This is a genomic window from Tractidigestivibacter montrealensis, assembly GCF_024741235.1.
Taxonomy (GTDB): Bacteria; Actinomycetota; Coriobacteriia; order Coriobacteriales; family Atopobiaceae; genus Tractidigestivibacter; species Tractidigestivibacter montrealensis.
Window position 1 is genome coordinate 57,672 of the sequence record NZ_JANSKA010000003.1, and the last position, 56,334, is coordinate 114,005.

Below are 56,334 nucleotides of genomic sequence, written 5' to 3' on the forward strand. Positions count from 1 at the left end.
CGATCTCACGGTAAACGACGTCGAGCGCGACCTTGCGCCCGAGCCCGGCGACGAGGTGCTTGTTTCGCGCATGCGCGATGGCTCGCAGGTCACCTTCTCAGGCACCAAGGTGCTGCCCCTGGTGCAGGAAAGAATCGACCAGGCGGAGCGTGAGGGTGCCCGGGCCATCATCGTGCTGTGCACGGGGTCCTTTCCCGAGCTGCGCCACGAGGTTCCTCTCGTCTATCCGCAGCCGCTCTTCCACGCTGTTGCCCGCGCCCTTGCGGGCGGGCGGCGCGTGGCGGTGATGGTGCCCGAGCCGTCCCAGGTGGAGCAGGCTAGGGTCTGGTGGGGTGAGCACGGCGTCAAGGTAGACGTTGTCTCGGCAAGCCCATACGCAGGCATCGGCGGCGTGCGAAAAACGGCAGCCGGACTTCGCGAATCAAACGACGCGTTCCTCTGCCTTGACTGCATGGGATTCACCACGCAGATGCGCGACGCCGCGCGCGAGGCGTCTGGCCTCGACGTGCTGCTGCCGCGCACCCTTGTTGCCTCGGTTGTCTCCGAGCTTCTCGGCTAGCGTTCTTCTTGATCCGGACGGGGTTCACTCCCCGTCCGGCACACTTGCCTTAGCGTTGACACCCTCCGCCCTGCTCTGCAGATAGGCAACCTCGTCTAGAAGAATCTCCAGGTATATGTAAATGGTGAGCTGGGCATCTGCGAGGTTCGACCGCCCGCCGTTCATAATGCTTGACAGCACGATTGCGTTCGATGCGTGCGAGATGAACTGGCTTCGGGCATTTACCGTAACGAAGAAGACCTCTCCTCCGTTCTCGCGAATAGCATCCATGAGCAGGGCATAGGCATCGTAGTCGCGACCCTTCTGCGAGATGACCACGCAGACGTCGCCCTTGCCTAGGATGCTTGCCACGTCATCCATCACCGTCGTGTCGTTTGTCACGCTATTAAAGATGCCTGCATGCATGAGGCCTGCAGATAGCTGCAACGCCCTCTCATACATGCGGTCCACGCCCCATACGGCAACGTGTGGCGCATTGCAGAGCGAGGCAGCAACATGGTTGAGCAACGACGCGTCGACTGCCTCCGCAACCTTGCGCAGCTGAACAACGTTGATGTTCACAAAACGGGAGAGGAGGCCGCCCTCGCTCGCGCCACCCTCTTCCTGCGTGCCATTGGAGAGAAGCTGACGGTCCATCTCAAAGCGGAATTCTGAGAAGCCGCTATATCCCATGCGCTGGCACATGCGCACGATGGTTGCAGCCGAGAGGCCTGAGAGCTCCAAGACCTTCGAGACGGTGTTACCCACCACATCCATGGGATGACCTGCGATGTAGCGGGCGACGGCAAGCTCAGACTCGGTAAACTTCCCCTCCTGGGACTTCATGCGCTCTATCAGGTCCACCCGGTACTCCGCCCTCCATCAATCAAGCTCCACCATCCGCTTCGCGCCATGCAAGCGAGTTCGCGAGACATCGTGTATGGTGCCACAGAAGGGCTTCTCGTGCCATGGCCCGTTTGGCCAGCCCTACTCCCCCGCGTTGGCCTCGCGACGCAGGATCTCGTCGGCGAGGATCGAGTCGCCGTGCTTGGCCAGGGCAATGAAGGCGCACATGGCCGCACCCATCACGGTGATGTAGAGGAAGAGCTGAGACTCGGCCACATCCATCACCAGCCCGGAGAGGATGGGCGTCACAACCTGCGCTGCCATGCTCACCGTGTAGTAGTAGCCAGAGTAGCGGCCAACGCTCCGGGAGCTGCAGCCCTCGAGGATCATGGGATACACGCACAGGTCAACGGCACCCAGAGAAGCGCCCATGAACAGGAAGAGAACGTAGTAGAGGGGCGTGAACGACGGGAAGAGCCACATGATGGCCGGACAGATGGTCATCACCAAGCCGGCAACGAGGGCGACGCGCTTCCTGCCCACCTTGAGGGAGAGGTTGGCCACCGGAACGTACGAGAGAAGCCCGCCCGCAATGGTGACAATGTTGATGATTGCGTAGGAGCCGCCGAGCATCGAGAAGAAGTCCGACGCGTAGCGCGAGATATTGGTGGTCATGGCGTTATAGGACATGTAGTAGAAGAAGACGGCGCCAAGGAGCAGGGCAATCGAGCGCACGAGCTCTGGGTCGGTCACGCGCTCCTTGCCTTCCTCGGCGTCGTCATCCGCATCGATCGAGTCTTCCTTGATGCCCATGGCAAGGCTCTCCTCATGCATCTTTGCCACAGACTTGGGCTCGTTGAGAAGCACGCGATAGACCACGGCCGCCACGGCGATCACGATGCCCTGCAGCAGGAACACCGGCACGTAGTCCGGGTTGGCCACCGAGGGGACAAGAACCGAGATGGCCACCAGCATGACGCCCGTGCCCGCGTATCCCACAATCTTGTCGACCGAGTCGCCCTTGGTACGCAGCGGACGCGGCGTGATATCCGCCACAATCGCCAGGGTCGCGGTGCGATAGGAGCAGATGGCAACCAGAGTCACCAGAATCATCGCGATGAGCAGAGGCAGGCTTCCCAGGTTGTTTGCCACGGCGATGAGCGGTACAGAGACCGCTGCAACGGCAGATCCGGCCAGGATGAAGGGGGTTCTTCTCCCCAGGTGCGAGCGACAGCGGTCGGAGAGGATGCCAAACCACGGGAGAAGGAACAGGCCAAACACGTTGTCGAGCGCCATCACAACGCCGGTGAGCCAGTTGGAGAGACCAAAGGTCTGGGTGAGCATCTTGGGGACCAGGCCGTCGAAGACCTGCCAGAACGAGATCATCCCCATAAAGGGAAGAGAGGCGATCGCACAGCGCTTCCAGTCGAAGGGGATCTTCCGCTTGGGCGTAGTGCCCTGCTTCTTCTCGGCCATCTTGGCTCCTCTCGTCCTGGCAACGCCGGAAGGCGACGCGGCAGGCCTTGGTTGCGTTCCTTATGCCTTCAGCTGGTCAAGCCCTCGAACAAATGCCACGTAGAACTCCACACCACGCTTGTAGTCATCAACCGGGATGCGCTCGTTGGCCCCGTGGATGAGCCCGCGCGCCACCGGCGTGTAGATGAAGGCGGCAAAGCGGTACACATGGTCGCAGATCTTGGTGAACGAGCGCGAGTCCGAGCAGCTGGTCTGCACGTAGGGGCACACGCCCGCCTCGGGATAGACACCGGCGACGCAGCGACGGATGTAGTCAAACTGCACGTCGTCGTGCGGCGAGAAGGGCGAGGGCTCGTTGACCAGGCTGTTCTCGGCAATCTCCACGCTCACGGCATCTGGGGCAACACCGGACGCGCGGCACTCCTCGGCAGCCTGAGCGCGAGCGCGAGAAAGCGCGGCGCTCACGTCCTCGAACGGGGCCACGCGCACATTGAGGTTAGCCGTAGCCTCGGGCGGCAGGACGTTTCTCGCAGGCGACCCTTGAAGCTGTGTGAGCGCGTAGGTCGAGCGGACCATGGGGCCGGTCTCGGCACCGGCGGCAAGGATGCGCCCCACCAGCGGCCGGAAGAGCCACATGTTTGCAAAGATGATGCGATAGGCAAAGCTCCCGCGGGCCGCGAGCTCCTGAAGCATGGCCGTGACAGCATCTGCAACCTGCGGTTTTCCGGGATGGCCGCAGATGCGCTCCGTCGCGCGGGCAAGAAGCCGTGTGGCATCGTTGTTCGAGGGGGCAGACGCGTGCCCGCCCGTACCATGCGCCGTCACGGTGACGTCCACATGGCCCTTCTCAGAGACGCCCACCATAGCCATGGGCGAGGTCACGCCCAGGGGCACGCCAGTGGCAACCGCGCCGCCCTCATCGAGGACCATGCAGGGATGCACGTTGTGCTCGCGCAGCCACGCCACGGCATTGTCGGCCGTGGGGCCAGAGGTCTCCTCGCAGCAGGACGAGAAGAACCAGATGTCGCGCGGCGGGACGTAGCCCTTGGCCAACAAGTGCTCGAACGCCTCCATGCAGCCGCAGAAGCAGAGCTTGTTGTCGAGCGTGCCGCGGGCCCAGATCTGCCCGTCGTGGACCTCGGCCTCAAAGGGCGGGTAGGTCCACTCCTGGCCATCGGTTGGCACCACGTCGTGGTGGGCCATCATCACGACGGGCGCCAACGAGGAGTCACGCCCAGGCCAGCGCATGAGGATGCCGTACTCGTCGATGTGGGTGAGCTCGAACGCCTGGAACGTGCGCGGGTAGAGGCGCTGGAGCGTGGGCACCCAGCGATCGAAGGGTTCGCGGTCAAGCTTGGCCGGGTCGTCTCGCGAGACGGTGGGAATACGCAGTAGCGTGCGGAAGCGCTCGACCTCCGCGTCGCCGGCATGGTAGCCGCCCGCGTCGATGGGCGAGCCGGCCGGAAGCGTTGGCTTGAGCGCCGCCGCGCGAACCACGCATGCGACTGCCAACGCGAGAATGACTACCAGGATGAGAATGACAGCAACCATGGCGCCTCCAGTGACGTTTGGGCCATGGTAGCTCTTCCTCCTCGCCCCCTCCCCCTCCATTCTTTATCGGTATCTGAGAATTTCGATTTCAGCGACCTGCGGAAACACTGGCCCTACTTCACAGTGATCGATAAAGAACGCAGATATGGGCAAAACAGCACCGTAGAAGTCCTTCTCGACAGACCACAGAGGCCGCCCGCACGGCTGCCAAACCGTAGAATCTTCTCGCTGCCCGTCCAAGCAACAGGCCGTTGTGTGATTCCGTTCAGCGCTGAGGAGACAAACCTCACACGTGTTTTTTCTTTATTGATATTCTGGCGCTCTTAACTGGGGTTTCACTGCCAAATATCAAAAAATAAATATCACGTGTGAGGTTGTCGCGTGAGGTTGTTCCTGAGCTCGGCGCGTGAGGTCTCCCGGCGCGCTGGGACTAAGCTACACCGAGAAGGGCCATTCGCCGACGGCGAGGGCTTCGATCGCAGCGGCAACGGCATCGTCCTCGCAGCGGCCAATGTGCCAGCGGGCTGCCGTTGCCGCCTCGGGCTGGGCGTTGGCAACCGCCACGGAGTTGGGAACCGCCGAGAAGAGCGGCAGGTCGTTGCCGGCGTCGCCAAAGACCACGACCTCGTCCGCGTCAATGCCGAGAAGCTCGCACAGCATGCGCGCTCCGGAACCCTTGTTGTAGCCGTGCGGCATCACGTTGGAGAAGCCTGCGTGCGCGTAGTCGAGGTCCAGCTCAGGAACCTCGCGCGCCGCCCGGGCGATAAGATCTCGCGTGCCCGCCTCGTCCGTGTCCACGAACACGTTGGCCTTGACCACCACATCCGGTACGGCGTCGACCGGCACGCACTTCTCGGCGTAGGCGGGAAAGGGGCGCCTAAGGTCCTCTCGGCTTCCGGCAACCAGGAGCGGCGTTCCTCCGTCAAAGCAGAGCATCCCGGAATGCGGTACGCCCGCAAGCATTGCCGCCAGTCGCACAAGCGCGTCGTGCGGCTGGCGCTCCTCGTACACTAGCTTGCCACCGAGGTAGACCTGCTGGCCATTGGTGGCCAGGCAGGTGGCGCAGCAAGCGGCATCCCCGCCAAAGAAGGGCGGAATCCAGTCGATTCCGCGACCGCTTGCGGGACCAATGGCAATGCCGGCATCAAGCGCTGCGTGGAAGGCCCGTATCGTGCGCTGGGAGACCTGGGGATTGCCCTTGGGCAGAATCGTCCCATCGATGTCGCAAAGGATGAGCTTGGTGTTTTTCGGCATTTCGCCCCTACCCTCTCTGCACCACCTGCGCTACAAGGCGGTAACGCCCGCGTCTCCCATCTCGGCACTGGCATCAACTGTCTTCTCGCCAGTACCCCTTACCACTGTACCCGGGGAAGCCTGGTCTCCGTCAAATGTAATGCCTTTCGTGCCCATGGAAAGCCGTGGCCACCCGCTGTGGTGACGTGATAGTAGGTGCGCCCTTGGCTGTTTTCCGCAGCGAGAGGGTTGGGCGGTACCGAAGCAGCTCAAATAGCGCACACGAAAACGATCCGGCGTTCTTCTCGGCGGCGTTTTCCCAGGGACTTGGTAGTAGGGGTCGTTTTGGCGTGCGCTTTTGCGGGACTGGAGGCCACGGGCGGGACCGACTCGAAGCACGGGCGCCCCTCGCCTCCGTTGCGAGGGCGCCCCTTTCCTCAAAAACTGCGGCTTAATTGCAGTTGGCCGGGGTCGCTGCCGAGAAGAACCGCAGGTAGCGACCTCGGCCCCTCCTGGCGGGCTGCAATTAAGCCGCAGTTTTCCCAGGCGGCCAAGCTCGGGGGCCGCCACGTGCCCACACCAAGCCCGCCGTCTCGGAGGACGGTGCCGCGAAGGGGACAGCGAGAAAGACTAACCTTTCGGCGCCCCGCCTAAAAACGGAGACGCCAAAAGGCCGGAAACACACCCACTTATTGCGCTACAAAGAACCGCGGGCGCTTCATGAGCGCGGTGTTGCCATCCACCACCGAAGACTGGGCCAGGTGGACCACCATACGCTCCATATCCAGAACGCGCATCGAGGACTTCTCCGTTGCAGCGTTGAGAGCATCCTCCGCACCGTCGTAGCCGGCCGAAAGCGCAGCCCGCATGAGCGCAATAACCTGCACGGCATATCGCTGCTCGTCAGACATCTTTCCCTGCTCGTCACCTTTGGCAAGCCTCGTCGCCGCATCAAAGTACGAGCTTCGAAAAGCCTCGGCCTCGTCACCAGAAAGGCCCTGCCCAGAGACAACTCGCGAGATCATCTCATTCTCAATCGCCACTTTGGTCTTGTCCTTGAAGCGCCCGCTCGAGTTCCAGAGTTTCATGGCCGAGAGAAGCACGACCTGCCACACACCAATCTCCCTCTTGTGCGCGCTGGCCGTGGCAACATCATTGCCACTCAGGGCACACGCCTCGTCACTCTGGCAAACGTCCTCGGCGCACTGCTCAACTATGCCGTACAGCACATCGACGTACTCGTCAAAGCTCAGGTTGACCTCGGGACGTGGCTTAGGAACCATTTCCTTAAGTCTGTCCACCAAGCCAGAGAAGTCCACAGCCCGCTCCCTTACTCGAGGTTTGCGTGTCGATCTTTCACATCTTTCTCGGTCCACCCCATACGCCACATGATCTCAAGCGCAACAATGTCGCCAAGTAGAAATAGCTCCTGCTCAACAAGGGTGGACATGGGCTGCTCGGACGCATACTCCCCACGGCCCGCAAACTTGGTGCGACCACGAAGAAGAAGACGGTTTGAGGCGAGCGAATCAATCGTGCTCCCAGGCGTGCACCCAATGTAGAAGACGTCGGCGCCCTTCTCGCGGGCAATACGACCTATCTCGGCGGGCAGTTTGCTCTCCCCAGAGCTCGACCCGATAAGCACAAGGTCGTGCTCGCGTACGGGCATTTCGGTCTCGTCGCCCACATAGTTGATGTCAATCCCCAGGTGCTTCAGGCGCTTGACCCACGCCTTAAGCGAGATGAGCATCCTCCCTACGCCCATCACAAGGACGCGTCGCCCGGGAACCAACAGCTCGTCGACAAGACAATCAAGCTGTGCATCGTCAAGAGAGGGGAGGGTCTCTCCAAGCTCCTTAAGGACAAGAGCTGTCGAGTCCCTCCCGGCCATCACTCTGCCTCCGGCACGTACATGGCCTTGCAGATGAGAATCGAGTGATCGTTGATTCCCGAGCAAAGCGCGGGAAGCCCGTCCAGCGAGCTCTTGTGGGTGATGAGGTCGGTGACCTTCATCTTGCCTTCGTCGAGCATGCGCACGGTGTAGTGCCACTCGTTGATGGGCGTGTCTGCGTAGTGGGAGTTCCAGATGCCCTTTAGGCTCAGCTCCTTGCGCAGAATCTGGCTGTGCTGCGCCAGCTTGATGGTGGTATCGCTCGCAGGATTGCCCATCATCACAACGGTCCCAAAGGTACGCGTGCACTCGATGGCCTGTCCCAGACCAGACCCACTGCCAGTTCCCTCGATGGCCACGTCAACGCCCCTGCCGTGCGTAAGCTCGCGCACGCGCTCAACAAGGTCGACCTCCTTGGAATCGATGACCTCGCACCCATGCGCGCGGGCAAACTCGCACTTTTCCTCGACGATCTCGGAGAGAACCACCGACGCCCCAAAGAGCTTTGCCCAGCGAGCGGCCATGATTCCGATGGGCCCAGCTCCCATGATGAGGACGTTCATGCCGGCGGTAACCCCGCCCTTCCTCACGGCGTGCTGCGCAACCGTGCACGGCTCGGTCATGGCAAGGGCCTCGCCGGGTGTGTCCGGGTTTGTCGATGGGACGAAGTGCCACGCAGAAGGTACCAAGCAGTACTCGGCAAAGCCGCCGTCACTTCTCGACCCAAGGTAGTCGTAGTCCTCGCACATGGCATAGTTGGCCGAGAGGCACGCGTCGCACTTCCTACACGGTATGCAAGGGAATATCGCCCCGCGCTTCCCCACAAGGTTCTTGTCCGCGTCCTCCCCCACTTCGACAATGGTGCCACCGAACTCATGCCCAATGGTGAGGGGGTAACGCTGCTTGCTGGTACCAAGCTTGAAAATCCTTGGGATGTCCGAGCCGCAAACCCCACAGCCCTCTACCTTGAGCAGTAGCTGCTCACCAACGGGCTTGGGAATCGAGACGGTATCGGTGGTGAACTCGCCAATGCGATGGAGCCTGCATGCCTTCATCGTTCCTTCGTGGTACGCAGATGGCGAGAGATATCGTGAGAAGTCCATATGTGCGTCATTCCCATCTTTCGAAGTCGTTGTTGCTCGCTCACAGTCGCCTTCGCGCACGGAATGGGGAGGCCTACTTCTTGAGTAGCCCCTCGACGCTTACGGCGTTGTTCGCGGGTACGATCCTGATTTCAACTTTCACGCCCTTGGCGACGAGCTCCTTGAAGATCTCTCGCTCCTCGGGTGAGGCGGCAATGTTCTTGTAGAACTTCTTCCTGCCAGCCGACATGCCCATGCCGCCAATGTTCACGAAGTCAATGTCGACGCCGGCATCAACCAGGCGCTTAATGGTAAGCGGGAACTTCACCAACAGAATGGTCTGCTGAGGGAGACCCTCCTTCAGCTTGGGGGCCGCATCATCCACCGAGAGCGTCTCGATGGTCGTTCCCTCGGGGAGTAGCAGCTGGAACATCTTGGTCATGAACGGGTCTTTGCTCACCTGGTCATCCACAACCATGATGTGGGCGCACTCTGGGAACTGGTGGATCCATGCCGTCATGACTTGGCCATGGATAAGACGGTCGTCAATACGGGTAAACACAAGGTTCTTCACGCTCATGGCTCCGCTCTCCTTTGGGTTGCCGGACCAAATTTCTCGTGTGACAAATGCGTAGCTACTACGCTCGTACAATCTCGGCCTGATAGGCCCTGTACTTCTCTGAAAATGCGCTAGGACCACCCTGAATGAGCGAGGAGGTACCAACCACAAACCCCGTGGCACCTGCCTCATGCATGTGCCTGGCATTCGAAGGCGTCGTGTTGCCGTCTACCACAATGCTTATCGGGTGCTTTGCTTGAGAGGTTATCTCGGAAATCCTGCGCAGCTTGTCAAGATGGTCGGGAACCATCTTCTGACCGGCAAAGCCCGGACTCACAGCCATGACCATGACAAAATCGAGAACGTCGAGGCATTCCTCCAGATAGCTCACCGGCACGCCCGGACTTAGGGCAAGGCCCGCGGAAACGCCCATGGCCCGAAGGCTCTCGAGCAGACTATACGGCTGGAGGGAAACCTCGGGATGGAAGCTCAGCGAGTCTCCCTTGCGGAGGCCGAAATACGGGACAAAGCGCTCTGGCTCGGTAGCCATGATGTGGACATCAATCGAGAGGTCCGTAAGCTGTCGGATTGCCTTGAAGTCTTCCGAGCCGAGCATGATGTTTGGCACGTAATGCCCATCCATCACATCAAAGTGAATCCCGGCAACACCCGCCTCCTCGAAGGCGCGCACGTAGGCCTCAAGGTCCCACGGCTTGCAGCACATTACCGAGGGGTAGATGTCCACATCCTTCTTGTTTCCCATGTCAACCCCCTGAAGAGCCCGCCGCGAGCGGCAAAAGGCTCATACTTGTACCGAGCCCTCGTCGCGGTGCAAGCGCTGCGGGGGCCTGGGTAGCGTGCCCTCCTGTCCCACTTGGACATGGCTGTTCGGACAGGAGGGCACCCGCACGTACACTGTCTTGCTTCGCTCTAGAGCGTGCCACGGCGCGTCTTGCGTGGCAGCCGGAAACGGTCTAATACAGGCCCATGAGAGCCTTGATGCCCACGAGGGCAAAGCCAACCAGGAAGATGATCAGCACCATCGTGAGGGGCTTTACCTGCTTCTTGGACAGGAGCGCCCAGGTTCCAAGAACCACAAGGAGCGGGAGAAGGCCCGGGAGCAGCGCGTCAAAGACGCCGGTCTGCAGGTTGAGCGAAACGGTACCAAGCTCGTTGGTCCAGTCAAACTCGAGCCAGGAGAGGTCGACCTTGACGTTGCCAACGGTCATGCAACCAACGACCATGAGGCCAACGATGGAGACCGCGTCGAGGACTCTGTTGATGATGCCGCTCTGCAGCAGGTCGACGATGGCGTCGCGGCCCTTCTTGTAGCCCAGCATGTACATGTTGTAGCCGCAAGTAAGCTGGAGAATCTTGTAGCCAACATCAAAGATGATGGGGCCTGCGAAGTTGCCAGCAAGGGCAAGCTGAATGCAGATGCCGGCGAGGATTGGGTAGGCAATCGACTGCGAGACGGTGTCGCCAATGCCTGCCATGGGGCCCATGAGCGAAGAGCGCATCAGCATGATGTCATCTGCGGAGATGTCCGCGCCCTCGGCCCTCTTCTCCTCCATGGCGCAGGTGATGCCGTTGATGATCGTGCCCATCCAAGAGGGTTCGGTGTTATAGAACACCAGGTACTTCTTGAGCTCCTCGGCCTGCTTATCCTCGGGATACAGCTCGCGGATGACCGGCACGAACGCGTTCGTGTTGCCAAGGCCCTGGAGTCGCTCGTAGTTGTAGCAAGTCTCGGACGAATAGGTGAGCAGCCAGTTCTTGACGAGTGTCTTCTTCGAGAGCGCCATTATGCCTCGCCCCCAGTCAGCTTCTTGGTGCTATCGGACTGGTAGTTGTAGAGCAGGATTGCGACAAGTGCTGCGATGAACGTGACCATCATCGTGGTGAGGCCCATGAACTCGGCAAGTGCGAAGCCGATGAAGAAGAACGGCATCAGCTTGGGCTTGTTCAGGTACTGAAGCAGCATTGCGATACCAAGTGCTGGCATGAGGCCGCCGACGATGCCAAAGCCATCGACGATCCACTGCGGGAAGGTCTGGAACCACTCGCCAAACGGGGCGCCGTAAAGCACCACGAGCATGGCAGGTATGCCGTTGAGTATGAACGAGACGAAGAACGACGGGATGTAGTTGCACATCCTCATGGCACGAATGTTGCCCTTGTTGAGGAAGTCCTCGGCCATGTGGACCCACAGCGTGTTGATGGACATGTATGCCGTCCACACCATGATCGTCACGCTGCCGAGAATGACGCCGACCGTCGTGGCGGAGTTCACGTCAAGCCCGGAGACGAGCGCGAGCGCCGTGCCAACGGGACCTGCGAACTGCGGGTTACCCGGCATGGAGCCACCGGCAGTGATGAAGCCGACATAGGGCAGGTTGATCGCCGCAGCGATCATCATGCCCTCCACGGGCTTTCCGAGCACCAGGCCAACCAGGAATCCCGACCACAGCGGGTACAGCCAGGTCCTGGTTACGACGTGGCTAAACCACCAAGTGCAGCAGGTCGTGATGAGTGCAACAAGAATGGCTTGTACTATCACTACTCTCACCTTCTACTTACACGCCCCAGCAGATTCAGAACAAAAAAGTGCAGCCTTCAGCTAGCCCTTGATCGCCTTGGGTCCCCCTCTCAAGTTTGGTTGTACGTGTGGCTTAGCCGAAGATCTTCTCAGCTAGACTGACCATTCCTTTACCACCGGCGGCAAGCGCCGTCTCTTCAAGATGTGGCAGATCCTGCTCGTCTCGGTCACTCACGACCTCGATAAGCATGGGCAGGTTGAGCCCGGTTACGCACCGAATCTTCTTGGTACCCATCTCGTTCATAATGCGTGCTATGCAGTTGCATGGGGTGCCGCCAAAAAGATCGGTGAGAACAAGCACGCCACTGCCTTCTGAATCTTCATAGAGCGAGTGGACTTTCATAGTGAGCTCATCAAGAAATGCATCAGGTGACTACCCAATATTCAAGGACACGGTTGCGTATCCTTTTGCTTCTCCCATGATAAGTGTGAGAGCTGAGGTTATCCCCCGAGCAAACTCACCATGTGTGACAAGTAAAATATTTACCATTTGATGTTCACCCCTCTCTGTGCTTCTCTGGTTATTCAGATAGTATCCACGTCGAAATTGGAGGGTGCTCAAAAACTTGCGGTGTGTGTTGAGTGGTATTTTCGCTTCGGTGAATGGATGCGAAACGAAAGCAATGGAAAGCAAATCCTGGCATTGCCAAACTAGCTGCATAGCTTCTGCGGGTAAAACGTATGAATGAGCAGGAAAATAACTTGTGATGCTACATGCTCACATTGTTTCGCACTCGTAACGCTGCTTCAGCATGGGTACTGTATCCGTCACGGCACTGGAGTTGGAGGCCTCCCGATGACAAACGCCTCACAAAGGATTACCTCCGAGGAGCGACAGAATCGAATTCTCGACATGCTCTCGAGAAAGGGCGAGGTTGTGGTCTCTGAGCTCAGCACAGAGTTTGGCGTCTCGGCGGTCACGATTCGAACCGACCTTACCGAGCTTGAGCACGAGGGAAAGCTCAAGCGCATACATGGTGGCGCCGTGCCCGCCCGAGAACTTGTGGTTCCAAGCCTTCCCACACGCATCAGGAGAAACGTGAGGGCAAAGGACGCCATTGGCAAGGCAGCAGCCGAGCTGGTTCACGACGGCGAGACCATCCTTGTGGGGTCGGGAAGCACGACCCTTGCATTTATCCGCAGCCTTGACAAGAAGAGGGACATCTCCATCATCTCCGATGAGCCTGCAGCGCACACGTACATCCAGCAGCACCTTCCCAACGCTACTCCCATTAGCACAGGCGGCATCCTTGGTCGAGGCTTCCACCTCTATGGTCCCTACCTCAGCGCATCACTGGTGGGAACACACGTAGACAAGGTTTTTCTCGGTGCTGACGGGTTTGAGAGAAGGTTGGGCTTCCTCGCGGAGCGGCAGGTGACCGCCGACGCGAAGAAGGAGTTCATGAAGCACGCCAGCAAGGTAATCATCCTCATGGATGCAACTAAGGTCGGCGCAAGCAGGCTGTTTGTTCCCTTTGCCCAACCAGGCAACGTTGACCTTGTGATTATGGACACAGATCCCAGCGACGTTGTGGCAGAGGCTGCGCGCGTTGACGGTGGCCGCGCGCGGGTGGTCGAGGTGGTACGGCAGACAGCTGGTCTCTAGCGCGCACCGCCCCACCTCGGACGGCTCCAAAGAGTTGCTTCCACCGCAAACCTGCGGCTTAATTGCACCCCACAATCAAGACGCAAGCTATCTGCCTGCGGATTCTCTCGCGACCACAGGCGGTTAACTGCAATTAAGCCGCAGTTTTCAATCGGGGGCGGCCAAGGAGGCGTACGATTGCCTCAGCCGCGGCTTGCCACCCAGTCGCAAAAACGGAAGGAATCGCATGGCCAGCAAGGAACGCCTGACAGAGGATCTTCTCGCCCGCCTCCTGGCAGCGCCCAACGTGGAGTCCTACCTTGGCGAGCCGGACTCCACCCTCAATCGCGACCTCCCCCACTACCTGCGAGAGCTTCTGGACGAGAAGGGCATGAAGCGCGCCGAGGTCGTACGCGCCTCCGGTCTTAACGGCACCGTTGTCTACGACATCTTTGCCGGCAAGAGCCGCCCCGGCAGGGACCATGCCATCATGCTTGCCCTGGGCATGCGCTGCACGCTTCGCGAGACGCAACGGCTCCTGCGCCTGTCTGGCGTATCGGAGCTGTGGCCCAAGGTGCGCCGAGACGCCATCATCATCTGGTGCATTGACCACGGCTTCGATCGCTCCGCCACCGATGACGAGCTGTGGAGTCTGGGAGAGCAGACCCTCTTTCACACCGGCCCCCTGCGTGCAGGGCAGGCCGGCAGCCATCCGGTCAGGCAGTCGCCCTCGCCCGCCCAGTGATTTTTCAGTTGCCAACTGAGGAGCGACCATCCTGGGTTGCATATCATGGAAAAGAGCCGGTCCTCACGCGCAAGCCGGCACTTATGCCATCGTGCGGGACGGGACCAAAGGCTTGAACGACGACCAGGTAATGCATGCAATGAGCGTTGATGACTCCTACCACGTGGAGCGTGTTCTCGCACATGGGCAGGGAGGCATAACCGAGCTTGTCACCCTGGACGGTACGGGTCCCTTTGTGCGCAAGCGCATCCCCGCAGCGCGTGCCCACCGTGGCGTCTGGGCAGCGCTCCCCGAGATTGACTGTGCGCGCCTCCCCCACATCGAGGCAACGTACGAGATGCCCGATGAGTTCATCGTCGTCTACGACTACGTTCCCGGCGAAACCCTGGAGCAGCTCGTCGAGAGTCGCGGGAAGCTGGACGCCGCAAAGGCCCGACATCTGGTTGGCGAGGTCTGCCAGGCCGTCTCGAAGCTGCATGCCCACGACATCGTGCACCGCGACATCACCCCCTCAAACGTAGTGGTTGCCGCCGACGGCGCTCACTTGATCGACTTTGGCATTGCGAGGCTTGGCTCCGAGGATGCCAAAGGAAATGAAGACCAGCTTGGGACCTGGGGCTTTGCCGCTCCCGAGCAGTACGGATTCGCAAAGACCGACGCTCGCTCGGATGTGTACTCCATCGGCCGGCTTCTGGGCTACCTCCTCACGGGCGTTCATTTCGAGGACAAGGAGGGCTACGAGCAGGCGCTTGCCTCTCCAGACGTGCCCGATGACCTGCGCTCGGTTGTCCTCAAGGCAACGGAGTTCGAGCCCAGTGCGCGCTATCAAAGTGCGGCTGAGCTCGAGCGCGCGCTACACAACGCGCCTGGCGAGAAGGACGGCACAACTGTGGCCACCGCGGCCATACCACGCAGTGCCGCAGATGCACACCCCGCGTCCGCGCCAAGGCGAGCACGCACAATCGCCCTTGTGTGCGTTATTGCCGCCATTGCCGTGGTGGCGGTGCTTCTCGCCATGCGTTTCTTTGTGGCCGACAAGACCACCGGTTCCCAGGGCGCAAGCGGCAGCAGCGCCATATCAAGCGGCAACACAACCGTCGTCACTGCACAGCCGGACGAGACAGACACCCAAGCAGCCGTGGACGCCCTCTCTGTTGGCGAGTCACACTGGTCGACAAGTAATGGCAGCGTATATGCCGAGTACTCGCTCACGAACAACTCCGACCGAACGGTTACGTATCCCAGTGTTACCATCACCGGCTACGCGGACGATGGCAGCGTCCTCTTCTCGGACGACCAGGTCCTTTCCGTCCTCGCCCCCGGTGAGACGGCGTACCAAAGCACCGTCCTCGACGGCTCAACGACACCCACACGCGTGGAGTTCGTGCCGGTCAAGCCCTCTGCGGACCTCCTGTCCGATGACACGGCTCCCTCGTTCTCGACCGCGAACGTATCGGCCAGGTCAAACGGCTACGGCGGAATCACCGTATCGGGCACCGTCACGCTGGAGAAGGACGGAACGACAAGGCTGCTGAGCAGCGATTACGGGGTCTGCCTCACCGCCATCCTGCGCGACGCCTCCGGAAACATTGTGGGCGGAGGCGTCAACTTCCTCAGCTCTCACCCAGCAGAGGGCTCGAGCATTCCGTTCGAGGTGCCCATATTCGAGCAGGTTGACTATACGACCTGCGAGGTCCACGCACTTGCCTGGTAGACCGGACGTGCAACGCAGCTGCATCACTCCTACAGCCCCAGTACCTGGCGCTTCTTCGCGTCGAACTCGTCCTGGGTGAGAATGCCCGCATCAAGCAGCTCCTTGAGCTTCTTGAGAGTCTCCACCTGAGAGTCGATGGAGGGCTTGTCCTGCTCGACTTTTGACTGGGCGCCCTCTGCCGCACTGGCAGCGCCTACCACCGAGGCATTCCTAGGGTCAAGCGACCCGGCAAGGTTCATCCCAAAGACCATCGCACCGCCGTCGCCCAGGCCGTTGTCCCTCACCCCCTGCGCAATAAGCTGCTGGGCAGAGATGTCTGCGGCACGCTGAGAGACATCCTCGTAGGCGCGCACGCCCATGCGCTTCTCGGAGAACTGCCGCACAAGCTCGCGGGACTGCTCTGAGAACTCGATGTTCTCGATGGCAACCGACACCAGCTCAAGGCCAAAGCGCGTTGGCCACGTTCCGGCATTGTCGCTTCCCTCGCGGATCTTCTCGCCAAGCGCCACCGTTTGCGACGGCAGCTGCGAGACGCGATACGTCGAGGAGAGCGCATTGGCCGCAGCTACAAACGACGTAAGGAACTCGCCCGTGAGCTGATGGCGCGCACGCGAATCGTCGAGCGAGTACGACGAGCAATTGGCAGGCACAAAGTTGCGGATGGCAAGCGTTGGGTCGCAGACTCTTACGCTCATCATGCCATAGGCGTAAATCTCAAGGTCGGCACCGTAGTAGAGGTCATTGTACGCAAGCGGGCCATGCGTCCCAAAGCGAATGCCGCGCAGCTCGCGCAGGTTGACGAAGGCAACTCGCTTGCTGTCGGGTGACATGCCGCCAAAGCCGATTCTCTCGGCGGCCTGCTGGACGAATATCCTGCCAAGCCCGCCTTCTGCGCGGTCCTTCTCGTCAAAGACGGTTGCCTGGCCATTACGGTACTCGTAGCCGCCCGGCGTAGTTATGACCTGCTCTATGCCCGCTTGGCTAAAGACGAACGCCGCCGTGTTCTCTGGAACATAGATTATTGAACCATTTGAGAGAATGTCCTCGGCACCGTAGTTGCCTCCGCGCCCGTTCTGGGAGTTTCTCCGCACACCCGGCGTCACAAGCGTGTGCTCGTTAAAGTGGCCAGCGGTGATAACGTCTTTCCATTGGTCCGAAAAGACACCGCCAATGGAGTCAAACGCTGCGTCGATGATGCCCATGGTTGTCTCCTCGCCGGTCTAGAGGGTCTGCTTGGTATCGCAGTAGCTACAGGTGACCACCGTTCCCTTGCGCCCAACGATTGGCGCATGGCATCCCACGCAGCGCTTGGTAACGGTCATGGGACGCTTGGGCAGCTCGGCCTTCTTGCGCGGCTGTCCCGTGCCCCCAAATAGCGCCCCAAAGGTACCCTTGGTCTCTTCCAACAGGTCGCCCAGCATGTCACCCGTCTCGTCGTCTGCTCCAATGCCGTCCAGGTCACCTACAGCAGCGCTCGAAATGGCCTGCTCCCAGCGCCTGGCGGCGCCTGCGGAACCACCGGCAAAGCACAGCGAGACGGTCTCGTCAGAAAACGCGACGTTAAGGACGTAGCTGTTGTCGACCTTGGTCACTGCGGTACGCGGCACCCCCAGGTCATCCAGTGCCTGCTCGAGCGGAAGCCGCTTGAGGTAGCGAGCCGTTCTAAAGGCTCCGTCGGGCACGGTCACGACAAGAACCAGGCTTTTGTTGGTGAGCACGACCTCGTCCAGGGGGTTCCTTCCCTCCTCGCTCACAAGGCTGACGTCGCTGCGCTGCAGAACGACAAACTCCCCCCGATCAAGGTTGTAGGACTTCATGATCACCCCAGAGGTCGGACGCGCTTGCCTCGATGTACACCAAGGCACCAGCAGAACCAATCTTAGGAAGCACGTCGAGAATTACCTCAGTTGACAACTGAAAACCGCTCGCGGAATTCAGTTGTCAACTGAGGTAATGGCCAGCGCCCCTTCTCAGAATTGGTTCAGCAGTTGCGCAATTCAATAAACCCAAGTTCAAGCACGAGAAAGGGGCATCCATGGAATGGGAGAAGGCCAATGGCGCAGGCGGGGCCGGGACATCGTCTGGCAGTGGGGTGCCCAGGGGAAAGAAGAGTGGCAAGGGCAAGATCGTCCTTCTCGTGATTATTGCTTTGATTGCTATCTTTATGGTCTCCCGTATCAAGGGCAACTCGAGGGATGCCAAGAACTCCAAGCTCGACTGGCCCACGAGCGGGCTTGCGACGATGCTTCCCGAGCCTGGTACGGACAAGGGCAAGGTCGAAATCAACTCTGACACCGCATTCTCCGCAACGCTTGCCGAGTACTCGAGCAGCGACTACTCGAGCTACGTGGACGCCTGCAAGGAGAAGGGCTTCACGGTCGACGCTGACCAGATAGGCATTGGCTACGCCGCCTTTAACGAGAAGGGATACAAGCTCTCGCTCACCTATTACGAACGCAAGGAGGAGCTCACCGTCCATCTCGAGGCGCCTGATGAGATGAGCACCATCACCTGGCCCACGAGCGGCCCGGGATCGCTGCTTCCCGCTCCTCCATCCACGCAGGGCTCGATAGTGAACGACAGTTCCAAACTCTACCAGGTCAACGTTGGAGGCATGGACAAGGATGCCTTCTCGGCATACGCCGCGCAGTGCAAGGAAGCCGGCTTTGACGTGGACTACAGCAGTGGCGATACGTACTATCAGGCGAAAAACGCAGATGGCGCCAAGCTCCGCGTAGACTACAAGGGCGCCAACGTTGTGTCTATTAGAGTCGACGTCTCAGACGCAAGCTCAGCCGAAAGCGATGCGGCGTCCAGCCCTGCTTCGACAGACTCCTCCACAACGGCGGACTCGTCGATCGTAACCCCGGAGTTCAAGGAGATGATGGACTCCTACGAGGAAATCATGGACAAGTACTGCGACTTCATGGTCAAGTATACCGGCGCAAGCGCCGCAGACCAGGCAAGCATGCTCGCGGACTACACCGACCTCGTGCAGCAGGAGGCCGACTGGGCCCAGCGTATCTCCGCCGTTGACGAGAGCACGCTCAGCGACGCTGACGACGCGTATTACATCGAGGTTCAAGCCCGTGTGAGCAAGCGCCTTATCGACGCGGGCGTGCAAATCCAGCAGTAGCAAAGACGAGACCGCATCGCAGTACCCCCTGGCACCCCAGGTGCCGGGGGGTACTCGTCTAGGGAGGGCAGCTGTTGCAACGCTTCGCGCCCATTTCTTCGAGCGGCTGTTTCGCAGCCGACGCGGCCCTCTCGCAGCCGACGCGGCCCCCTCACACCCAAATCTGCGACTTAATAGCAGTTAGCTGAATGCGTCGCTGAGAAAAGCTGCAGGTTGGAACCTTGCCACACCTTACAGGGTTGCTATTAACCCGCAGGTTTCCTGAGCGAGCTCGTTCTGGCGCACGCTCGGGACCTCTTCCAAGATCCCAAGAGCCGGCCCGCGACCGCTACCACGAAAAAGAAAGCGGCTCCGGCGCCAGATTGACGCCGGAGCCGCAGCTGTAGCGGAAATCTTGTAAAAAGCGGGCCTTCTGGAGCCGCGTGGCGAGAAGAAGGTGCGCCGCAGGACGAGAAGGTCACGCCGCACCTACGCCACGGGCACCAGCTTGCCGCCAACGTAGGTCGCCGTGAGCGACATGTCGGCCGCGTAGACGTTGAAGTCCGCGTTGCGCCCGGGCAGCATGCTGCCGCAGACGTCATCCACGCCCACCGAGCGCGCCGCGATCTCGCTGCCCATGCGAATGGCCTGCTCGGGCGTCACGATGCCCCAGTCGACCATGTTCTTCACGCCCTTGGCAAGCGTGAGGACAGACCCAGCGATGCTGCTCATGTCGGCAAGGTAGCAGAGGTCGTCCTTCATGACCACGGGCAGGCCGCCGCTCATGTAGCTGCCCTCGGGCATGCCACCGCAGGCAAGGCAATCCGTGATGAGAACCACGTGCTCCCAGCCCTTGGCGCGCACGAGCGCCGCGCACGCGGCGGGCTGCACGTGATGGCCGTCGCAGATGAGCTCGGCGTACGTCTCGTCCGTGGTCATGGCGCAGCCGAGCACGCCCGGCTCGCGCTGGTGCAGGCCGCGCATGCCGTTGTAGGTGTGCACGAATACGGTGGCACCGGCGTCAACGGCGGCGATGCTCTCATCGTACGTGGCGTCGGAGTGACCAAGCGCGGTCACCACGCCCTCGGCAGCAAGGCGCGAGATGTACTCGGGCGCCTCGGGGTACTCGGGCGCCAGCGCGCTCTTGCGAATGAGGCCGCGCGCCCTGCGCTGCCACTCAGCAAAGTCATCGTACGAAGGTGGCACCAGATACTTGGGGTTCTGGGCACCCTTGTGCTTCTCGGTAAAGAAGGGTCCCTCAAGGTAGATGCCCGGAATGCGAGCGCCCACAAAGTCATCGTCGCGCTCGTCCACCGCGTCCGCGATGGCCTCGCACTGGTTGCCAATGTTCTCAACCGAGTCCGTGAACGTGGTGGGCAGCCACGCCGTGGTGCCACGCTGCACGAGGGCAACGGAGGCATCATTTATGCCCGCAGGGTCGATGTCGGTGGTCGCATGGTTGTGGAAGCCGTGGATGTGGGTGTCAACCAGGCCGGCGCCAACGTAGGCACCCGCGTAGTCAACGATCTCGCAGTCCGGCTTCTCTGTCGAGAAGGACCCAAAGCGACCGTCGGTGATGGTGAGGTAGCCCTCTCCGGTGAGCCTACCGGGGAGAACAAAGTGAGCGGCATGAACCGCATACGTTGCCATGATCTCTCCTTCCAGGGCCAAAGCCCTCGGTGCGGGGATAAGTTAGCTAAGGTATACCCAAGGCTCTCCGCACCGAAGCAGGGCTACAGGCTAAACGGGTGAATGGTCACGCCCTTGACAACGCGGTTGACGGTACCGGTGGGCGACGGGGTATCGGGGGTGTTGCCAACCTTGATGGAGGCGTTGATGGCCACCGTCTGCGCGAACATGACGTAAGGCAGCGCAAGGTAAGCCTCGGGGAGAAGCCCGTCGCCGTCAAACGAGAAGTTCTCGCCCTCAAAGTCGCTGCCGGTACGCTGCTGGACGCCCACCGTGGCCATGGCAATCTCGTCACCCTTGATCTCGTTGAGGATGTCGAGGTCGTACTGACGCGTGTAGGGGTCGTTGCTCACGAAGTCAAAGACGAGGGTCCTGTCGTCCACAAAGGACTTGGGTCCGTGGCGATAGCCCATCGAGGAGTCGAACGAGGTCGCGATGCGGCCGGCGCAGAGCTCCAGGATCTTGAGCTGCCCCTCGCGGGCAAGGCCGGAGAGCGAGGCGGAGCCCAGGTAGGTCACGCGGTCGAAGTCGCGGTTTACCCACGCCTTGATCTGGGGCTCGCGGGCAACCACATCGCGGCCCATCTTGGCGGCACGGGCGACCCAGGCGCGCTTGTCCTCGATCGAGGCCTGGTCAAAGATCAGCGCCGAGAGGAGCAGCATGCAGGAGTAGCTGCCCGTCATGGCAAAGCCCTTGTCGTTCGCGCCCGGGATGAGCAGCGTGAGAGCGCGCTCGTCGTCCTTGGACTCCTGGGCGAGCCTGCCCTCGGGAGCGCAGGTCACGTTGAGGTAGAGAAGGTCCTTGGCGACCTGCCCCACGCGCTCATAGGCGGCCATGCTCTCGGGGCTGTTGCCGCTGCGGGCAAAGGACACCATGACCGTGGGGTCCTCGGGACGCACGTAGTCGAGGGGGGCGCACACCACGTCTGTCGTGGCCACGGGCGCAAACTCGAAGGCTTCGTTGTCACCAACGCGGCGCAGGTACGGTACGAGCGTGTCGCTCACGTACGCCGAGGTTCCGGCACCGCAGAAGATCACGCGGGTGCGGCGGGCGCCACCAAGCGCACGTGCCTTGGCGAGAAATTCCTCGATTGCCGGCAGATTGTCCTCGTAGATCTTGAGCGTGCCCTCCCACAGGTCCGGCTGCTGCATGATCTCCTTGGTGGTGATCTGTGCGCCCATCGACGTGAGCGTTGCCTCGTCCATCTCGAACATGTTCTTCTCCTCCCGGGGGCCTTCCCTAGCCCCGATAGTGTGAAACCTTGTATCTGAACTGGTCGGCTCGAGCCACGCTCCTGGTGTACTCGATGGCCGTGTTCTTCACGTTGAAGGTGGTGCGGTAGAGCTTGAGCACGGGTGCCGCCTCGCCAATGCCGAGAAGCTCCGCGTCGTCCTTGCGGGCAACGCTTGCGCAGAACTCCTCCTCGGCCACGCGGATGGTCTCGTGGTAGACCTTCTCCATGAGGTCGTAGAGGGGCTGATCCTCGACGTCCTTCCGAGAGAGCCCCAGGAACTCCGAGGCCGGCAGGTACGTGCGCTCGACCATCATGGGGATGCCGTCTGCGATGCGCAGACGCTTCATGCGAATCACATGGTCGCCAATGCGCAGCCCCAGGCAGGCGGCTATGTGTTTTGGCGCCTCCCTGGTGTCGAACTCAAGAACCACCGTGCTGGGGACCCTTCCCATGCTTCTCATCTGCTCGGTGAAGCTGTAGGTCCCCATGAGGTTCGTAGCCTCGCGCACCGAGTCCGAGACAAAGGTGCCTCGGCCATGCTGCCTGGTGACAAGCCCCTGCCGCTCAAGTTCCGCGAGAGCCAGTCGCACGGTCGTACGCGAGAGACCGTACGTCTCGCAGAGCTCGCGCTCGGAGGGAAGCATGTCGCCAGCGCCCATCTCGTTCTCTATCTTCTCGTGGAGAAGATCGACGAGCTGGTCGTAGAGGGGCTGCTTTCGCGAGATGGGGGTCATGTCATCACCGTCCTGAAAAAAGGCGCGAGCACGCGTCAAGCGTACCCGCGCCGCCTGTTGCCATAGAGCCCGCTACGCACATGTGCCGGATTTGGTTCCGGGCACCCGGGGCGGCGGGCCGCCCCGGGCACGCAGCAATTGTAGGGCTTAGCCCCAGATGCTCGGCCAGATGCCGAAGCCGGCACCGACAATACCGATGATGAGCACGAGAACAATACCCTTGATGGGGGTGAAGTTCTTCTTGGAGAACAGGTAGTACAGAAGCATGACCAGCGCGAGCGGGACAAGCTTGGGGCAGATGCTGTCGAGGATCTTGGCGATGTCGACGTTGACGGGCGAGGTGACGGTCTCCATGTAGGTGACCTCGCTCATGCCGTTGCCAAGGTCGGTGGCGCCAGCGGTCACGGCGTTGCCGTCAGCATCGGTGGTGGCCAGCGGCTTGCCCGCAGCGTCAACCATGCCGGAGAGCGTGGTGCCGTCGGAGTCCTTGGAGATGACCTCGAACTTGCTCACGTCCTCGGTGGGAACGGTCGCGGTGTGCGCGACGTAGGCCTGCGTGGTGCCGTTGGGGATCGTGAGGTTGATCTGCGTGCCACCCATGGTGACGGTGAGGCAGCCGACGACGAAGACGCCGAGGATGGAGGCTGCGCGGGTGAACGCCTTCATGTGCTCCATGAGGGTGTCGAGCGCGTTCATGCCCATCTTGTACGACCAGTTCATGAGGCCGAAGCGCAGGGCGAACTGGATGATGTTGAAGACGATGAGGAACAGGATGGGGCCAAAGACGTTGCCCGCGATGGCCATGTTCGAGGTGATGCCGGCCAGAATAGGCACGAGGGTCATCCAGAAGATGGCGTCGCCGATGCCACCGAGCGGGCCCATGAGGGAGACGCGGACGGCGCGGATTGTGGGGATGTCAACCTTCTTCTGCTCCATGGAGAGGATGATGCCCATGGCGAAGGTGACGAGGAACGGGTGGATGTTGAAGAACTCCATGTTGTGGGTCATCGAGAGCGCGAGGTCTTCCTTGTTATCCGCGTGAATCTTCTCGAGACCGGGGAGGATGGAGTAGAGCCAGCCTGCGGCCTGCATGCGCTCGTAGTTGAAGGACGCCTGCAGGAAGCAGGAGCGCCACGCCATCTTGTTGAGCGTCTTCTGATCGAGGTCGGCAGCAGGCGTGAGGTTCTGGTATTCAGCCACGCCCTCAAAGCGGTTGACGGTCTGAGCGGTCGTCTCGTTAGATGCCATCTTCCTCACCTCCATCGGTGTCAGCAGCAACGGCAACGGAACCCTTGAGCTCGGTGTTCTGCTGGTAGTCCCAGTATGCAAAGCCAAAGCCGATGAGGGCCAGGATCAGCAGGGCCGGAGTCGCCAGGCTTGAGATGCCGGAGACGATAATTGCGAGGCCAAAGCCCATGAAGTAGAAGCCCCACATGTCACGGTTCATCATGAACTTGAGCAGGATTGCAAAGCCGACGAAGCGCATCATGCCACCGGCAGCGGAGAGGCCGTTGCTGAGCCACTTGGGGATGGCGGCAACGACGGCGGAGCCGACGGCCTGGCCGCCGATGAAGAACAGGGTGACAACGACGCCAAAGATGAGGCCGAGCAGGCACATCGAGAGGTAGTTGATGTTCTCGATGCCCTTGGGGTTAGCCTCGGCGGCGTACTGGTCGCACTTGGACATGAGCGGCGACATGATCGTGAAGATCAGGGTGACGCCGTACTGGCCAAGCAGGGAGAACGGAATAGCAGTAGCGACAGCAGCGTTCGGGTCAAGCTTGAGGGTGATTGCCAGAATGGCCGCCATGATGCCACCGACAACCGCGTTAGGCGGCTGGGCACCTCCGATTGGCATGTTGCCAATCGTCATGAGCTGGTACGTGCCACCAACGATGAGGCCGGTCTGCACGTCGCCAAGGATGAGGCCGATCACCATACCGGTGACGATCGGCTGATACAGAGACTCGAGGAAGCTGAACTGGTCGATAGCCGCGATGAACGTGACAATGAAGACCAAGATCACCTGGAGAGCTGAGTATTCCATCCTTGTTCCTCCTTTCCTATGGTTCCTAGTACCACGTGCCACGGATAGAGATAGAGCTATCGCTAACACCCGTCCCTCACGGGTGCGCACGACCAAACTAAGTTGTTGCGAAAAGTGCTGTGGGCTACTCGAAGAGTTTCGACGTAGGCTCGACCGGCGTGCTGGGCACGCGCTGGATCGAGAGCTCCACGCCCGCGTCCTGGAGCGCACGGAAGGCAGCAACGTCCTCGTCATTCACGGCAACAGAGGTTGCAACCTGGCGCTTGCCCTCGGACATGTGCATGTTGCCAATGTTGAGCTTCTTGATGGGCACGCCGCCCTTGACCAGGCGCAGCGCATCCTCGGGGTTCTCCACGATAAGGAAAATGTGCTGGCGGGCAGCGGCCTTGTGAATCACGTCAATGGTCTTCTGAACGGAGAAGTACCTGGTGGCAACGCCCTGCGGAGCGGCCATGTCCATGAGCTTCTGGCGCATCTGGTTGCTGGCAACGTTATCGTTGGCAACAAGGATCAGGTTTGCGCCGATGGTGCTCGTCCACTGGGTGGCGACCTGGCCGTGAATCAGGCGGTTGTCGATCCTGGTAAGAAGAATGTTGGGCTCAGCCATGCTTGCTTCCCCTTTCTCGTTCTCGCCCGCGTTCGTGGCGAGGCTTTTCCTTCTTGACTGCAGACGGACGAACTTGCTGTGCTAGTGCGCGTTACTTTTTTGAGATCTCCTGGATCGCATACCTCGAGACCTCAATTACCGCTCCGGACTTGACCTCAACGTCGCAGGTCTCCTCACCAACGCGGACGAGCTTGCCAAAGAGACCGCCGGCAAAGGCAACACGCTGGCCAACCTTGAGGTTGGCGTGGAGCTCTGCGAAGTAGGCCTTCTGCTTGTTTGCCTTCACCGCGCTGTAGATCGCGTAGACAACGCCCATGATGGCAATGAGGATGAGCAGCGCCGCGCAGGCGGCAAGCACGTTCTGCCAGAAGTCCATTACAGGCCCAGCTCGTCAGAGTCGGCGTCAGACTCGTCGTCAACGGAGAGAACCATGTGGACAACGCCCTCCTTGCCCGCCTCGACGGCGCAGTCGACAAGTTCCTGCGTGGTGGACTCAGGAGTGCGGGTGGTGAGGACCTCGAGGAGCATGGGCAGGTTGGTGCCTGCGACAACCTCGACGCCAGGGGCCACCTGCGTGTTCATCATGGCCTGGTTGAACGGCGTGCCTCCCATGAGGTCGCAGAAGACAATCACGCCGTCGTTCCTCTCGGCTGACGCCGCAATGGCGTCGCCCAGCTTCTGGGGGAACTCGCCTGCCTCGTCCTCGTGAAACGGGACAACATCGAACTCCTCCTGCGGGCCAGCAATCATCTTAACGGAGCTGTCGAGACCAACGGAAAAGTCTCCGTGACCAGTGAGCACAAATCCGACCATGCAAGTCCTCCTCTGACGGGGTTCTTCATCACGCCACATAGGCTAGAAGACTTTTGGTTCCAACAAGGAACCTCTTTGTTACGCCCGTCGTACTTCTCGGTTACTGGTTATTACCACGTTTCAACTAACGCCACTTTACAAGACCTCCGCAATTAGTCCATAGAAAACTTGGTTATTCTTTGCTGCATGCCGTTTACGGTTAAATTCATATCGGTCACGGCACGTTATCGCAGGTAGTGGTACTAATTTGGAAATACCAGCATGTCTTGACGCATTAATTCTCGCATAGATGAGTAAGATTTCTGGTATATCCAGTGGTTGTTACCAACAGACAAACGGTACGTGTCGGATGGTTTCTTTCAGGAACTGGTATCTAAATTGCACCCCAGAAATACAGGGAGGAAGACCATGATTCTCACCGTTACGCTCAACACCTCTATCGACAAGGCCTACCGTATTTCCTCGACCCTCGAGCGCGGTACCGTCATGCGCGTGGCCGAGTGCATCGACAACGCAGGCGGCAAGGGCCTCAACGCGTCGCGCTCGGTGGCAACGTGCGGCGAGAAGGTGCTCTCGACCGGCTTTGTTGGCGGCAACAACGGACGGCTCCTCTGCGAGCTGCTCGACCGCGACAAAATCCCCCACGATTTTGTCAAGGTAGCAACCGAGACGCGCTGCTGCGTGAACGTGCTCGAGCCCGACGGCCTCTCCACCGAGTTCCTGGAGCCCGGCCGCGAGGTGACGTCCGAGGAGCTCGCCGCCCTCGAGGAGCGGCTCGTCTCGCTCGTCTCGCGCGCCGACGTGGTCACCATGAGCGGCAGCTTCCCCAAGGGGCTGCCCGCCGACACCTATGTGCGTCTCATCAAGCTGGTTCGCTCGCAGGGCAAGCCGTGCATCCTCGATACCTCCGGCGCCACGCTCAAGGCAAGCATCGACGCGCTCCCCACCATGGTGAAGCCCAACACCGACGAGATCGGCCAGATCCTGGGTCGCAAGGTCTCCTCGGTGGAGGAGGTCATCGGCGCGGCGCACGAGCTCCACGAGCGCGGAATTGCGCAGGTGGTGGTCTCGCTCGGTGGCGACGGTGCCGTGATGGCATGCGACACGGGGACCTTCCGGGGGATTGCCCCCAAGATCGAGGTCGTGAACCCCGTGGGGGCCGGCGACACCATGGTTGGCGCCTTTGCCGTTGCCATGGCCCGTGGCATGGAGCCCGCCGAGCAGCTGCGCTACGCGATGGCCTGCGCAAGCGCCAACTGCATGTCCGCCTCGACCGGTCACTTTGACATGGAGGTCGCGCGCGGTCTCATGGACGGCACCCGCGTGGAGCGCGTTGCCTAGGCGCTCCGGGCACCTGTCCTACTCCCCCGCAAGCATCAACCGAGTGGAAACGTCCCCGAGGCAGCCGGCAACGGCGCCCTCGGGGTCTTTTTCCATCACTATGACGTCGGCGTCGCCCACGTCGCCAAAGAAGAAGAGCCCGTGTGCGCCCACCTTGCTTGCGTCCATGAGAACGCAGGTCATACCCGCACAGGCGAGAAATGCTCGCTTGAGTTCCGCCATGCCCTCGTAGCCAGTCATGAAGCCGCGGCCAGGGGCAAAGGCGGTTGGGCACACAAAGGCCACGTCGGGCCGCAGCATAGAGAGCGCCGAGACGGCCACGGCACCAGAGGTGTAGCGGTGGCCCTTGCGCAGCGCTCCGCCCAGGAGAACCACCTCGGCGGAGGGCATGGAGCGATCGACGTAGTCGGCAATGGTGAGGTCTGCCGTCACTATGGTCACCTCGCCCATCTCGCCAAGGGCGCGCACAAGCTCGAGGCCCGTGGTGCCCGTATCCACGAGAACGGACTGGCCCGGCTGCACAAGCGTTGCGGCAACGCGAGCGATGGCGCGTTTGGCCTCAACGTTCACGTTGACGCGCAGGTCCTGGATCGACACCGTGAGGGTGCGCGAGAGCGAGACCGCGCCGCCGTGCGTGCGGCGCAGCTTGCCGTCGCGCGCGAGGGCGTCGAGGTCTGCTCGCGCGGTGACGCGTGACACTCCCAGAGCGTCGGCAACCTCGGCCACCTGTACGGACGAGTTTCTCTCGAGCATCGAGAGAATTGCCGCGCGTCTCTCCTCTGCGAACTCGGTCATGCGATTCCTCCTCGCCCGCGGGATTGATTTACCAGGTAAATCAATCCCACTGCCCGGCAAATCAATCCCTCCGCGCATGTGTGCAAAATGTGTTTCCTTCTCTTTGTCTAAAAGCAAGATATCACAAGCATATTTCTTTCTTTTCTGCGTTTTGGAAAGCACTGAGAAGCCCGTAGGGACAGCGTGGTGCGTCGGGCGCTTACGCTCGCTTTTCGTTGCCGACAGACCACGCAACGCATCCCAAACCACGGCCACAAGCAGGCACGATACAATCGCGTTGCCGATAAGGAAGACCCACGGCACCCGCCGTGGGCGCGTGAAGGGAGAGCACGATGCTCGTCACAACCAAGGAAATGCTGCTCGACGCCCAGGCCGGCCACTACGCCGTGGGTGCGTTCAACGTGGAGAACCTCGAGTTTGTGATGGCCGTCATCAAGGCCGCCGAGGACAAGCACTCCCCCGTCATCATGCAGACCACGCCGGGCACCATCAAGTACGCCAACCTCGACTACTTTGCCGCCATGGTTCGCGTGGCTGCCGACGCCGCAAGCGTCCCCGTGGCACTGCACCTCGACCACGGCGACGGCTTCGACCGCTGCATGCAGGCCCTGCGTGCCGGCTACACCTCCGTCATGATCGACGGCTCCCACGTTCCTTTCGAGGACAACATGGCTCTCACCGAGAGCGTGACCAAGGTCGCCATCGCTATGGACATCCCCGTCGAGGCGGAGCTCGGCAAGGTTGGCGGCAAGGAGGACGACGGCCCGGCGGTCAAGGGCGAGAACCCCTACACCGACCCCGACGAGGCCGAGGAGTTCGTGAACCGCACCAAGTGCAGCTCGCTCGCCGTTGGCGTGGGCACGGCGCACGGCGTCTACAAGGGCACGCCACACATCGAGCAGGGCGTCCTCAAGGAGATTCGCAACCGCGTCGACGTGCCGCTGGTTCTTCACGGCACCTCGGGCGTGCCCGACGACCAGGTCGCCGAGGCCATCAAGAACGGTATCTGCAAGGTGAACTACGCCACCGAGCTACGTCAGGCGTTCACCCGCGGCTTCATGGGGTACATGGCCGAGAACCCCAACAACTTCGACCCCAAGAAGCCCTCGAAGCCCGGCATGGAGGAGATTTACAAGGTCGTTGCCTCCCACATGGACAACCTGGGCTCCACCAACAAGGCGTAAGCGCACGCACAGAGCAGCATGCGGCCCGGACGGCAACGCCATCCGGGCCGCTTTTTGTATCGCGGAATGCCCGTCCCTCTCAGTTATTGCACGTTTTTCCTGGCAACAGTTGCATTCTCCCAGATACGTTCTTCTCGCCTTAAGAAAATCGCGCAATAATTCCGGCCAATGCGGCAGCGCCGAGACCCACAGAGCCCCTTGCAGCACACTCTCCGCTCACTGGAGCGTTGCTTTCGCTCGGTTGCCGTTCAGAAGGTCTGGCGAAACTGCCGTCTAGGCCTTCTCGGCGCGCTTCTTCTTGATGCCAACCACAAGGCGCCAGGTCGCAATGCCTACAAGTGCCACCGAAACCACGCGCAGCACGGCAAGCAGCGTGAGTCCGGGCGTCGTGATGGCCGAGCTTCTCGGCCGTGCCGCAGAGACGTCACCCGTGGCATCCACGTAGCTCTCGTTTGCCACGCGGGCATCAAGGTATGCGTACAGGAAGTCCTTGGTTGCTCGGCGCAGTTCGCTCAGGTAGCTGGCAGAGCTCGGATTTGAGCTGAGAGACCCACCGGACATCTGCATCCAGAGGTCTCCGCCATGCCGGAGCATCTGGTCACCGTTCATGTAGGCGGTGTGATCCGAGAAGTCGGTCACCACAACCCCGTTGAAGCCCCACTCGCCGCGCAGCACGCCCGCGAGCAGCGCCTCGCTCCCGCCGGCCCATACCGCACCAACGCGGTTGTACGAGCTCATGAGCGCCGTCCCGCCGAAGTCCTCCACGATGGTTCGGAACGGCTCGAGATAGGTCTCGCGGAGCGCCTGCTCGGAGAGCCACGTGTAGACGCCGTCGCGATAGACGTAGGCCTCCCCGTCGTTGAGGGCAAGGTGCTTGACGTAGCAGTACACGCCCGCGTCACGCGCGCCGGCCACGACGCTGCCGCAGGTCTGTCCCACAAGGAACGAGTCCTCGGAGTAGTACTCGTAGTCGCGGCCCCCAAAGGGAGTGCGGTGGAGGTTCGCACACGGCGCATACCAGCCAGAAAACCCCCGCTGTGCCGCTTGCTCGCCGCAGGTGAGCCCCACCTGCCGCGCAAGGTCGCGGTTCCACGTCTGCGCGAGGACAACAGCACAGGGGAAGCCCGTGCCGGGATTGGTGGGCACGAAGCTCTCGATCTGCGCCGGCCCGTCCAGCTCACGAGTCTCGGAGGCCTTCCCCACCGAGGGGAGCGGGGAGGCGCCGGAGTACGCGTTGGTCACCAGCTGCTCCATCTCGGCAACCGTGAGCTGGTCGAGGAGGCTGTCCCATTGTGGGTCGTTGTAGTTGGCCCCCAGCTTGCGCCCCAGGCCCGTTATGACGCCGTTCCTCTCGATGGCAAGGCCGTTGCGCGCCCCAGTTGTGGGCATTGTTGCGCCGCGGGCATCGTCGGCAGCACGTTCCTCGTCCGTATACAGGTTGAGTGCCGCAACGCTCGTAGGCATTGCGCGCGTCGAGGCAACCTTAGGATAGGTTCCTACAAAGTCGGCACGCGAGAGGTACGTGATGTCCTGGCCAGTGCCAAGCCCGTCTGCGCCCACGCCATCCGTGGCGTCCTGGCCGGTGAAGCGGTTGGTGACCTGTACGCCGGTCTTCTCGTCCACGGGAAACTGCCTTCCCTGGGAAAGCACGAGCGAAAGCGTTGCACCCTCGGCATTGTCCACGGTATGGGCGTCGTGCCGCAGCGTGAGGGTATATGTTCCGGGGTCAAGCTCCCATCCCTCAAAGCCGTTGCCGTTTGCGTCATAGCAGTCGTAGCTTGCCATGGTGCGAGCGCTCACGGCAAGGGTTACATCCTCGGACTCCCCCGGCGCAATCAGGCCGGTCTTGGCGTAGTCTCCCAGCACGACGGCACTTTTCTCGATGCCTCCTGGCACATAGGGAGCGCTGTAGTAGAGCTCGACCACGTCACGTCCGGCAACGCTGCCCGTATTGGTAACGCGGACAGTGACCGAGGCGCTGTCGCCCAGCTCGGAGCCCTGCGCCGGAGCGTCGACAACCCCCCAGTCAAACGTGGTGTACGAGAGGCCATAGCCAAACGGATACTGAACGATGCCCTGGTAGCCCGTGCCATGCTCGTTGGAGACGCTGTCCCAGAAGCCCTCCGCGTCTGCCGTCTCGTACCACCTGTAGCCCACATAGACACCCTCGGAGTAGTCCACGTACGAGACCTGGTCGTAGCCCTCGGGCAGGGAGAAGTTCCCGTTCTGCGTGCCGTCTGCGGGATAGAGCCCGTCGGCCAAGGCGTAGGCTCCCACGTGATTGCTCGCGCTGGCATAGGAGGGCGCCGTAGAGAGATCGTACGCGTAGGTGTCGGCCGTGCGGCCGGAGGGACTCACCTCTCCCCACAGGATCTGCGGCAGCACCTCGGCGCCATACTGGCCCGTATAGCCCGCAAGCAGCACGGCGTCGATGCCGGGCGTAGAGTCTAGGGCGCCCAAGGCCATGGCGTTTGCCGAGTTCACTACCACAATGACGTTCTTGTACGTGGCGCCCACGTAGGCGAGAAGGGCCTCCTCCTCGGTCGAGAGGTCAAGCGAGGTCCTACTGGCATCCGTAGCCACCGAGCCGTTCTTCTCGGACACCTTGTACTGCACAAGAGGCATGTCGTTGCTCTCGCCTGCATAGCGCTGCAGCACCACGATGGCGGTATCCGAGAAGCTCTGGGCGTTTTGCAGCAGCTCGTCGGTGTAGCACGTGCGGTCTGCAATCGAGGGCTCGTAGAGCACGCTCGACTCCTCTGGCTTGCTCGAGAGGGTCTGGGGGCGCTTTCCTGCCGCACGAAAGTCCTGATACATGGCCGTAAGCTCGGTGTTTGTCTCGATGCCGGCATCGTTGAGCGCCGAGATGAGGTCCGTCTCCACCGAGGTCACGCAGCCGGAGCCCGAGCCGCCGCCCAGCCAGTCCGAGGATGCCCACCCAAACACGTTCACCTTGGTAACGTCATTCGAAAGGGGCAACGTGCCATCGTTGGCGAGAAGGACCGCCCCTTGGGCCTCGACCTCGCTGGCAAGCGCCCGCGCAGAGTCATTGGTCGTCGTGACGGCAGCCTCGGAAGGCGCGTCAACGAGCGTACCGAAGAGCCTCGTGACCACCGGGCTCACGCTGTTCTCGAGAATGAATCCCACGACCATCACGGCCACCATGAGCGCCACGGCAAGCGCGAAGAAAACCTTCTTGCGCACCATGTGCGGCCCCTGGTCAGCCTGCCTCCTCCCAGCAACCCGCGCAGAGCCCTTCCTCACATGGGACATGCTGGTTCCTACCCCATTTCTCGGGGGGCAGCGGGTGCCTTAGGCACCAGTCGTGAAGCCGCTACGCAATCACCACGCGGTTCGTGCCGCCCTCGCCCGCCGTCGCCTTGGCCACAATTCCGCCTGGGTCCTTGTCCATGATGACAGTATCCACGTCGGTTGGGGCGGCAAAACGCACGAAAGACCGGGCGGCTCCCACCTTGGAGGCGTCCATGAGGATGATGGCCTTTCTCGCATGGCGCATGAACTCGACCTTTGTGGTCGCCGTACGCTCGAACTCGGCGAGGAAGCCAAAGTCTGGCTCGAAGCCGTCCGCGCCAAGAAAGACCTTGTCGATGTAGATGTCCGAGAGAGACGAGGCCACCATGGGCCCGGCGAAGTGGCGGTACTCGCGACCGAGGATGCCGCCCGTGCACGCGGGGGTGGCCTGCGGGAGGAACTGCTCGATGTAGATGAGGCCGTTGACGTCGTTGGTGATGATCGTGATGCCGCGCTTCTCGCCCAGACAGTGCAGGAATGCGAGGGTCGTGCTGCCGGAGCCCACGAGAATCGTCTCGCCATCCTCCACAAGCTCCGCGGCGCGCCTGCCAATTGCCTGCTTTGCCTGGGCGTTCTTGTGCACGCGCTGCGGGACCGCCGGAATCACGAGCTGCGTCACGGGCACTGCCCCGCCGTGCGTACGCTTGAGCTGCCCCTCACGCTCCATGGCGTCAAGGTCGGTCCGGGCGGTCACCGATGAGACACCGCAGTGGTCACAGATCTGCGTGACCGTGACTGTCCCGTGTTCTTGGATAACGTCAAGGATGTACTTCTGCCGCTCCACAGCAAGCATCCGGGAACTCTTGGGCGAGGGCATGGCTCTACTCCACTATCTCCACGCGAATCGACTGCGCAAGCTGGTCGACGAGGGCAAAGTCACCAAGACCCGCACTCATGGCAACGTTGGCGCCCGTCGCCATAGCGCGCGTGAGCGCCGGCTCCACCTGCGTGCGATCTGCGAGCCACAGCGAAAGGAAGCTCGCAAGCGTTGCGTCACCGGCACAAGCCGTGGAGAGAACGTCGACCTTCGCTGCGTTGGCATGCCAGACATGCTCGCCGTTGAAGAAGTAGGCGCCCTCGCCTCCGAGCGTGAGAAGGATGTTCTTTGCCCCAGCGTCGTGGATGGTATGGAGCGCAGAGACGATGTCCTCCTCGCTCTTCACGTCCACGCCAAAGATGGCCGCGACCTCCTCGTCGTTGGGCTTGATGAGCAACGGCCCCTTCTCCACCAGCTGGCGCAGGTGTGGGTGGGAGATGTCCAGGACAAACTCGGCACCCTTCTCGCACACCACATCGATGAGCTCGTCGTAGTATGCGGGCCCAATGCCCGTGGGCAGGCTCCCGGAGACAACGAGGCACTCAAGGTCATCCAGTCCTCGGATCAGATTGAGCATCTCCTCCTGCTTGGGACGGTTGACCTCTGCGCCGGCGTTGGGGAACTTGTACTCCCCCTCCGGCGTGGTAAGAAACACGTTCACACGCGTGATGCCGTCAATCTGGACCGGCATCACCGGGCATACCTTTGCTGCCTCGCGAACGATGTAGTCACCCGAGAAGCCTCCAAAGAACCCAAGGATCTTGGAGTCGATGCCGTAATGCTTGAGCGTGAACGAGACGTTCAAGCCCTTGCCGTTTGGCGTGTAGACCGCGTCGCGCGTCCTGTTGACATGCTCGGTCGAGATCGTGTCCGAGGTGATGTTCATGTCGATGGCGGGGTTGGTGGTAAGTGTGTAAATCATTGAGCTTCCCTTGATCGTTCTCGACGCGTGTCACGCGATTGATAACGCCGTACCAGAAAGGGGACCCGACGCGCAGGCGACGGGTCCCCAGCACGAACCTCAGACCGGATACCCGGTCACCTAGCTCTCGAGACCGCTGTTGATGAGACCCGCGATCTCCTGCGAATCTGCGGAGGCAAGCACCTTCTCGCGGAAGTCTGCGTCCATGAGAAGCACCGCAACCTTAGAAAGCAGGCGTAGCTGCTCGGTCTGGGTGCCGTCGTCGGGGATGAGCAGGGCGATGGCGCAACGGACGGGCTTGGAGTCCATGGTTGCCCACTCGACCTCGCCGGAAAACTTCACCACGATGACGGTTGGCGTGCTGACCTCTGCGGTCTTGGCGTGCGGGATGGCGAATCCGCCCATCATCCCCGTAGTTCCCTCTGCCTCGCGCGCCTTGAAGGCCTCGAAGACCTTGTCGACGTCGTTGGCCACCCCGTAGGAGACGGCCGTCTGGGAGAGGAACCTCAGAACCTCGTCCACGGTGCTTGCGGGGTTGTCCACGTAGACATGGGATGCTGGAACGAACTCGCTCATGCGCTCTCCTTACTCCACGACCTTGTCACCGTTCTTATGGTATTCGTTGCGCTTGAAGATGACGTAAAGAATACCGCCAACAAGGACGCCGGCAAAGATTGCAATGAGCCACAGATACCAGCCATCAACGACGGGCAGGACCAGGAAGCCTCCGTGAGGCGCGGGGTCGTGAACGCCAAAGAGGATGGTGAGGATTGCCGCAATCGAGGAGCCGCACATCATGATGGGCATGACAGGCCAGATGTTCTTGGTCATGAACGGGATGGCGCCCTCGGTGATGTGGGTGCAGCCCAGGACGATGTTGACGATACCGGCGTCGTGGTCCTCCTTGGAGAAGTACTTCTTGCCCACGATGACGGCAAAGGCGGTGATCAGCGGCGGGACGATGCAGGCGGCGGAGACGGCGGCCATGAAGTTGGTGCCGAAGTTGTAGGCCGGGGTGCCGATGCCAGCCTGAAGCGCCTCGGTGAGAAGTGCGGTGCCGGTGACGTAGGCAGCCTTGTTGACTGGGCCACCCATGTCGAACGCGCACATGCAGCCAATGGCCAGGCCGAGGACGATGGGGCCGGAGGCCTCGAGGCCCTCGAGGAAGCTCATCATGCCGGTGTTGATCGCGGCCATGGGGCCAGAGATGCCGAGCATGATGAGGCCCGTGATGAAGGTGGAGAGCAGCGGGTACAGGAAGATGGCCTTGAGGCCGTCCAGGTTCTTGGGCATGCCAGAGAGCAGCTTCTCCAGGCCAACGATCACGTAGCCGGCAACAAAGCCGCCGACGATGCCGCCGAGGAAGCCAAAGCCAACGCCAGCGCCACCGGCATCGATAAGGCCAGTCTCAGGCGAGACGGGCAGGCCGGTGATGGCGATCATACCGGCAACAAAGCCAGGGACCAGTGCCGGGCGCTTGCCGATGGACTCGGCGATGTAGGCAGCGAGCACCGGGACCATGAGGTTCATGGCGATGCCGCCGATGATCTTGAGCATTGCCGCGAACGAGTTGTAGTCCGCCGCGGTGGAGTCGAACGACGTGATGCCCCAGAGGAACGAGACGGCCGTGAGGACGCCGCCGGCAACCACGAAGACGAGCATGTGGCTGACGCCGTTCATCAGGTGCTTGTAGATGATGTGGCCCACGGACTCCTTCTCGTCGGAGGAGCTGTTGTCGCTCGAGGCGTTTGCGACCTCCTCACTGAGCTCGCCCTGAGCCTTGGCCGCCAGAGCCTTGTCGATGAGGCCCTCGGGGTCCTTGATCGCTGCGGTCACGCCGACGCTCACCATGGGCTTGCCCGCAAAGCGCTCGGCCTGGACGTCCTTGTCGGCAGCGACGATGACGGCCTTCGCAGCCTTGATCTGCGCCGGGGTCACCTCGTTCTCAATGCCGACCTGCCCGTGGGTCTCGACCTTGATGGTGAGGCCCTTGGCCGCGGCGGCCTTCTCGAGGGCCTCCTTGGCCATGTAGGTGTGGGCGATGCCCGTTGGACAACCGGTAGCGGCAATGAGGTCGTACGTCGTGTCTTCGGCCATACCTTCACTCCCCTCTCTTTACGGCGCTTGGGGCGCCGCTTCCCTGCGGTCCCGTGGGACCGCGTCCCATGGAGGAGCGAAACTTCTTCACATCTCCTCCCAAAACCGGCCATAACTTTACCATAAAAGCGTAAGTTTGTGAGAAGAAACGAAGAAAAACGAAAGTGTCAGGTCACAATGCCGCCAAACGGTAGGTCAGCGACCGGCAACGGCATTATGTTAGAGAAGAAGCGCGCCCGCGCGGTGGATGTACCACCCCGCAGGCGCACCCTGCTCGCGAAACCTTTATTCGTCTATCCTACTTGCCTGCCTGGGAGCGCTTGCGAAGCTCGAGGGCCTCGTACGCGCAGCCGTACATGGCCGCCTGGTTGCCCAGCGAGGCCGCCTCGATGGCAACGTCCTTGCAGGTGGGAAGCGCGTGAGCCTGGAAGCGACGGCGCAGCTCGGGTGCAAACGTGGCAAAGGAGCCCGCCACGCCACCGCCAATGAGATACATGGCCGGGTCGACCACGCAGGAGACCTGCGACATAGCCTGCGCCAGGTACTCGCACATCTGGTCAACGGCGATCTTTGCGCACTCGTCGCCCTTGGCAAGCGCACGGAAGACCGAGAGCGTGTCGGTAGCGTGCTCAACGTGGACCGGCGTCACGCCGCGGCGCTCGCACTCCTCGAGGTAGAGCCGCACAATCCCCTTGGCGGAGGCGTACTGCTCGAGGCAGCCGTGGCGGCCGCACCCGCAGGTCTCGGTCTCGTTGGGGTTCACGGTGATGTGGCCAATCTCGCCGCCTGCGCCAAACGCGCCTGCCACCAGGCGGCCGTTCACCACCACGCCGGCGCCTACGCCCGTACCAAGCGCGATGAGCACAAAGCTCGAGACGCCGTGGGCAACGCCAGCCCAGAGCTCGCCCAGCGCGGCGGCGTTTGCATCGTTCACAAAGGCGATGGCGGCGTTGGGAAAGGCGGTGTTGATGGCAGCGACAAGACCGTCGGGGTCGAGCTGAATGTTGGGCAGGAAGCCCACCTTGCCGTCATCGGCAACGGGGCCAGGGATGTCCAGACCGCAGGCAATGACGTCCTCGGGGGTGTTGTCATGGGCGGCGAGAAGGTGCGTCAGGCCGTCGGTCACAATTGCGAATGCCTCCGCGTTCACAAGCGCGGGCGTGGGGATCTTACGCTCCTCGAGCAGCTCGCCCTCGGGCGAGAAGAGCCCCGCCTTGATGCTGGTTCCTCCGATGTCGATACCAAGGACGGCTTGCATGTCTTCCCCTCTCGGTTAGGTCTTCGGAATTGTGCGCCCCCACTGCCAGGCGATGCGGCGGCACTAGCTATCATCCCACGTCCATGGTGGCGGTGCACGTCTCATAACACAAAAATGGTCGGTGCCAGCGGCGGTCATCGAGATGCGCGCGACGGCCACCGGCACGCGCACGGGGCGCCCACAGCCATGGGCTACACTCGTTGTCCGTGCAGTCGATCCGTGCGCCCCTTCGGGGCAGTCTGGAGGCATCATGACCGACAACGCGCCCTCCGCGATGAATGCGGCGCTTTCCAATCCCAAGCAGGACATGGCGGACCTTGACCGGCTTGAGCGCCGGCGCTTCGCCCTTCGCTACGCACTTGACGAGATAGCAACCCTTGGCCCCTCCATCGACCCTCCCAAGGCCACCGAGGAGCGCGCGGAGGCCTCTGCCATCCTCGACGAGGAGGCAACGCGCCTGCTCTGCGCGCCGGAGGTGGGTCCCCTGCTCGACCGGCTTGAGTCCAACGCCGGAATCATCGGCGAGACGCGCGCCACCCAGGTCAAGATCTTGAAGCGAGACCGCAGCTCGCTCGTAGGCGTGCCCGCAGACGAGCGCGCGGCGTTCTGCCGTCTTGCCGTCGAGGCAAACGACGTCTGGCGCCGCGCCAAGGCGGCAAATGACTGGGCAAGCTTCGAGCCCTACCTCGACCGCCTCGTGGCGGCAAGGGTCAGCATGGCGCATGCCATGAATCCGGACGCAGATCCCTACGACGTCTGGCTCGACCAGTACGAGCACGGCACGAGCCGCGCCTTCTACGACCCCTTCTTTGAGCAAGTCAAGAAGTGCGTGGTGCCGCTATTGGCCAAGTGCATGGCAGCACCGAGAAAACCCAGCCACCGCGTGGTCGACGGCACCTTTGACGAGCGCCGCCAGTGGGACCTCGCGCGTGACCTGGTGCGCCTTGAGGGGGTGGACACCGACGCACTCTGGCTCGGCCAGACCGAGCACCCCTACACGGGCGGCCCCTCCACGGGTTTTGTGGCCATTGCAAGCCATGTTTACCAGGATAACGTGCTCTCCAACGTCTTCAGCATGCTCCACGAGGGCGGGCATGCCATGTACGAGCAGAGCGTCGACCCTGCCTACCGCTTCACCTCGCTCAAGGGCGGCACCAGCTCGGGCATGCACGAGTCCCAGTCGCGCTTCTTCGAGAACTACGTGGGCAGGAGCGAGGCATTCTCCGAGCCGCTCGCTCGCCTTCTTGCCAAGCACTTCCCCGGGCAGCTTGGCCGCATGACCCCATACCAGCTCTACATGGCCGAGAACTGCGCGGAGCCGGGCCTCATCCGCTGCGACGCCGACGAGCTCACCTACCCCCTGCACATCCTTGTGCGCTACGAAATCGAGCAGCTACTCTTCTCGGGCGAGGCCAAGGCCGCGGACGTCCCCGGCCTCTGGGCCGACCGCTACCGTGCCTACCTGGGCGTTGAGGTGTCCACCGACACCGAGGGCGCACTCCAGGACACCCACTGGTCCGACGGCGACTTTGCCTACTTCCCCACCTATGCGCTGGGCAGCGCGTTTGGCGCGCAGTTCAAGGCCGCCATGGTGCGCCAGGGTGTGGACTTCGACGGCTGCTGCGCCGCAGGCGACCTTGCGCCCATCCGCGAGTGGCTTCGCTCCAACATCTGGCACTGGGGTCGCGCCAAGGACTCCTCGCAGCTCATCCGCATGGCGTGTGGCGAGGACTTCGAGCCCCGCTACTACACGGACTACCTCGTCGAGAAGTTCTCGGCGATCTACAACCTGGCGAGGTAGCATGCGCGCGCTAATCCAGCGGGTCGAGCGGGCATCGGTCGAGGTCGACGGGCGCGAGGTTGGCTCATGCGGTGCGGGCTACCTCGTGCTTCTCGGCGTTGGCCCCACCGATACCGAGGGCACGGCCAGGCGCATGTGGGAGAAGGTCCGCAAGCTCCGCATCTGCGCGGACAAGAACGGTCGCACCAACCTCTCGCTTGTGGACGTAGGCGGATCGCTTCTTGTGGTGAGCCAGTTCACGCTCTACGCCGACGCGCGTCACGGCAACCGGCCGTCGTTTACGAATGCCGCCCCGGCAGAGCTTGCCAACCGTCTCTACGAACTCTTCTGCGAGCTTGCCGAGAAGGACCTGGGGCCAGGGCGTGTTGGCCGCGGCGAATTTGGCACCCACATGCGGGTGAGCCTCGTGAACGACGGGCCGTTCACCGTAATGCTCGACTCGGAGGAACTTGGACTGTAGCGCCAGCCTTTTGGTCCGATTGACCACGGTCAGGCGTTGGTTCGACGCTTCCTTGCGTGGTAGAGTCTGTCAAGGTCGCTGACGACAGCGTCAGTTCGCACAAAGGCCAGACAGCGGCCCCAAGCTCATCAATACAGGAGAGGGGATCACCATGAAGGCTTTCTTCAGCGAGTTCCGGGCGTTCATCTCGCGCGGCAACGTGATGGACATGGCAGTCGGCGTGATTATCGGCGGCGCGTTCACGGCCATCGTCAACTCCCTGGTTGGTGACATCATCCAGCCGCTCATCTCGGGCCTCACGGGCGGCGGCGAGCAGATTGGCCTCGTGATCAACGTTGGCGCGGCCCAGCTCGACTTTGGCGCGTTCATCTCGGCCGTCATTAACTTCATCATCATTGCGTTTATCATCTTCTGCCTGGTCAAGAGCATGAACAAGCTCTCCGAGGAGGCAAAGAAGCTCGCCGGGAAGCAGGAGAAGGAAGAGGAGGCCGCGGCGCCCATCTGCCCGCACTGCCTCGAGGAGGTCAAGGCCGGTGCCACCCGCTGCCCGCACTGCGGCGGCGAGATCTCTGGCGGGGCGAAGCCCGCGGTATAGCGGCCGAGGCCCACAGAATAGCGAGAAACACGCCCAGCTAGGCGGTGGAATGGCAACTGCGCCCGGAGACTTTGGCCTCCGGGCGCTTCTTCTGCCCCCCGAGGTAGTGTCATTCTCTCTCAGAGGGCAAACGAGAAGGAATTGGACACATATCAGCGTTCTGAAGCGAGATTTTGTCGAATTCGTTCTCAGCAGCACCACCGGGGGCGGCTGCACCGGGGACGGCACCACCAGGGGAACAGCTCCACCAGGGACGGTACCACGGGCCAGCGGCCCAGACCCTACGCGCGCTCGGGGAGATGCGAGGTGATGAGCATCATCTCGCCCGTCAGTCGGACGTCGCCAGATCCGGAGGGCGCCAGGAAGTGGCTGCCGGCGCTCACGGCGTGCTCGACACCTGACCCGTCGCAGACGCTGCCAGAACCCTCAATCACCGAGAGGCACATGAACGGCCACGGCTGCGCAAGCGTCTTCTCGCCTGAGACGCGCACGCGCTCCACATCAAAGTTGGGGCAGGCCATGAGCTCGGTCACGCCGTCCTTCTCGGGTGCCGTAACCGTGCCGCTTGTGGGCGGAACCTGCCCATAGTCCACTACGTCGAGCGATTGCTTCACGTGGAGCGGGCGCTTGGTGCCATCGGACTGCACGCGGTCGTAGTCGTACACGCGATAGGTGACGTCGGAGGACTGCTGGGTCTCCAGAATAAGGGTGCCGCCCTTGATGGCGTGCATGGTGCCCGGCTCGATGCGGAAGAAGTCACCGGGATGGATGGGCACGTAGTTAAGCATGTCATCCCAGCGGCCGCCCTCGATCATGGCCGCAAGCTCCTCTCGGCTCTTGGCGCGCTGGCCCACGATGATGCGCGTGCCAGGCTCGCAGTCGATCACGTACCAGCACTCGCGCTTGCCCAGCGAGCCGTTCTCGTGCTCTGCGGCATAGGCGTCGTCCGGGTGCACCTGCACAGAGAGGTTCTCGCGCGCGTCCAGGATCTTGATGAGCAGCGGGAAGCGGTCGCCCTCGGCGCCGGCAAAGAGTTCGTGGTGGTTCTCCCACAGCTCCGAGAGGTGCTGGCCGTCAAACTCGCCACCATCGACCACGCAGTCACCGTTGGGATGGGCCGAGATGCCCCAGCACTCGCCGATGGGACCATCTGGGATCTTGTAGCCAAAGCGCTTCTCGAGCTCGCGGCCGCCCCAGATTTTCCCATGGAAGATGGGCGCAAGAAAGATAAGATCCCGTGCCGTACCAGCTGCTGCGTCTGCCATATGAGCCATCCTTCCCAAGGTCACAATTGCCGCACTCATCATACGATTTGCGGGCCGCAGATTACTCCGCGGCCCGCAATGTACATGACTGTGATACGTACTTCTTCAGGTTAGCTGAGGCAATCACGCGCCATCGTTGCTGGGGGAATCGTCCGAAGGCTCGTCTCCCCCGTGCCGGGCAATGAACTCGGCGGAGGAGAGGGTCCTCTCCAGCTCGCGCCTGCGGCGGGCACGTGCGGCCTCGAAGCGCCGACGCGAAGTCTGCATGGCGCGGCGCTGCCGCTCGAGCGCCTCGTTTGCGCTCTCCTCGCCCGAGACGATGCTGCTCAGGGCGTGGACAGGGTGCGCCGGCGCGGTCACGCGCACAAGCGAGGTGAGCACGGGAACGACAAGCACCGTAATGGCCCCCGCCGTCACGAGGACCGATGCATCCTGGCTGGTCATGGCGCCAGCGTCCACCACAATCTGCGTGATTGCGACCACCAGCGGCAGCGCCATCACGCAGTAGGCGGTGGTCACAAAGCGCTCCTGCGGCTCCATCGTGCGCGTCTCGGGATTCACGCGCAGCGAGATGGCAACCGAGACGCCACGCACGGCGATCAGGAGCCCAATGAAGAGGAAGAGTAGGCCAGAATCGGCCAAGGCAGCCGAGAGGTCAATGCCCGCCCCGGATATCACGAAGAACGCAGGGATGAGAAAGCCGTTGCCAATGGCCTCCAGGCGCGTCTCCAGCTCATCGCTGCCATCCGGGAAGAAGACGCGCAGCACAAAGCCAGCGGCAAAGGCACCAAGCACCGAGTCGAAGCCGGCCACCTCGGCAAGGAAGAGCAGGAACACAAGGAGAAGCACCACCAGTCGTAGCGGCGTCTGTGTGGAGGCGCCGGCGCTCGACCGCACGAAGTCGCGGAAGCGCGCACCGATGCGCGCCGTGGACGTGGAGAGATGCGCAATGCGCACGCAGACCAGCATGAACACGACAAGGACGACCACCGTGACAAGCAGCGACCTCGTGGAAAGCATGATCGCCACCGCGATGACGGGCAGCACCTCACCCGTGGCTCCGTAGGCCGTGACCGCCCGCCCCACGCTTGTGTTGGTGAGGTCGCGAGCGCGCATGATGGGCGCCAGGGTGCCGTAGGCGGTGGTAGTGAGCATGATGGCAAAGGCAATGCCCGCCATGCCGGTAAAGCGGCTGAAGCCCGTGAGGCTCACGAGCGCGATGGCCGCCGCAAGCGAGATGCCCCAGCAGATGGAGGCGTGGCGCCCCATGGTGCCCACAAGCTCGGAAGGCTTTATCTCGTAGCCCGCCATTAGGAAGAGGAAGGCCATGCCCAGCTCAGAGACAAGAGAGAGGGCGCCTCCGCTCGTCCTGATGACATCTGCCCCATAGGGGCCGAGAAGCGCACCGGCAAAGACGAGGAAGACGACCTCTGGGATGGCCCTGCCAGGGACAAGGCTTGCCGCAAAGGGGGCAAGCGCTGCCACCAGCATGGTCACCGAGAGCGAGAAGAGCTGGCTCACCATAGCGTTATCTCCTCTCGCACCTTTGAGCTCTTTTTTACCTCTTGAGCGAGGCTTCCATGCCACCGCGCACGAACGCAGACATCTCGGAGAGATGGCGCGAGATGGCTCTGGTGTCGTCGTCGCTGGCAAGAATGTCAATGAAGGCATCCGCACACATGGTAGCAAGGAGGCGAGAAGAGAAACCGTCGGATTCCTTGCCGTTCTTCATCGCGGCGCGATCCTCGATGCTGGCTGCAATCTCGTCGACCTTGGCATCAAGGTACTTCTTGACCACGGGGTTGTCGCGGTTGCTCAGGACAATCTTGGGAACCAGCGGGTACTGCTGGAGCAGCTCGGACAGGCCGTCGGGCAGCTCCTCGACGTTGGTGGGCTCACCGGCGCCGTCGCAGATGACCGAAAGATCGTGCTCGATCCACGTGGCAAGAATGCTGGGGAACTCGCTCATCAAGGGAGAGACAACGCTGTTGAACAGGTCTTCCTTGCTATCGAAGAAGAAGTACAGGGCTCCTGTGGTCACACCAGCCTTCGAGCAAATCTGGCGCAGGGATGCCCCCTCGTACCCGTACTCGGCAAACTCCTCTGTGGCTGACGCGATGAGTCCCCTCTTTGTCTCACCGCTGTCGGTCTGTGCCTTTCTCGACATCTGGCTACCGCCTTTTCTCCCTCTTGAGCATTTGGCTAGACACTGCTAATGCCCCCTCGGCACTAGCCCGTACCTGCAGTGCATTATGAGCACAATACATTATTGAATATGCGTAAGAAGTGCAGCATTTGATAGAAATTCAAGAAACTTCCCCTTGGCTTACTTCTCCGCCCTATGGCCGTGCGTCCTTGGGCCGAAGGAATCGGTCGCACACATTGCTGCGGCGAAGGTATTCCTTCCCAAACGGATCTACAACGGGCACCAGGTCATCAGGGTTATTTGCAAAGAACATGTCGGGCTTCTTGTACACGTGGGGCACGGCCAGCGTGTATCCACGACTGCAGGAGCCTTGGTACATTCCGGTCTCCTCGTTTTTGGCAAAAGAGCCATAGATGCACTCGGTGCAGTGAAAACCAGCCATGAAACCCTCCCTGTACAAAACCGTAGAATTGTGGGTGCCTTGATCCGCACGCGCATGCCAGATGGCTAGCCTATTTCGCCTTTGGCGAGAAGGTCACGCACCTCGAGTAGGCTTGTGCACACGCGAGAGGCAATCCCCCTGATCTCGTCGTTTGGCTGGGCGAGGTCTGGAACCATCACTGTGAAGAAGCCTCCCGCAGCGCCTGCCCGCACCCCGTTGAAGGAGTCCTCGAGCACCATCGTACGCGAGGGCGTGGTACCAAGGCGCCGGGCGGCCTCAAGGAAGATATCGGGGGCCGGCTTTGCGCGAGAGACCTCGCTCGTGGGGACGATGGCCTGGAAACGGTCGATGGCGCCAATAAAGCGCAGGTTGCGACCGATGCCCTCCTTCGAGGATGACGAGGCAACGGCGCAGGGGACGCCCCTCTCGCCCAAATAGGCAAGTAGCTCGTCAAGACCTGGCTTCTTCTCGACACCCTGCGAGAAGACCTTATCGGCAAGGGACGAGAAGTACGCCCAGAACGCCTTGGTATCGAGCTCCGGGCTCACCATCTCGTGAAGGATGCGGGTAGCGGTATCGCCGGCGGAGCCACGCACCGCGTCGGCAATGCCGGGTGGAACGGAATAGCCAAAATGGGCCAAGGCCGGCTCCCAGCACTCTCCCCACACGGGCTCAGTGTCGACCATCAAGCCGTCCATGTCGAAGATGACGCCGTCGAACATCTGGCGCACCCCTTCCATCGTTTTTCCAGGCACACCTAAAGATGTAGGGTACCCTAACTGGGAAGCCTCAAATACTCCTTCACTTCATCGTTACCTTTTTACGTCGTTGGGAGGCTAACCGTGATGCCAGGTATGGGAATTGTTGTGGCCTGCTCGCTCGCGGTAGGCTACGTCTGCGGGTCCTTTCTCACGGCAGAGCTGGTAAGCAAGCACGTGAGCGGCAAGAGCGCCTTTGACGTTGGCATGGGCAACCCCGGCATGGCAAACATAGGTGCAACCTATGGCACTGGCTGGGCGGCTGTCACGCTTGCGGGCGACATTGCCAAGACCATACTCGCGTTTGTCCTGGCACGAGCCCTCTTCCCTTCCGCGGCAGACGCAGCCGGCACGGCAGCTGCCGTGGGAGCCACGCTGGGCCACGTCTTCCCTGCCTGGCACCGCTTCCGTGGTGGCAAAGGCGTGGCCACGACCTGCGCGGGAATCATCCTCGTGGCGCCGCCGGCGGGAGACATCGCAGCGCTAGCCGGCCTTCTTGTGGTCCTCTTTGGCGGCTACCTCTGCCTGGGCGCGCTTGTCATTCCCGCCGTGTGGCTTGCGATTGAGCTTGTCTTTGGGAACATAGTCCACGTAGTCGCTGGCGTTGTTCTTGTTGCCGTAGCCATCTGGTGCCACGGTGGCCCGGCAGCAGGCATAAGGACCGGAGAGACGCCCCGCGCATCAATCAGTGAGAAGTTCATCTCGGCATTGTTCATGAAGCGCCATTAGGCAATCTTGATGAAATAGTTTGTCGAAGGCATGTCGTTCTGCTCTCCCATGGAATTGTTCGGTACTTACGTTATCTTTATATACACTGAACAATTACCAGACAATCGCCTCTTGAGGCGAGCGAGGAGACAGACATGCCACAGGCCACCGTTGCGGCTAACGTCCAGCCCATCGACCCGGAGACGCTTGGCAACATCTGTTCCACACTTGGCTGCACACCGCAGGACGTCACGGAGTTCTCACCTATTGACGAGGGCCTCACCAACGAATCGTTCCGCTTTGTCGCGGGCGGCAAGCCCTACGTCTATCGCAAGCCTGGCGCTGGAACCGAGAAGATCATCAGCCGCGAGGGTGAGGCGTTTGCCCAGGGAATAGCCGCCGAGCTTGGGCTAGACCGCACCTTCATCTACGAGAACCCCAAGCAAGGGTGGAAGATCTCGCACTTCGTCGAAGGGTGCAAGCCCTTCGACTACCACAACGACGCTCACGTTTCACGTGCCATGGAGATGGCGCGTGAGCTTCACTCCTGCGGGGTCACGTCAAAGTGGAGCTTTGACATCTTTAAGAACACCGAGGGCATCCTCGAGCTTCTCAACAATGACGAGAAGGCGCGCTACGATGACTTTGATCGCATTGGCGCTCGCATCGCCAGTCTCGAGGAGCGCGTGCGGGCAACCTCGGCGGTGCCGGTACTCTGCCACAACGACTTCTACGACCCCAACTTCCTGGTAAGGGGAACCGACATCTCGCTCATCGACTGGGAGTACGCTGGCATGTCCGACTACGCCAGTGACCTTGGAACCTTCATCTGCTGCAGCGACTACAGCTATGAAGAAGCACTTGAGGTGCTTTGCCAGTACTTCCAGCGCGAGCCTACCGGCGAGGAACTCTTCCACTGCATCTCCTACGTTGCATTTGCCGCTTGGTACTGGTTTGTCTGGGCGCTGTACAAAGATCAATGCGGGGACCCTGTGGGAGATTGGCAGGACCTTTGGCACCGCTATGCCTCCGAGTACGGCAGTCGCGCGGCACAGCTCGTGCAAGAGCTCTAGTAATTCACAGGACAGTATGACGTGCGGGCTGCCCTCACCCCAAGGGTATGGCGGTACGGGCACGCATTAGTAACGTAAGGGACAACATGGAAGTATTTGGCAGAATCGTCGTCTTCATCATCATGGGCTGCGCGGCGGCAGGGTGCATTGCATCAATTGCTCGCCCCGAAAGTGAGCTGGGCAAGGAGTTTGTCGCGGGCATAGACTCCATTGGCCCCATCTTCCTGCCGGTCGCAGGAATCATGGCATCTGCTCCCTACCTCACCGCTTTCGTCTCGACGGTCTTTGGGCCGCTCTTTGGCGCACTGGGCGCAGACCCCGCCATGGCCGCCACGACCTTCATCGCCGTCGACATGGGCGGCTATCAGCTTGCGGACGCTCTCGCACAGACGCGCGAGAGCTGGATCATGGCCATGATGACCGGCTACATGGCCGGTGCGACCATCGTCTTCACCGTGCCCGTGGCGCTCAAGATGCTCGAGGTCAAGGACCGCAAATACCTGGCCCTTGGCGTCATGAGCGGGCTTCTCGCCATCCCCGTGGGCGTCCTTGTTGCCAGCGTCATCATTGCGCTTGCGAACCCCGTGATCCGCGAGACGGTCTCCACCAACGCCGCGGCCACCTACCAGCTGGCTCTTACGTGGTCTCAGATTGCCCACAACCTGGTACCGCTGATCATCATCTGCGTTGCGCTGGCGGTAGGACTTGCCACCAAGCCCGACGCCATGATCCGCGGCTTCATCGTCTTTGGGCGGGTGCTTGACAGCGTGCTTAAGGTGGTCTTCGTGGTAGTGGTCATCGAGTACTTCACGGGGCTCTTCTCCACCATCTTTGGGTCCTTTGGCTTTGACCCCATCATCGCAGACGAGCAGGACCAGTTCCGCGCATTGGAGGTATCTGGTGCCATTGGCATGATGCTCTGCGGCGCCTTCCCCATGGTGTGGCTCATCAAGACCTACCTCGCCAAGCCCCTCTCGAGGGTTGGACGTGCGGTGGGCCTGAGCTCAGATGCCACGGCAGGACTTCTTGCCGCCTCCGCAAACGTACTGGCCGCACTCGCCATGGTCAAGGACCTCAAGGCGCACGACAAGGTCATCGTGATTTCCTTTAGCGTCTGCTGCGCCTTCCTCTTTGGCGACCACCTCTCGTTCACCGCAAACTTCCAGCCCACGCTCATCGTGCCCGTGCTTCTGGGCAAGCTCGCGGGAGGCGTGTGTGCGATCTTCTTTGCGACGCGCCTGGCAACGAGAAAGGCCGATGAGCTCGAAGTGCAGGACCTTGCCCTCGAGGCCCAGTCGGAGGCCTAGGGGGCCCGGCGTCGCTGACGTACGCACGTTGACGCTTGGCTCCTACCGCTCGCCGTCAACGCCTGCCCACACGCAGCCTCATACCGTGCGGCCACGGACATCTGCGCGCGCCTCTCGCGGCGGCAAACAATAATGTTTGCTCAGCCACGACGAAGGAAGGGGCAGCATGTCCACAGAGGTCACCCTTGAGCGCTTTACGTTCCCCTCGACGGATGGCACATCGACCATCAGCGCATGTGCCTGGTGGCCGGCTGGCATGGCACCGTCACAGTCAACGGAGAGGTCCGCGCCCCACGGCGTGGTGCAGCTTGTGCACGGCATGGCCGAGCACATCGACCGCTATGACGCCTTCGCGCGCTTCCTGGCTTCCCATGGCTTTCTCGTTGTAGGCCATGACCAGATTGGCCACGGGCGCTCCTGCTCGCCCGAGCATTGGGGAGAGCTGCCCGTGGGAAGCGGGGCACAGGCGCTTGTGGAGGACATCGACGTCCTGCGCGGCATGACGCAGCAACGCATTGCAACGGGCACTCCATACATTGTCTTTGGCCACAGCATGGGCAGCTTTGAGGTTCGTTCTTACATCGCCCACCATGGAGAGGGACTGGCAGGTGCCATTATCTGCGGCACAGGCTTTCTCCCGGCAACGGCATCCAAGGCCGCGCTCAAGCTCACATGGCTCGAGTCCTTCTTCAAGGGCGCCGAGCACCGCTCTTCCTTTGTGGACTCCATGGGGGCTGGCGGCTACGGCAAGACCATTCCCAATGCCCGGACAAACCTCGACTGGCTTTCCCACAACCGCAAGAACGTCGACGACTACATCGCAGACCCCTCCTGCGGATTCATGTTCTCCGTGGGGGCCTACCACGAGATCGCCGTCCTTACCTCCGAGGTCAACTCCCCCACTTGCGCCGCAAGCGTCCCGCACGACCTACCGCTGCTCTACGTTGGCGGTGCCGAGGACCCGGTGGGAGACAACGGCGAGGGCGTGGAGAAGGCCGCGGCCCTTGCCCGCGGAGCCGGTTCCACAGACGTCACGGTGAAGATCTACCCGCGCATGCGGCACGAGATCTTGAACGAGACGGGTCACGAGCAGGTCTTTGCCGACGTGCTGGCATGGGTCGAGAAGCACGTTGCCCAAGCTCCCGCGCCACAGGCCACCGCCAGCCAGGAGGCATAGCCATGGCAGCTGAGAAGTACGTCATCGCGCTCGACCAGGGCACAACCTCCAGCCGTGCCGTGCTCATCAACCGTGAGGGCCGCATGGTCGACTGCGTGCAGCGCCCCTTCCAGCAGATCTTCCCCAAGCCGGGGTGGGTGGAGCACAACCCGCAGGACATTCTCTACTCGCAGCTTGGCTCGCTCACGGAGCTTCTCGCCAAGCGCGGCCTCACGGCAGAGGACATCGATTCCATAGGCATCGACAACCAGCGTGAGACCACCATCGTGTGGGACCCCACCACCGGGCAGCCCGTCTACAACGCCATCGTCTGGCAGTGCCGGCGCACGGCAGATCTCGTGGAGCAGCTCTGCGGCACGCCTGAGGCGCGCCAGATAATCCAGGAGAAGACGGGGCTTCTCCCCGACGCGTACTTCTCAGCCAGCAAGATCCGGTGGATCCTTGACAACGTGCCCAGCGCTCGTGAGCGCGCCGAGGCGGGCGAGCTGCTCTTTGGCACCGTTGACACCTGGCTCGTGTGGGTGCTCACCGGAGGCCTGGTACACGCGACCGACGTCACCAACGCCAGTCGCACGATGCTCTACAACATCCACGACAACTGCTGGGACAAGGAGCTGCTCAACCTCTTTGGGATTCCGCTCTCAATGATGCCCGAGGTTAGGCGCTCGAGCAGCTCGTTTGGCGAGACGAGCTACCCCGGCGTGCCCGCAGGCATCCCCATCACCGGCGTTGCCGGCGACCAGCAGGCTGCGCTTTTTGGCCAGTGCTGCTTCGAGCCGGGGCAGGCAAAGAACACCTATGGCACCGGCTGCTTCATGCTCATGCATACCGGGCACGAGGCGCGTCTCAGCAAGAGCAACCTGGTCACGACCATCGTTGCCTCCGCACCCGAGGTCGAGGGGACGGAGTATGCGCTCGAGGGGTCTGTCTTTGTGGCGGGCGCCCTCATTCAGTGGCTCCGTGACCAGCTGGGGATTGTCCAGAATGCCGCTGACACCGAGTGGATGGCAAAGAGCGTCGAGGACACGGGCGGCGTCTACATTGTGCCGGCGTTCACGGGCCTGGGCGCGCCGTGGTGGAACCCGGACGCTCGCGGAGCCATTCTCGGCATCACGCGCGGGACTACGCGCAATCACATTGCCCGCGCGGCGCTCGAGGCACTTGCGTACCAGATTTACGACCTTGCCGACGCCATGGCCAAAGACGCGGGCCACCCGCTTGGCGTGCTCAACGTGGACGGCGGTGCCAGCGCCAACAGCTTCCTCATGCAGTTCCAGGCAGACATCCTGGGCCGCGAGCTGAGAAGGCCGCAGAACACCGAGACCACCTCGCTGGGAGCTGCGTTTCTCGCGGGGCTTGCGACTGGCTACTGGAGCGGCATCGACGAGCTTAAGGCCCTGCGCGAGACGGATGACGTGTTCCGCCGCCAGATGGATCCCCAGCGCGTGGACAAGCTCGTGGCCGGCTGGCACGACGCCGTGCACCGCGTGATGTAGGGCACGCGCCGGTCGAACGTAACGTTCTTCTCGTTCCGCCATTTCATCTGAAAACTCCGGGCATTACAAACCTGCGTGCGCCACACAATCGGCAGCGAATGTGTGGCGCACGCAGGTCGATACGCATTCGGCTGACGAATGTGTATCGGAGACGTCCCCAACGGTCGTCTCGACACCTTACCCCAGAACCTCCACGGCAATGCGGGCGGTCTCGGTGGCATCCTTCGCGTAGAAGTCGGCACCAACCATCTTCGCGTACTCGGGGTTGAGCACGGCGCCGCCAACCACCACCTTGCACCAGGGGGCCTCCTTGCGGAGAAGCTCGATGGTCTCGGCCATGGCGGGTACCGTTGCGGTCATGAGGGCTGAGAGCCCGCAAAGCCGCACGTGGTCTTTGACCACAGCGTCCGCAACCACCTGTGGCGGCACGTCTCGACCCAGGTCAATCACGTTGTAGCCATAGTTCTCGAGAAGCATGCGCACGATGTTCTTCCCGATGTCGTGGATGTCCCCGTGAACGGTGCACACCACGATAGAGCCCTTTTCGGGCACGTTTGCGCCCTGTCCGCTGGCGTCAACGGCGGCCTTGATGGTCTCGAAGCCTGCCTTGGCGGCCTCCGCAGAGGCCATGAGCTGCGGCAGGAAGAAGATGCCCTTCTCGAAGCGCTCGCCCACCACGTCAAGCGCGGGGATGAGAACCTCGTTGATGGCGTACATGGGATCGTGCTCGGCGATGACCTGGGAAACGACCTCGGGCATGGGACCCTTGCGACCGGCAAGCACAAGCTCGCAGGCGCGGGCGGCGGCGTCCGCAGGCTCGCCAGGTGCCACGGCAGGGGCAGCGGAGGCACCGGCCGAGAGCGCAGCGGCCTTCTCGCCGGCTGATACCGGAGCCGGAGCCCGGTCGCCTCTCCCTGCGTAGTTGGCAACAAAGTACTGGGCACTCTCATCCTCGCCCGAGAGCACGCGCCAAGAGTCCACCACGTCCATCATGCGCGTAAGGCAAGGATTGATGATGGCAAGGTCAAGACCGGCCGAGAAGGCCGCGGCAAGGAAGGTGCCGTTCACAAGCGGCCTGAAGGGCAGGCCAAAGCTGATGTTGCTCACGCCCAACACGGTGCGAACGCCAGGCAGCTCCTGCTTGACCAGGCGTATGGCGTCGAGAATGGCCCGGGGCTGGGTCTGGTCGGTTGAGGCAGCCATGGTGAGGCAGTCGATAACAACGTCGTGGCGCGGAATGTCGAGCTGCTCGCACTCGCGCACGATCTTTCGAGCAATGGAGAGACGACCCTCCGCCGTGGCGGGGATGCCATCCTCGTCCAGGGTGAGCCCCACCACCGCGCAGCCGTAGTGCTTCACAATGGGCAGCACGTCCGCCATGGTCTGGGCCTTGCCGTTGGTTGAGTTGATCAGCGCCTTGCCGGGGTAGCTGCGCACCGCAGCCTCGATGACAGCCGGGTCTGCCGCATCGATCTGCAGAGGCAGCGTGCTCACGCCCTGGAGTTCCGAGACAAGCTGGCACATCACGGCGCGCTCGTCTATCTCGGGGAGTCCGGCGTTCACGTCGAGGATCTGCGCGCCGGCGCGACCCTGCTCGATGGCCATGTTCATCACGTAGTCGTGATCGCCCGAGCGCAGCGCCTCCTTCATCAGGCGCTTGCCCGTGGGATTGATGCGCTCGCCAATGACACCCACCTGCCCGTAGTCGAGCGAGCAGATCTCCTGGGCGCTCGACACGGCAAAGCTGTCGCGTACATGACGCTCTGCAGGCACGCGCCCGGCGAGAAGCTCGTGCTCGCGGGCTATGTGCTGGGGGGTGGTGCCGCAGCAGCCGCCAATCACGGTGACGCCCGCGTCAAGCATGCCTGCCACGGCCTCCGCGTACTCCTCGGGCCCCACGTCATAGGTTGTTACGCCATCGACCACGTGCGGCAGGCCGGCGTTAGCCTGCGCCATTACGGGGCAGGACGCCCACGGGAGCATCCGCTTGACCAGCGGTGCCACTGCCGCGGGGCCAAGCCCGCAGTTAATGCCCACAACGTCCGCGCCAAGCGAGGAGAGCGTGACTGCCGCGGCCTCTGGCGTGGTTCCCAGGAAGGTGCGGCCGTCCTCCCCAAAGGTCATGGTCACAAACGCAGGCAGGTCAGAGTTCTCGCGCACGGCGAGCAGGGCCGCCTTCGCCTCGGCAAGGTCCGCCATGGTCTCGATCACAAAGAGGTCCGCGCCGGCAGCGTCGGCAGCACGCACCTGCTCGGCAAAGAGGCCGTACGCGTCATCGAAGGGAAGCGGCCCCATGGGCTCGAGAAGCTGGCCCGTGGGACCAAGGTCCGCCGCCACGTAGCGGGCACCCGCCTCGCACGCGCAGGCCACCGCCGCCGAGAAGACCTCTGCAACGCTTGCCGTGTCGCCCAGCTTGGCAGCGTTGGCGCCAAAGGTGTTGGTGGTCACGACCTCCGCACCCGCGGAGACGTAGGAGGCATGCACTTCGCGGATCTCTGCGGGATTGGTAAGGCAGAGCAGCTCCGGAAGCTCGCCCGCGGCAAGGCCGCGCGCCTGCAGCTGCGTGCCCATGGCGCCATCGAGGAGCAGGAACTCCTCGCCACGCAGAACGGCGGCAAGGTGCTCGTCTCGCACGCGACGCGAGTGAGGAACGAGGCGGTCCTTTGGCCAGCGTTCCTCTCCCGTGTTGGGTCCTTTGGCGCTCATGGGCAGCTCCTCTCGCCGCTATCCGCGGCAGGTGTGGCCAGTAGGCCGAATGGTGCAGAAGTCAAAGCAGGGGCATCCCGCGCAGCTTGCATGCGTGGATGGCTGGATGGTCTCAAAGAGGCCCACCACGGCGGTCACGCTCTTGGTTGGGACCATGAGCAGGGTGTCGGTAAGGGTGATGCCCAGCTGGCGCTGCGCGTCGAGGGCCTGCAGGAGAACCGGCTGCGTCGCCATGGGCATGTCGCCGTAGCCCGGACTAAAGCGGAAGTTGGCAAAGAGGCCGCGCTCATGACCCGCGGCGACAATGGACGCCTCACAGGCATCTGCCGTGCGCTCAACCAGCGTGGTGGCTGCAGCGTCAAAGACTACCTGTCCCACACGGTCGGTGAGCGAAAGACGACGCAGTTCGCGCTCGACCCCCATGCCCACAGTCACGGCCATCACACCAACCGCAACGGCACCCTCCATGTGCTTCTGCATGGAGGTGCCGAGAAGCTCCAGCGACGTGCCGGCAAGCCGCACGCACGGCGTGCCGTCCTCCTTGGTGCCAGTGCCCTCCACATCGAAGATGCGCCAAACGCCGCGCGGCCCGCCAACGGAGAGGCAGCGCTTCATGCAGCCGTCGATGCGCCCCTCAAGCTCGGCCGTCATGCTCTGGCCGGCGTAGCCCATGTAGCGCAGGACCTCGGAGCGGTCGATGGAGCCTATGTCATACGACTCGACCATTGAGCTACCCCAGGTAGCCCATGTCTGCAAGGGCATCGTGGGTGGCGCGCGCGATCTCCGGGTGGTTCATGCTGTAGATGTGGATGCCGTCGACACCGTTTCTGGCGAGGTCGCAGATCTGCTCGCAGGCGTATTCGATGCCCGCGCGAGCCTGGGCGGCATGGTCATCGCCCGCATGCACGAGGCGCTTCACGACCTTGGCAGGGATTGACGCGCCGCAGTTGAACGCCATGCGCTGGATCTGCTTGACGCTCGTGAAGGGCATGATGCCGGCAACAACGGGGAGCTTGACGCGGTAGCGCAGGCACTGCTCGCGGAAGCGATAGAAGTCGTTGTTGTCGAAGAAGAGCTGGGAGACCAGGAAGTCTGCCCCCGCCTCCTGCTTGATGCGCAGGGCACGCATGGACTCATCGAGCGAGGCGGACTCCACGTGGCCCTCGGGGTAGCACGCAGCGCCAATGCACAGCGAGGGCGCCGTCTCTCGAAGGTGCGCAATGAGGTCGGAGGCGTGCGCAAAGTCGACCACGTCCACGCCTGGCCTGCGGTCGCCACGAAGCGCAAGCACGTTCTGGATGCCTGCCGTGCGCAGGCTGTCCACGTAGGCGTCAACATCAGCAGCGGTTGACCCCATGCAGGTGAGGTGAGCCAGCGCGGTCACCCCAAGCTCGCCCTCGATCCTGGCGGCAATGGGGACGGTGTTCGCCGAGTTGCCCGAGCCGCCGGCAGAGTACGTCACCGAAATCCAGTCCGGCTTGTTCTCGGCAATCTGAGAGGCAACGCGGTATGCCTCCTCGAGCGGCATCTCTCCCTTGGGCGGGAAGATCTCAAACGAGAGCGTCTGCCCCGCCGCAAGCTTGTCGGTAATCCTCATGACTCCCCAATCGCACAGAAATGACCCCGAACTAGTAACAACACATGGTAGCCCGGGTAAGACGCAAGCTCCCGCCGGTTTACGAGATGGCTACCGAGAAGAGCGCTTGTCACTGGCACTCGCCGCGTCTTCGCCGCGCATGAACGAGGGCATCTCGCCTGCCGCGGTCGAGCGGGCAATGTCAAATATGGCATCTGCCACCGCATCCTGGTCTGCCCGACCGATGTGCCAGCGAGCTGCCCCGGCGGCAACCGGGGTGGCGTTGGCAACTGCCACGGAGTTCTTGAAGCGCGTGAGGAGGGGTAGGTCATTCTCGGCATCGCCAAAACAGCAGACCTCGTCGTTGGAAAGGCCAAGGTTATGTGCCAGCCACTCCCCCGCCACGCCCTTGTCCCAGCCGGCGGGCAAGATGTCGATGTGCGGACGCTCCTGCATGGGAAACACGAAGTCGAACTCGGGACAGGACTCCTTGAGGACGGCGCGTACCTCTCGGCCGCGCACGAAGTCGCCAACCACACGCACGTTCGCCTTTACCACGGGGCGATCTGGCACCTCGTCGACGGTGCCTGCCACCGCAAAGAAGTACGGCACACGGTACTTCTCGAGATAGTCTGCGGAAGCCCTCACGGCATACTGCTCGCCCGTGTCCACATAGTCCAGGACGAGCCAGGCATCATCCATCCCGTCCAGCGACCTCGCACAGCGGCGGAGCGCACCAAGGTCGAGCGGCACCTCGTGGACGAGCTTGCCGTCCTGGTAGATGAGCTGGCCATTGTCTGCCAGCACCGTTGTAAGGCAGGCTGTGTCGTTCTCGAACATCCAGGGAAGCGCCGAGGGGGCTCGTCCGGTGGCGGGGGCAAAGTGCACGCCAGCCGCCTGAGCCGCATGAATGGCCTCACGAGCATAGGGAGTGACGACGTGCTCGCCTGCCCATGCCAGGGTGTTGTCCAAATCTGAAAGGATGAGCTTAATCACGAAGTTCCCCCAAACGGCCGTGGACGACCTGAAGACAGGCCTTG

53 protein-coding genes (1 of these 53 cut by a window edge) are annotated in these 56,334 nt (G+C 62.0%); 15 read left to right on the top strand and 38 right to left on the bottom strand.

Annotated features, from left to right (window positions below; all coding sequences use genetic code 11):
- On the top strand, window positions 1–559 hold the 3' portion of the coding sequence (locus NVS32_RS04940; RefSeq protein WP_032111112.1) for an AroM family protein. 119 nt of this gene lie to the left of the window's left edge; 559 of the gene's 678 nt are visible here — the last part of the coding sequence; its start codon lies beyond the left edge, outside the window; the stop codon is at window positions 557–559.
- Between the two features lie 24 nt (window positions 560–583).
- On the opposite strand, the gene NVS32_RS04945 is transcribed toward NVS32_RS04940, so the two are convergent.
- The 12 genes from NVS32_RS04945 to NVS32_RS05000 all read right to left on the bottom strand — a co-directional run bounded on the left by NVS32_RS04945 (window position 584) and on the right by NVS32_RS05000 (window position 12,118).
- A complete protein-coding gene (locus NVS32_RS04945) occupies window positions 584–1,402 on the bottom strand; it encodes a MurR/RpiR family transcriptional regulator (RefSeq protein ID WP_258498931.1) in 819 nt (272 codons plus the stop codon).
- A 123-nt stretch (window positions 1,403–1,525) separates the two neighbouring features.
- Entirely contained in the window at window positions 1,526–2,860 is a 1,335-nt protein-coding gene (locus tag NVS32_RS04950; RefSeq protein WP_032111114.1) for an MFS transporter, read from the bottom strand.
- Between the two features lie 60 nt (window positions 2,861–2,920).
- A complete protein-coding gene (locus tag NVS32_RS04955; protein WP_032111115.1) occupies window positions 2,921–4,411 on the bottom strand; it encodes a M20/M25/M40 family metallo-hydrolase in 1,491 nt (496 codons plus the stop codon).
- Window positions 4,412–4,846: 435 nt separating this feature from the next.
- A complete protein-coding gene (locus tag NVS32_RS04960) occupies window positions 4,847–5,665 on the bottom strand; it encodes an HAD family hydrolase (protein ID WP_032111116.1) in 819 nt (272 codons plus the stop codon).
- Window positions 5,666–6,333: 668 nt separating this feature from the next.
- Window positions 6,334–6,963 carry a hypothetical protein gene (locus NVS32_RS04965; RefSeq protein ID WP_032111117.1) on the bottom strand — a complete coding sequence of 210 codons (630 nt, stop codon included), beginning with the start codon at window positions 6,961–6,963 and terminating at the stop codon, window positions 6,334–6,336.
- 11 nt (window positions 6,964–6,974) lie between these two features.
- Window positions 6,975–7,535 carry a phosphoheptose isomerase family protein gene (locus tag NVS32_RS04970; protein WP_032111118.1) on the bottom strand — a complete coding sequence of 187 codons (561 nt, stop codon included), beginning with the start codon at window positions 7,533–7,535 and terminating at the stop codon, window positions 6,975–6,977.
- On the bottom strand, window positions 7,535–8,638 hold the full coding sequence (locus NVS32_RS04975) for a galactitol-1-phosphate 5-dehydrogenase (RefSeq protein WP_199563124.1): 1,104 nt from the start codon (window positions 8,636–8,638) through the stop codon (window positions 7,535–7,537). The genes NVS32_RS04970 and NVS32_RS04975 overlap by 1 nt, the downstream gene beginning before the upstream one ends.
- A gap of 73 nt (window positions 8,639–8,711) precedes the next feature.
- Complete coding sequence (locus tag NVS32_RS04980) at window positions 8,712–9,197, bottom strand: PTS sugar transporter subunit IIB (protein WP_052009891.1); 486 nt, start codon at window positions 9,195–9,197, stop codon at window positions 8,712–8,714.
- A gap of 58 nt (window positions 9,198–9,255) precedes the next feature.
- Window positions 9,256–9,939 (bottom strand): ribulose-phosphate 3-epimerase, encoded by a 684-nt coding sequence (locus NVS32_RS04985; protein ID WP_032111120.1) that lies wholly within the window; start codon window positions 9,937–9,939, stop codon window positions 9,256–9,258.
- 211 nt (window positions 9,940–10,150) lie between these two features.
- Window positions 10,151–10,981: a PTS system mannose/fructose/sorbose family transporter subunit IID gene (locus NVS32_RS04990; RefSeq protein WP_032111121.1), complete on the bottom strand. Its 831-nt coding sequence runs from the start codon at window positions 10,979–10,981 to the stop codon at window positions 10,151–10,153.
- Window positions 10,981–11,736, bottom strand: a complete 756-nt coding sequence (locus tag NVS32_RS04995; protein WP_032111122.1) for a PTS mannose/fructose/sorbose/N-acetylgalactosamine transporter subunit IIC — start codon at window positions 11,734–11,736, stop codon at window positions 10,981–10,983. Before NVS32_RS04995 ends, NVS32_RS04990 begins: the two co-directional genes overlap by 1 nt.
- Before the next feature lie 112 nt (window positions 11,737–11,848).
- Entirely contained in the window at window positions 11,849–12,118 is a 270-nt protein-coding gene (locus NVS32_RS05000; RefSeq protein ID WP_258498932.1) for a PTS sugar transporter subunit IIA, read from the bottom strand.
- Window positions 12,119–12,571: 453 nt separating this feature from the next.
- Between NVS32_RS05000 and NVS32_RS05005 the strand changes: the two genes are divergently transcribed.
- From NVS32_RS05005 to NVS32_RS05015, 3 genes are all read left to right on the top strand, one after another.
- Window positions 12,572–13,381: a DeoR/GlpR family DNA-binding transcription regulator gene (locus tag NVS32_RS05005; protein WP_158553514.1), complete on the top strand. Its 810-nt coding sequence runs from the start codon at window positions 12,572–12,574 to the stop codon at window positions 13,379–13,381.
- 226 nt (window positions 13,382–13,607) lie between these two features.
- Window positions 13,608–14,105, top strand: a complete 498-nt coding sequence (locus tag NVS32_RS05010; protein WP_042089108.1) for a helix-turn-helix domain-containing protein — start codon at window positions 13,608–13,610, stop codon at window positions 14,103–14,105.
- 112 nt (window positions 14,106–14,217) lie between these two features.
- Window positions 14,218–15,819 (top strand): serine/threonine protein kinase, encoded by a 1,602-nt coding sequence (locus NVS32_RS05015; RefSeq protein WP_032111124.1) that lies wholly within the window; start codon window positions 14,218–14,220, stop codon window positions 15,817–15,819.
- Window positions 15,820–15,848: 29 nt separating this feature from the next.
- Here NVS32_RS05015 and NVS32_RS05020 read toward each other — a convergent pair whose 3' ends face one another.
- Complete coding sequence (locus tag NVS32_RS05020; RefSeq protein WP_032111125.1) at window positions 15,849–17,021, bottom strand: SPFH domain-containing protein; 1,173 nt, start codon at window positions 17,019–17,021, stop codon at window positions 15,849–15,851.
- An 18-nt stretch (window positions 17,022–17,039) separates the two neighbouring features.
- Window positions 17,040–17,636 carry a hypothetical protein gene (locus tag NVS32_RS05025; protein ID WP_118768806.1) on the bottom strand — a complete coding sequence of 199 codons (597 nt, stop codon included), beginning with the start codon at window positions 17,634–17,636 and terminating at the stop codon, window positions 17,040–17,042.
- 218 nt (window positions 17,637–17,854) lie between these two features.
- Here NVS32_RS05025 and NVS32_RS05030 point away from each other — a divergent pair, with 218 nt between their 5' ends.
- Window positions 17,855–18,955 (top strand): DUF6591 domain-containing protein, encoded by a 1,101-nt coding sequence (locus NVS32_RS05030; protein ID WP_032111127.1) that lies wholly within the window; start codon window positions 17,855–17,857, stop codon window positions 18,953–18,955.
- A gap of 468 nt (window positions 18,956–19,423) precedes the next feature.
- On the opposite strand, the gene nagA is transcribed toward NVS32_RS05030, so the two are convergent.
- From nagA to NVS32_RS05070, 8 genes are all read right to left on the bottom strand, one after another.
- Window positions 19,424–20,584 carry an N-acetylglucosamine-6-phosphate deacetylase gene (gene nagA, locus NVS32_RS05035; RefSeq protein ID WP_032111128.1) on the bottom strand — a complete coding sequence of 387 codons (1,161 nt, stop codon included), beginning with the start codon at window positions 20,582–20,584 and terminating at the stop codon, window positions 19,424–19,426.
- A gap of 83 nt (window positions 20,585–20,667) precedes the next feature.
- Window positions 20,668–21,837 carry an AgaS family sugar isomerase gene (locus NVS32_RS05040; protein WP_032111129.1) on the bottom strand — a complete coding sequence of 390 codons (1,170 nt, stop codon included), beginning with the start codon at window positions 21,835–21,837 and terminating at the stop codon, window positions 20,668–20,670.
- A 25-nt stretch (window positions 21,838–21,862) separates the two neighbouring features.
- Window positions 21,863–22,591 (bottom strand): GntR family transcriptional regulator, encoded by a 729-nt coding sequence (locus NVS32_RS05045; RefSeq protein ID WP_032111130.1) that lies wholly within the window; start codon window positions 22,589–22,591, stop codon window positions 21,863–21,865.
- Between the two features lie 147 nt (window positions 22,592–22,738).
- A complete protein-coding gene (locus NVS32_RS05050; protein ID WP_032111131.1) occupies window positions 22,739–23,839 on the bottom strand; it encodes a PTS system mannose/fructose/sorbose family transporter subunit IID in 1,101 nt (366 codons plus the stop codon).
- A complete protein-coding gene (locus tag NVS32_RS05055) occupies window positions 23,829–24,638 on the bottom strand; it encodes a PTS mannose/fructose/sorbose/N-acetylgalactosamine transporter subunit IIC (protein ID WP_032111132.1) in 810 nt (269 codons plus the stop codon). Before NVS32_RS05055 ends, NVS32_RS05050 begins: the two co-directional genes overlap by 11 nt.
- 124 nt (window positions 24,639–24,762) lie before the next feature.
- Window positions 24,763–25,245 (bottom strand): PTS galactosamine transporter subunit IIB, encoded by a 483-nt coding sequence (gene agaB / locus NVS32_RS05060; protein ID WP_032111133.1) that lies wholly within the window; start codon window positions 25,243–25,245, stop codon window positions 24,763–24,765.
- A 91-nt stretch (window positions 25,246–25,336) separates the two neighbouring features.
- Complete coding sequence (gene yajC / locus NVS32_RS05065; protein ID WP_032111134.1) at window positions 25,337–25,621, bottom strand: preprotein translocase subunit YajC; 285 nt, start codon at window positions 25,619–25,621, stop codon at window positions 25,337–25,339.
- Window positions 25,621–26,058 carry a PTS sugar transporter subunit IIA gene (locus tag NVS32_RS05070; protein ID WP_032111135.1) on the bottom strand — a complete coding sequence of 146 codons (438 nt, stop codon included), beginning with the start codon at window positions 26,056–26,058 and terminating at the stop codon, window positions 25,621–25,623. The genes yajC and NVS32_RS05070 overlap by 1 nt, the downstream gene beginning before the upstream one ends.
- Before the next feature lie 408 nt (window positions 26,059–26,466).
- On the opposite strand from NVS32_RS05070, the gene pfkB reads away from it, so the two are divergent.
- The gene (gene pfkB, locus NVS32_RS05075; protein ID WP_118156436.1) at window positions 26,467–27,399 is read left to right on the top strand and encodes a 1-phosphofructokinase; all 933 of its coding nucleotides are present in this window, start codon (window positions 26,467–26,469) and stop codon (window positions 27,397–27,399) included.
- An 18-nt stretch (window positions 27,400–27,417) separates the two neighbouring features.
- On the opposite strand, the gene NVS32_RS05080 is transcribed toward pfkB, so the two are convergent.
- Complete coding sequence (locus NVS32_RS05080; protein WP_118156435.1) at window positions 27,418–28,194, bottom strand: DeoR/GlpR family DNA-binding transcription regulator; 777 nt, start codon at window positions 28,192–28,194, stop codon at window positions 27,418–27,420.
- A 332-nt stretch (window positions 28,195–28,526) separates the two neighbouring features.
- On the opposite strand from NVS32_RS05080, the gene NVS32_RS05085 reads away from it, so the two are divergent.
- On the top strand, window positions 28,527–29,378 hold the full coding sequence (locus tag NVS32_RS05085; RefSeq protein ID WP_258498933.1) for a class II fructose-bisphosphate aldolase: 852 nt from the start codon (window positions 28,527–28,529) through the stop codon (window positions 29,376–29,378).
- A 273-nt stretch (window positions 29,379–29,651) separates the two neighbouring features.
- On the opposite strand, the gene NVS32_RS05090 is transcribed toward NVS32_RS05085, so the two are convergent.
- The 6 genes from NVS32_RS05090 to NVS32_RS05115 all read right to left on the bottom strand — a co-directional run bounded on the left by NVS32_RS05090 (window position 29,652) and on the right by NVS32_RS05115 (window position 37,784).
- Window positions 29,652–32,651, bottom strand: a complete 3,000-nt coding sequence (locus tag NVS32_RS05090; RefSeq protein WP_258498934.1) for a glycoside hydrolase family 3 protein — start codon at window positions 32,649–32,651, stop codon at window positions 29,652–29,654.
- 61 nt (window positions 32,652–32,712) lie between these two features.
- Window positions 32,713–33,483: a DeoR/GlpR family DNA-binding transcription regulator gene (locus NVS32_RS05095; protein WP_158553509.1), complete on the bottom strand. Its 771-nt coding sequence runs from the start codon at window positions 33,481–33,483 to the stop codon at window positions 32,713–32,715.
- Between the two features lie 28 nt (window positions 33,484–33,511).
- On the bottom strand, window positions 33,512–34,429 hold the full coding sequence (locus tag NVS32_RS05100; RefSeq protein WP_117651827.1) for a 1-phosphofructokinase family hexose kinase: 918 nt from the start codon (window positions 34,427–34,429) through the stop codon (window positions 33,512–33,514).
- 120 nt (window positions 34,430–34,549) lie between these two features.
- Window positions 34,550–35,005, bottom strand: coding sequence for a PTS sugar transporter subunit IIA (locus tag NVS32_RS05105; RefSeq protein WP_117651826.1), 456 nt, complete (start codon window positions 35,003–35,005; stop codon window positions 34,550–34,552).
- 9 nt (window positions 35,006–35,014) lie between these two features.
- Window positions 35,015–36,526 carry a PTS fructose transporter subunit IIC gene (locus NVS32_RS05110; RefSeq protein WP_117651825.1) on the bottom strand — a complete coding sequence of 504 codons (1,512 nt, stop codon included), beginning with the start codon at window positions 36,524–36,526 and terminating at the stop codon, window positions 35,015–35,017.
- Between the two features lie 298 nt (window positions 36,527–36,824).
- Entirely contained in the window at window positions 36,825–37,784 is a 960-nt protein-coding gene (locus tag NVS32_RS05115; RefSeq protein ID WP_258498935.1) for an ROK family protein, read from the bottom strand.
- 250 nt (window positions 37,785–38,034) lie between these two features.
- On the opposite strand from NVS32_RS05115, the gene NVS32_RS05120 reads away from it, so the two are divergent.
- From NVS32_RS05120 to mscL, 3 genes are all read left to right on the top strand, one after another.
- Window positions 38,035–39,585 (top strand): carboxypeptidase M32, encoded by a 1,551-nt coding sequence (locus NVS32_RS05120; protein WP_258498936.1) that lies wholly within the window; start codon window positions 38,035–38,037, stop codon window positions 39,583–39,585.
- 1 nt (window position 39,586) lies between these two features.
- Window positions 39,587–40,045 (top strand): D-aminoacyl-tRNA deacylase, encoded by a 459-nt coding sequence (gene dtd / locus NVS32_RS05125; RefSeq protein ID WP_258498937.1) that lies wholly within the window; start codon window positions 39,587–39,589, stop codon window positions 40,043–40,045.
- Window positions 40,046–40,196: 151 nt separating this feature from the next.
- On the top strand, window positions 40,197–40,640 hold the full coding sequence (mscL, locus tag NVS32_RS05130; RefSeq protein WP_258498938.1) for a large conductance mechanosensitive channel protein MscL: 444 nt from the start codon (window positions 40,197–40,199) through the stop codon (window positions 40,638–40,640).
- A gap of 281 nt (window positions 40,641–40,921) precedes the next feature.
- Here mscL and NVS32_RS05135 read toward each other — a convergent pair whose 3' ends face one another.
- The 5 genes from NVS32_RS05135 to NVS32_RS05155 form a co-directional block, all read right to left on the bottom strand.
- Window positions 40,922–41,914 carry a type I phosphomannose isomerase catalytic subunit gene (locus NVS32_RS05135; RefSeq protein WP_258498939.1) on the bottom strand — a complete coding sequence of 331 codons (993 nt, stop codon included), beginning with the start codon at window positions 41,912–41,914 and terminating at the stop codon, window positions 40,922–40,924.
- Between the two features lie 114 nt (window positions 41,915–42,028).
- Window positions 42,029–43,429: a cation:proton antiporter gene (locus tag NVS32_RS05140; protein WP_258498940.1), complete on the bottom strand. Its 1,401-nt coding sequence runs from the start codon at window positions 43,427–43,429 to the stop codon at window positions 42,029–42,031.
- A 34-nt stretch (window positions 43,430–43,463) separates the two neighbouring features.
- A complete protein-coding gene (locus tag NVS32_RS05145; RefSeq protein WP_258498941.1) occupies window positions 43,464–44,072 on the bottom strand; it encodes a TetR/AcrR family transcriptional regulator in 609 nt (202 codons plus the stop codon).
- A 172-nt stretch (window positions 44,073–44,244) separates the two neighbouring features.
- A complete protein-coding gene (locus tag NVS32_RS05150) occupies window positions 44,245–44,493 on the bottom strand; it encodes a hypothetical protein (RefSeq protein WP_258498942.1) in 249 nt (82 codons plus the stop codon).
- A 65-nt stretch (window positions 44,494–44,558) separates the two neighbouring features.
- Window positions 44,559–45,233 carry an HAD family hydrolase gene (locus NVS32_RS05155; RefSeq protein ID WP_258498943.1) on the bottom strand — a complete coding sequence of 225 codons (675 nt, stop codon included), beginning with the start codon at window positions 45,231–45,233 and terminating at the stop codon, window positions 44,559–44,561.
- A 105-nt stretch (window positions 45,234–45,338) separates the two neighbouring features.
- On the opposite strand from NVS32_RS05155, the gene NVS32_RS05160 reads away from it, so the two are divergent.
- The 5 genes from NVS32_RS05160 to glpK all read left to right on the top strand — a co-directional run bounded on the left by NVS32_RS05160 (window position 45,339) and on the right by glpK (window position 51,012).
- Window positions 45,339–45,980: a glycerol-3-phosphate acyltransferase gene (locus tag NVS32_RS05160; RefSeq protein WP_258498944.1), complete on the top strand. Its 642-nt coding sequence runs from the start codon at window positions 45,339–45,341 to the stop codon at window positions 45,978–45,980.
- A gap of 134 nt (window positions 45,981–46,114) precedes the next feature.
- Window positions 46,115–47,032: a choline/ethanolamine kinase family protein gene (locus NVS32_RS05165; RefSeq protein ID WP_258498945.1), complete on the top strand. Its 918-nt coding sequence runs from the start codon at window positions 46,115–46,117 to the stop codon at window positions 47,030–47,032.
- Between the two features lie 86 nt (window positions 47,033–47,118).
- On the top strand, window positions 47,119–48,339 hold the full coding sequence (gene eutH / locus NVS32_RS05170) for an ethanolamine utilization protein EutH (protein ID WP_258498946.1): 1,221 nt from the start codon (window positions 47,119–47,121) through the stop codon (window positions 48,337–48,339).
- 166 nt (window positions 48,340–48,505) lie between these two features.
- Window positions 48,506–49,516: an alpha/beta fold hydrolase gene (locus NVS32_RS05175; RefSeq protein WP_258498947.1), complete on the top strand. Its 1,011-nt coding sequence runs from the start codon at window positions 48,506–48,508 to the stop codon at window positions 49,514–49,516.
- Window positions 49,517–49,518: 2 nt separating this feature from the next.
- Window positions 49,519–51,012 (top strand): glycerol kinase GlpK, encoded by a 1,494-nt coding sequence (gene glpK / locus NVS32_RS05180; protein ID WP_258498948.1) that lies wholly within the window; start codon window positions 49,519–49,521, stop codon window positions 51,010–51,012.
- A 177-nt stretch (window positions 51,013–51,189) separates the two neighbouring features.
- On the opposite strand, the gene NVS32_RS05185 is transcribed toward glpK, so the two are convergent.
- From NVS32_RS05185 to NVS32_RS05200, 4 genes are all read right to left on the bottom strand, one after another.
- A complete protein-coding gene (locus NVS32_RS05185; RefSeq protein ID WP_258498949.1) occupies window positions 51,190–53,718 on the bottom strand; it encodes a homocysteine S-methyltransferase family protein in 2,529 nt (842 codons plus the stop codon).
- Between the two features lie 18 nt (window positions 53,719–53,736).
- On the bottom strand, window positions 53,737–54,444 hold the full coding sequence (locus tag NVS32_RS05190) for a vitamin B12 dependent-methionine synthase activation domain-containing protein (protein ID WP_258498950.1): 708 nt from the start codon (window positions 54,442–54,444) through the stop codon (window positions 53,737–53,739).
- A gap of 4 nt (window positions 54,445–54,448) precedes the next feature.
- Window positions 54,449–55,315 (bottom strand): methylenetetrahydrofolate reductase, encoded by an 867-nt coding sequence (locus NVS32_RS05195; RefSeq protein ID WP_118310769.1) that lies wholly within the window; start codon window positions 55,313–55,315, stop codon window positions 54,449–54,451.
- Window positions 55,316–55,405: 90 nt separating this feature from the next.
- Window positions 55,406–56,290 carry an HAD family hydrolase gene (locus NVS32_RS05200; protein ID WP_158553505.1) on the bottom strand — a complete coding sequence of 295 codons (885 nt, stop codon included), beginning with the start codon at window positions 56,288–56,290 and terminating at the stop codon, window positions 55,406–55,408.
- Window positions 56,291–56,334 lie beyond the last annotated feature (44 nt).

Excerpts from the sequence above, each read along its gene's own strand:
- agaB (WP_032111133.1), bottom strand. The coding sequence starts at position 25,245 with ATGGCTGAGCCCAACATTCTTCTTACCAGGATCGACAACCGCCTGATT.
- NVS32_RS04960 (WP_032111116.1), bottom strand. The coding sequence starts at position 5,665 with ATGCCGAAAAACACCAAGCTCATCCTTTGCGACATCGATGGGACGATT.
- NVS32_RS05185 (WP_258498949.1), bottom strand. The coding sequence starts at position 53,718 with ATGAGCGCCAAAGGACCCAACACGGGAGAGGAACGCTGGCCAAAGGAC.
- NVS32_RS05070 (WP_032111135.1), bottom strand. The coding sequence starts at position 26,058 with ATGGTCGGATTTGTGCTCACTGGTCACGGAGACTTTTCCGTTGGTCTC.
- NVS32_RS05195 (WP_118310769.1), bottom strand. The coding sequence starts at position 55,315 with ATGAGGATTACCGACAAGCTTGCGGCGGGGCAGACGCTCTCGTTTGAG.
- dtd (WP_258498937.1), top strand. The coding sequence starts at position 39,587 with ATGCGCGCGCTAATCCAGCGGGTCGAGCGGGCATCGGTCGAGGTCGAC.
- NVS32_RS05010 (WP_042089108.1), top strand. The coding sequence starts at position 13,608 with ATGGCCAGCAAGGAACGCCTGACAGAGGATCTTCTCGCCCGCCTCCTG.
- NVS32_RS05080 (WP_118156435.1), bottom strand. The coding sequence starts at position 28,194 with ATGACCGAGTTCGCAGAGGAGAGACGCGCGGCAATTCTCTCGATGCTC.
- NVS32_RS05155 (WP_258498943.1), bottom strand. The coding sequence starts at position 45,233 with ATGGAAGGGGTGCGCCAGATGTTCGACGGCGTCATCTTCGACATGGAC.
- NVS32_RS05040 (WP_032111129.1), bottom strand. The coding sequence starts at position 21,837 with ATGTTCGAGATGGACGAGGCAACGCTCACGTCGATGGGCGCACAGATC.
- mscL (WP_258498938.1), top strand. The coding sequence starts at position 40,197 with ATGAAGGCTTTCTTCAGCGAGTTCCGGGCGTTCATCTCGCGCGGCAAC.
- NVS32_RS05150 (WP_258498942.1), bottom strand. The coding sequence starts at position 44,493 with ATGGCTGGTTTTCACTGCACCGAGTGCATCTATGGCTCTTTTGCCAAA.
- NVS32_RS05120 (WP_258498936.1), top strand. The coding sequence starts at position 38,035 with ATGACCGACAACGCGCCCTCCGCGATGAATGCGGCGCTTTCCAATCCC.
- NVS32_RS05145 (WP_258498941.1), bottom strand. The coding sequence starts at position 44,072 with ATGTCGAGAAAGGCACAGACCGACAGCGGTGAGACAAAGAGGGGACTC.
- NVS32_RS05110 (WP_117651825.1), bottom strand. The coding sequence starts at position 36,526 with ATGGCCGAAGACACGACGTACGACCTCATTGCCGCTACCGGTTGTCCA.
- NVS32_RS05095 (WP_158553509.1), bottom strand. The coding sequence starts at position 33,483 with ATGCTTGCTGTGGAGCGGCAGAAGTACATCCTTGACGTTATCCAAGAA.
- NVS32_RS05020 (WP_032111125.1), bottom strand. The coding sequence starts at position 17,021 with ATGGGCATCATCGACGCAGCGTTTGACTCCATTGGCGGTGTCTTTTCG.
- NVS32_RS05000 (WP_258498932.1), bottom strand. The coding sequence starts at position 12,118 with ATGAAAGTCCACTCGCTCTATGAAGATTCAGAAGGCAGTGGCGTGCTT.
- NVS32_RS04950 (WP_032111114.1), bottom strand. The coding sequence starts at position 2,860 with ATGGCCGAGAAGAAGCAGGGCACTACGCCCAAGCGGAAGATCCCCTTC.
- NVS32_RS04975 (WP_199563124.1), bottom strand. The coding sequence starts at position 8,638 with ATGGACTTCTCACGATATCTCTCGCCATCTGCGTACCACGAAGGAACG.
- NVS32_RS05005 (WP_158553514.1), top strand. The coding sequence starts at position 12,572 with ATGACAAACGCCTCACAAAGGATTACCTCCGAGGAGCGACAGAATCGA.
- NVS32_RS05045 (WP_032111130.1), bottom strand. The coding sequence starts at position 22,591 with ATGACCCCCATCTCGCGAAAGCAGCCCCTCTACGACCAGCTCGTCGAT.
- NVS32_RS04955 (WP_032111115.1), bottom strand. The coding sequence starts at position 4,411 with ATGGTTGCTGTCATTCTCATCCTGGTAGTCATTCTCGCGTTGGCAGTC.
- NVS32_RS05165 (WP_258498945.1), top strand. The coding sequence starts at position 46,115 with ATGCCACAGGCCACCGTTGCGGCTAACGTCCAGCCCATCGACCCGGAG.
- yajC (WP_032111134.1), bottom strand. The coding sequence starts at position 25,621 with ATGGACTTCTGGCAGAACGTGCTTGCCGCCTGCGCGGCGCTGCTCATC.
- NVS32_RS05175 (WP_258498947.1), top strand. The coding sequence starts at position 48,506 with ATGTCCACAGAGGTCACCCTTGAGCGCTTTACGTTCCCCTCGACGGAT.
- NVS32_RS05030 (WP_032111127.1), top strand. The coding sequence starts at position 17,855 with ATGGAATGGGAGAAGGCCAATGGCGCAGGCGGGGCCGGGACATCGTCT.
- nagA (WP_032111128.1), bottom strand. The coding sequence starts at position 20,584 with ATGGCAACGTATGCGGTTCATGCCGCTCACTTTGTTCTCCCCGGTAGG.
- NVS32_RS05140 (WP_258498940.1), bottom strand. The coding sequence starts at position 43,429 with ATGGTGAGCCAGCTCTTCTCGCTCTCGGTGACCATGCTGGTGGCAGCG.
- NVS32_RS05100 (WP_117651827.1), bottom strand. The coding sequence starts at position 34,429 with ATGATTTACACACTTACCACCAACCCCGCCATCGACATGAACATCACC.
- NVS32_RS05055 (WP_032111132.1), bottom strand. The coding sequence starts at position 24,638 with ATGGAATACTCAGCTCTCCAGGTGATCTTGGTCTTCATTGTCACGTTC.
- eutH (WP_258498946.1), top strand. The coding sequence starts at position 47,119 with ATGGAAGTATTTGGCAGAATCGTCGTCTTCATCATCATGGGCTGCGCG.
- NVS32_RS05160 (WP_258498944.1), top strand. The coding sequence starts at position 45,339 with ATGCCAGGTATGGGAATTGTTGTGGCCTGCTCGCTCGCGGTAGGCTAC.
- NVS32_RS05115 (WP_258498935.1), bottom strand. The coding sequence starts at position 37,784 with ATGCAAGCCGTCCTTGGTATCGACATCGGAGGAACCAGCATCAAGGCG.
- NVS32_RS05085 (WP_258498933.1), top strand. The coding sequence starts at position 28,527 with ATGCTCGTCACAACCAAGGAAATGCTGCTCGACGCCCAGGCCGGCCAC.
- NVS32_RS05090 (WP_258498934.1), bottom strand. The coding sequence starts at position 32,651 with ATGTCCCATGTGAGGAAGGGCTCTGCGCGGGTTGCTGGGAGGAGGCAG.
- NVS32_RS05135 (WP_258498939.1), bottom strand. The coding sequence starts at position 41,914 with ATGGCTCATATGGCAGACGCAGCAGCTGGTACGGCACGGGATCTTATC.
- glpK (WP_258498948.1), top strand. The coding sequence starts at position 49,519 with ATGGCAGCTGAGAAGTACGTCATCGCGCTCGACCAGGGCACAACCTCC.
- NVS32_RS05025 (WP_118768806.1), bottom strand. The coding sequence starts at position 17,636 with ATGAAGTCCTACAACCTTGATCGGGGGGAGTTTGTCGTTCTGCAGCGC.
- NVS32_RS04985 (WP_032111120.1), bottom strand. The coding sequence starts at position 9,939 with ATGGGAAACAAGAAGGATGTGGACATCTACCCCTCGGTAATGTGCTGC.
- NVS32_RS04980 (WP_052009891.1), bottom strand. The coding sequence starts at position 9,197 with ATGAGCGTGAAGAACCTTGTGTTTACCCGTATTGACGACCGTCTTATC.
- NVS32_RS04990 (WP_032111121.1), bottom strand. The coding sequence starts at position 10,981 with ATGGCGCTCTCGAAGAAGACACTCGTCAAGAACTGGCTGCTCACCTAT.
- NVS32_RS05105 (WP_117651826.1), bottom strand. The coding sequence starts at position 35,005 with ATGAGCGAGTTCGTTCCAGCATCCCATGTCTACGTGGACAACCCCGCA.
- NVS32_RS05190 (WP_258498950.1), bottom strand. The coding sequence starts at position 54,444 with ATGGTCGAGTCGTATGACATAGGCTCCATCGACCGCTCCGAGGTCCTG.
- pfkB (WP_118156436.1), top strand. The coding sequence starts at position 26,467 with ATGATTCTCACCGTTACGCTCAACACCTCTATCGACAAGGCCTACCGT.
- NVS32_RS04970 (WP_032111118.1), bottom strand. The coding sequence starts at position 7,535 with ATGGCCGGGAGGGACTCGACAGCTCTTGTCCTTAAGGAGCTTGGAGAG.
- NVS32_RS05050 (WP_032111131.1), bottom strand. The coding sequence starts at position 23,839 with ATGGCATCTAACGAGACGACCGCTCAGACCGTCAACCGCTTTGAGGGC.